Consider the following 57,671-nt stretch of genomic DNA (forward strand, 5'->3'; position numbering starts at 1 on the left):
GGGCGAGTTGTTGACCGGCGCCGCGCAGTTGAACTTCGCTCCGGAGGTACCGGTGGCGAAGTCGTAGTCGTTGAAGGGGGTGTTGTCACCGACGCAGTAGGGCCAGCCGTAGTTGCCCGGAGCCTTGATCAGGTTCCACTCGACGGTGCCCTCGGGGCCGCGGTTCGGGTCCTCGTACTGCGCGTCGGGTCCGTAGTCGGCGGCGGAGATCCAGCCGGTCTCCGGGTCGACCGAGAAGCGGAAGCTGTTGCGGAAGCCCATCGCGTAGATCTCGGGACGGGTCAGCGCGGTGCCCGGCGCGAACAGGTTGCCCGCGGGGATCGTGTAGCCGCCGGCCGCCTCGGGGTGGATGCGCAGGATCTTGCCGCGCAGGTCGTTGGTGTTGGCGGACGAGTGGAGGTAGCCGCCGGTGTGGCCGGGCTCGTGCTCCCCTCGGTAGGCCGGGACCTCGATCACGGTCTCCGCACTGGCCATGTCGAGCGTGTCGTCGGCGTTGACGGTGAACCGGGTGACCCGGTTGATCTCGGCGGTGCCGGAGACGTCGAGCTGGGCGGCGACGTGCGTCTCGGACGCGCCGTCGTGGGTGTGGATGACGTTGACCTTGCCCGAGCGGGAGATGTAGTAGACGTCACCGTCGGGGGCCACGTCGAGCTGCATGGGCTGGTCGGGGGCGCCGTCCAGCGTCACCTTCTGGTAGCGCTGGGAGACGGTGCCGCCGCAGTCGCCCTCCTCGGCGCCGGCGGCCCACTTGAGGCCGCCGAGCAGGTGCTGCCGGAACAGCGGCTCGGAGTAGGAGGCCGTCTCGTGGCCCATGGCGGTGGCCCAGACCTTGCCGCCCTCGGCGTTGCGGCACCAGGAGATCGGGTGGTCGGCACCCATCCATGACGACCTCGTCCCACCAGGGGAACTCGGTCTCGATGTTCATGTCCGTGGCGTTGTGCACCGCCACGATCCCGTGACCGCCGCGCACGTACGCCTGGGCGGCGGCGCGCTGGGCTTCGGTGTCCCAGACCATGCCCGAGGACTGGAGCATGACCACGGCGTCGTAGGTGTTCAGGGTGGTGGTGTTGAAGACGTTCGCGTCGTCGCTCTCGTCCACCTGGAAGTCGTTGGCGGCACCGAGCTCGTTGAAGGCCTGGATGGCCGCGTCCATCGAGCTGTGCCGGTAGGCCCCGGCCGCCGTCTTCGTGAACAGCAGGACCTTGAACGCCGGGTCCTCGACCGCTTCGGCGAAGGTGCCGGGTATGAGGAAGGCACCGAGGGTGGTGACGGTGAGGGCCGCGAGCGTGCGGCTCAGCCTTGATCTCGATCTTTGCACTGGAATCTCCGTGATGAGGAGGGAGAGAGAGGTGCGGGGCTTCAGAGGGTGCGGAGGAACGCGAGGCCGCTCGTGGCCAGTTCGTCCTGGCCGGCCGCCAGCGGGCGCCGGATGGAGGCCGCCGTCGCGATGGTGGTGTTGTCCGGCGTGAAGGACTCGATGACCAGCGGGCCGGTGTAGTCCGCGTCCTTGACCGCCGCGGCGAACGCGGTCCAGTCGAAGTGGTCGGACCCGGGGGCGCCGCGGTCCGTGCCGCACACCTGGATGAGCGCGATCCGGGATCCCGCGTCCCTGACCGCCTGGGCGGGGCTCCTCTCCTCGATGTTGAGGTGGTACGTGTCGAGTGCGAGGCCGCACTCGGCGGGGAGGGCGTCGAGGGCCTGCTCAACGGTGTTGAGCAGGCTGGTCTCGTACCGGTTGAGGGGTTCGACGCCGACGCGCACGCCGCGTTCCCCCGCGTACGCCACGACGGGCTTGAGGTTCTCCCGCAGTTCGGCGAGTACGGAGCGCCGCTCGTCCGCGTCGAGCTTCCAGGTGCGCCCCACGGAGTGGATCCGGCCAAGGAAGCCAGTTCCGACGATACATACCCCCACTTCCGCCGATTGTCGTCGTATGTCGCGCACGTCCTGGATCCTAGAGATGACTTATTGCGAGCGTCAACCATAAGTCTGACGAGAGCTGTTAATACTGACATCGATCAGCTACAACACCGACAGGGCTGGAGGACAAGGGAGTTGACCACCGAACCGGCAGGCACCGGCGCCCTTCTGGCGATCCCGCGCGACGGCCGCGCCCGTACCCGCACCGAGCCGGCGCAGCTCGCCGGCCTCGCCAGATCGACCGTGACCCAACGGCTCGACGCACTGGCGGACCAGCAGTGGATCCGGCCGACCGAGGACGCGATCTTCTCCGGCCGCGGCGCCCCGTGGAGCACCTCGCCGCACTCACCGCTGCCGGTGACGAAACCGTCCGTCCACGACCACGCCGGCACGGTGTCGCACATGCCCCGCCGCGGCAAGGTCATCTGGGGCGGCACGGCGGCTACGGCCGTCGAAGCCAGGATTCCGCCGGGGAGCGCGACCGCGCCCGCGGTCAGGGCGGTCGCCGCGATGAAACCTCTGCGGCCGAGAGGGGACAGGAAAAGACATGCAAGGACTCCTTCGGCAAAAGGAGAGCAGGGAGGGGGCCGCGCCGAGGCGGCTGGTGAGCGAGAGGGGGCCGAGCGGCGTCCCGTCCGCGTCGGCTCACTCGGAGCCTTCTTCCGCACCCTCGTCCACGACCTCCAGCCGCGGTGGTTGGGCTCGGAGAAGGGCGCCATCCACATGACCACCGGCGCCGTCGCGAACGCCGCGTGGGACCTTGCCGCCAAGCGGGCGGGCAGGCCCGTCTGACGCCTGCTCGGCGAGATGACGCCCGAGGAGCTGGTCCCTGACCACCACGCCGAAAGGCAGCCGCAACACCGAATCCACGATTCCGCACAGCAGCTGCCGCCTTCACGAGCGGCGCGGAACCCGACGGCCAGACGGGCGACGAGCCGCACCCTCGGCCACGGGTCGGCGCCCCTTCGCGCCATCCCCCGACCACCTCCCCCGTCAATCCACGGGAGGCGCTGACGCATCCCCTGAACCTGCCGCACCGTCGGCGGCTCGCGACAAAGCCATCAGGCCCCAGGCGCACGCTCGGCGCACTCGACTGCCCGCGCGCTCCCGGACGTCGGCTTGTTGGATTGAAGCCGGGATCTTGCACCCCTACGCTTTCCGAAGCCTCGTGACCTCTGTCACATCCCGTCAGCCGGCCAACACGACTCGCCCATTACGGCATGAAGGCCAAACAGGAAATTCCCAGGACGGCACTCGGGAGTCACCTGCGGGATCTGGGGCATCGCGTATCCCAGGCACCTGGTTGCGGAATGATCTCGCGCCATGAGCGAGATACGCCGACAGGCCGGCGAAGCGCGTAGCCGCGGACCACGAAGACGAACGACACACTTCATCGATGAGGCAGAGGCTGACCTGTGCACGCTCGGACTCACGCCACGTCTGCCGCGACCTGTACGGGTTGGCTTGAGAGTCGGCGAGCTGCCGGCAATGCACGCCTCGCTCATTTCTGTCAGCACTGGCCTGTTTGCCTACATTTACACGCTCGCTTGGCTGCAAGTAGTTTTTCAACGCAAGGGCGGCTCCGTTGGTATCGGACCACAGACCATGGAGACCTTGAAAGCGTTCTTCCAGGATCTGAGCAGCGGCTGGCTTGACCCAAATCGCGAGTTCGCGAAAGTCTTGCAAGTGGGCGTGCTCGCGATTCTACTCCTGCTCCTTTACATCACCGTGAGCATAGGGCCAGCGATCTACCTGGTCAGACTCTTCATCGGTGCTCGCGTGCCCCGCAGCCGCCCTGTGGGCAACCTGGATGGATCTCCCGGAGGGCGCGGACGCCTACGTCATCGGAGGAGCCGGAATCCTCGTCCTAGTGCTCGTATACGGCCGCCCGCGCCCGCCGCGCTCTTGAAGTGTTCGCCACTATTCGCGGCGCCTAAGACTGAGGCCTGTCCTCAAGTGGCCTTCTGAACTGAGGTTCAGCCAGACTCGCTCCATCCCATAGCTGACTCAATCTTTCTGTTTTTCAGTTGCTCATGACCATCAATACAGCCTTCATACCTGCGATGGATCACCTCTGGCGAGTTCCCTGCACGGCGGGCTACCTCTGCCACGGGGACTCCAGCGTTGAGCCAGTTCGTGATGCATGTATGCCGAAGGCCGTATGGCCTGTGGGCCAGTGAGGAGTGATGTTTGTCCGGGGGGGGAGCGCGAAGGTACGGGCTTCCTGCCACACCCGCCAATAGCTAGAGGTCCCGAGGACACCGCCACGCTCGTTCGCGAAGAGCCGACCATCTCCTGCCGTACCGAACTCCGCTATTGATCAGAAACTCATTGGGTTCACTCGTCGAGGATGTAGCGGGCATGTCGGCCGCTGAAGTGTCCGCGCGAGATGTGGGGCCGGTTTTGTCGGCGGTGGAAGAACCTGCGCGTTTCGGTGGCGAGTTCGGCCTGGTTCCTGGCCCGGTGGGTGTGGGGTGGGCTGCGTTTGAGGTCGGCGTCGACGAGCTCGTCGGGGTTCGGCTCCGGTGAGTACGACGGCAGGAAGTGCAGCTCGATCTGGGCCTCGTGGTCGGCGAGCCAGGGCCGGACGGTCTTCGAGCGGTGGGCCGAGTGCCGGTCGACGATCAGATGGACCTCGCGGTCGAAGTGACCGACGAGCCGGTCCAGGAAGCGGCCCATGACCTTCGCGTCGAACGACTCGGTGAGGACCGTGAAGTGCATCCGTCCCTTCGTGCTGATCGCGGACATCGCGTTCACGGAGAACCGGTTCCCGTTGCGACGGACGATCGGAGTGCTTCCTCTGGCGCCCCAGGTGCGGCCGGTGACCTGGTCCGAGCGGATCCCGACCTGGTCGGCGAAGCGGACCCGGTAGAGCTTGAAGATCAGCTCGCCTGTCAGGGCCCGTGTCCACAGCCGACCGGAAGCCTCAGGATGGAAGGGGCGTGGTCGAGGGCGGCCTGCCGGATGGCGGCCGGCTCGGCCTCGGACAGAACCTGATGCTCGCCCACCCGGCGGCCCCGCGCACGCGACAGCAGCGCGTCCCGGCCACCGGTCTGCCACCTCGTCCACCAGTTGTCCAGTTGTCCAGTTGTCCAGTTGTCCAGTTGTCCACGGTCCTGACCGACACCTTGAACAGAGCCGCGACCTCAGCCCGGTTCCGCCCTTCCACCAGCATGGACACCACCAGCAGCCGCACAGCCTCCTGCGCGTCCGGCGGCCAGGTCCTCGCATCCCCCACCAGATCACTGAGGTTTTTCAGAGTGGCCACTGATCGAGTGCCCCAGGCTGAGTCAGGACGAGGACCGCAACGCACAAGCTCCCGCGCCGTTGAGGGAGGTGTTCGAAGTCTCAACCCATCGGCACAGGAGCCCTGTTGGTTCTCCGTCCTGCCGCACTCGGCCTGCCTCATGCTCTGGTCGAGTGGGTATCCATGCTCATCGTCACCCGTGAAGGTGACCGGCGCTGCAAGCTCCCGCCCCACCAGCGTGCCCTCGTGGGCCTGGTCTACCTTCGTCGTCACGACACGCTCGCGCAGATCGCGGTCGGCTTCGGCATATCCGTCGGCACCGCCCACGCCTACGTCACGGCCGTCGTCCAGTACTTGTCGGGCCGGGCACCCGGCCTGCCGCGGGTCCTGCGCGAGACCGATCCTGATCACGTCCTGCTCGACGGGACCCTCGCCGAGTGCGACCGGGTCGGCGACAGCCGGGCCGGCTTTTCGCAGAAGCATCGCCGTCACGGCGTGAACGTGCAGGTCGTGGCCGATCCCACCGGCAACCTGCTGTGGATCTCGCCCGCGCTGCCCGGCCGCACCCATGACCTGACCGCGGGAGCTTCCACCGGCGATCCTCGTCAGCGTCTCCGCTACGGAGTCGAAATACTGGGCCATCGATTCGTACTCGCCCGTGACTGTGGGGTCACCCACGAACCAGCTGCCGACGCGCCCGTCCCGCACGTCGATGAACTTTCCCATCCAGCCGTCCTGGTCCGACAGGAACGGGATCCACTCGTTACGCCAGAACGGGTAGTCCGGCTGGTCCGGAGGGTCGAATCCGCAGGACGTGGAGCGGTTCGCGTAGAGCCTCTCCATCGCCCGGATGCCCAGAAAGAAGCTTCCCTCGTCGGGGAACCCGTCGAAGCCGCAGCACATCACGTCGTCGTCGAAATCTTCCTCCGGCAGATCCAGATTGTTCTGCAACAGCCAGATCCGCAGGTCCCCATGCAGGGAGATCCCCATCCGTTCCTCGGCTGCCGCGAGCATCTCCTCCGTAGCGGGCCCCGGCAGATCCGCGTGATCGGCCGGCGCGTGCTCCCGAAGAAGACTCATCACACGCGACCAACTCTCAGCCACACTCATCGCCCTCTGCCCTCTGCCCTCTCCACAGGGATGTCTCCGTCCGACTACGCCACTGCGGAGGTCGGGAAGTACCGGCTGGAGAACCTTGCAGGGATGGTACTTCGAGCATGCGTTCCATCGCTCCCCGCGATCGTCTTCCGCCCCGAAGCGCAGGGCCGGCCCCTCAGCGAAGTGATCGCCCGCGACTTTTCACAGGCAACCCACTGTGCCCGGCGGACCCAGCCGAGGAGCTTCCAGGACTCAAGCGACGGCCACGGCGTCACCCTGGAGTGGCGAAGCTGAAAACGCTCACTCACACGCCGTCAACGAGCGCGAACCCAAAACTCTTCGGATCGATAGGCGACGACACTGTGACGGCGGTCGGCAGCGCCCCCGCGCGGATCACCGGGCAGCCACCCACTGCGGCCACTCGGACTTCGAGACCTTGGTCGACGAGGCTTCGTGCCACACCCCGCGGCCCCGGGCTGATCCGAAAGACACGGTCCAACGTCCGGACAGCCCCGCCCACGCAGGACACCTCGCGTGCGCAGGCTTACAGTCGTGAGTAAGAGGCGTTCCACCCCACTCCGTCATCGGACCCGGGGCAGGGCGCGGGGTGCGGGACTTCGCCCGGCCGGCCGGCCGCGGCCCACGGGGGACAGCCTCGCCGTCCGGCCCCGAGTTCAGGGACCCGATGAGCCATGCCTGACGTGAAGGTCGTGTGGACAGGGCTTGAATGCCGTGTCAGGCAAGAGATGAAAGACGACATCTTCGGCAGCGTTCAACTGATCACCGGAATGACGCCCCAGCCGGCGGTGAAGTTCCCCGACGCCGGCACGCTGACGTTCGGGCCTCCAGGGCTGAGGATCTTCAGCGCCCAGCGCCTGCTGTACTCCGGACCGGCACAGGACCTCAGCGTGTCCCTCGCGCTCGTGCAGCACGACTCCGGTGACATCGAGCAGGAGAAGCAGGCCGTCGCCCAGGCCATCTCCACCGCGGCGACGGCGGCCGTCGCCGCCGCCACGAGTCCGGCGGGCGCCGCCCTGGCCAAACCCTTCATCGACTTCCTGGCCGTAGCCCTGGTCGACATCGCGAGCGACCTCCTCGGCCTCGCCGACGACCCGTTCAACCCGGCGGCCGTCTTCATCCCGAAGGACAAGCTGCTGGATGCGAACAGCCGGCGCCAGATACGACAGCGCCCCGACGATCCGCGCACACTGCAGTTCACGGACATGGTCATCTGCAGCGGTACGGACGGTGACGGAGACCTGGGGGTGTACGCGCTGTACCTGGACGTACAGCCGTCAGGCGCCCCGGGCGGAGGCGGCGTCACACCCGCGGGCGACGGTATCGGCACGCCCACACTGAGCACGGGCTCGCAGGGAGCGGCGGTGGAGAAGCTCCAGCGCCTCCTGAACGCCCACGTACCGGACCTCGGCTCCCTGGACGTCGACGGCGACTTCGGCCCCGTCACGGACGAACGCGTCCGCGAGTACCAGCGTCGTGTCGACATCGAGATCGACGGTGTCGTGGGTCCTGAGACCTGGGGCATGCTGACGGGCGGTGAGCGAGCGGAGGAGGACGCGTCCGGGACGCCGACCCTGAGCAACGGCTCGCGCGGCCCCGCGGTCCGCAAGCTCCAGCGCCTCCTGAACGCCCACGTGCCGGACCTCCAGGCCCTCGCGGTCGACGGGAGGTTCGGCCCCGTCACGGAGCAGCACGCCCGCAAGTTCCAAACCCGCCTCGCCATCACCGTCGACGGCATCGTCGGCCCTCAGACGTGGGGCGCACTCACGCGCTGAGCGAGCCTCTCGCCCAGGCCCGGGGAGGGGGCCGTCTCGCTCAATGAGTTTCTGATCAATAGCCGGCGCTGCCCTCTGGGACGCGAACCGCAAGGGCGCAGACCTGGAGGGAGTACGCGGGATGCGCCCCCGTGACCCCGCCCAACGATTCTCCAGCCGTCCGGTGGAGCCCTAGACCTGGGGCAACCGACCGGCGCCGGCCATGGCTGTCCGGCTATCGAGGGGCGGAAACACGCATGGGTGTCGGAACCTTGTCGGCGCAGCCGAGCCGTGTGGGGCGCAGGAGCCGAAGGCGGCGCGTCTTGACCGGTTCGTACTGACGCCCGAGTTGCTTCGGGACGAAGAGTCCTGGGCCCAATCCGCTGGCCGAGCGTAGCCCATAGGCCCCTTCGGGTGATCGCGAGTGGGTATCTGTCTGTCTGTACGTCCTGTCGGCCCCCTCACGGTGGAAACGGATTACTGTCTGGCCGTCGACTACCCGTGCACAGAAAACTGCTGCACCGAATCCGACGACTGTCACAGCCATCGGTCGACAGCATTGAGGAGGCCGGGATGGGCTCAGCCGCCGTGGGTGTCGTCGGGGCCTTGCTCGGAACCTTGTTCGGCGCTGCTCTACAGCAGATGCAAGCAGCACGCAGTAGGAGATGGCAGCGTGGGGACTCGTTGAGCGACGCCAAACGCCGTGTCTACACGGAGTACCTGCGTGCGATCAGCGCCAGCTACGCCCAAGCCATGGCCGGCCAGAGGGATCGTTCCGAAGACGGACATCTCCGTGCTGCCACCGCAGAGATCACGATCCTCTCCGGACGAGGCGTGTACAAACCAGCCTGCGTCTTGGCAGAGGTCGTCCTGGATGTGCACACCCGCATCGCCGCAGGTGCTGAGTGGACGAAAGCAGAGGTTGACGAAGTGGACGGGCAACGCCACAAGTTGATCGAGCTGTTCAAATCAGACCTTGGAATCGACCCGCGTGCCTAAAGGTCGAGCTGTTGGACACCCCATCCGCGAGCTGCGGCCCACTCGTGGACCGACAAGGCTGGGCGTGCCGCTGACCGGCCGCTGACCTGCGGAGACGGGCTTGGGTTGAAGCGGGGCGGGCCGGCTCGTCGGCGGTCACTCCCCAGTAGCCGATCAGGGTCGGCCGGTCGTCGTGGTAGAGCACCGTGCAGTTGCCCTGGGCGTGGTCGGGGAACTGCAACCACCCTGAATCGAGAGCTTCGTTCCAGTCTTCGTAGGTGGGTGGGTCGGCCGCTCGGGGACCTCGTAGGCCGGCTTCCCGGGGGCGGGGGGTCGCCGGAACCTGGTGACTGCAGGCGAGCGGCGTCGGGGATCCGGTGGCGGTCGCGATGTCGACCGAGGGTGCGAGGAGGGTTGATGCGGGTCAGGCGCCGGTGTGTTCTGTGAGGCAGATGTGGTCGGGGGGACGGGTGGGGTCGAGGGTGCTGTAGTCGAGGAGGGCGGGGTAGGTGAGGCGGGTGCCGGGGTAGAGGGGGGTGCAGGGCTGAGGGGTGGTGTAGAAGACGCCGGAGGTGCCGTCGAGGTGGATGGCCTGGGCGTCGAGGGCGCCCAGGAGGTCGGCGCCGCATTGGTAGCCGGGGGCGTTCATGAGGAGGGCACCGTTGCGGCCGGTGGAGTCGGCGCTGCCGGTCCAGGCGATGCAGTAGGAGACGCCGGGGTCGCCGCCGGTGGCGGGCTGGGAGACGAGGTGGACCGTCTGGGGGGAAGGGGGGCCGCCGCACAGGGTGTTGATGTCGGGGACGTACCACGGGGAGCCGGTGGTGCAGATGGTGGCCTTGGATTCGCAGCCGGGTGTGCCGTCGGGGAGCTTGTAGGTGACGGGCAGGCATGTGGACGGCGCCTGGGGGGCGGGTTGTTGTTTCTTCGTCGCGGGCGCCGGGGTCGATGGGTTGGCGGGGGCCGACGATGTGGGAAGTGTCGTCGGCGTGGGTGCCAGGGCGCTGGGTCGGTCGTCCGGCGGTGTCTGTTGGCGGAGGGTGTAGGTGGCGGCTGCGGCCAGGGCGAGTGTGGTGAGGCCGGCGGCGAGGAACCTGGCTCGGCGGCGGAGGGTGTGGTGTCGGGCGGGTGTCCATGCCAGGTCGTCGTGGGCGGGCATGTCCCATTGGGCTGCCACGAGCTGTCCGACGGCGGTGGGGGTGTCGGTGCCGGGTGGCAGGACGTGGGTGGTTTGGGTGGCGAGGAGTGCGGTGCATCTCTCGGCGAGGGCGGCTGCTGTGGGGCGGTCGGCGGGTTCCTTGGCCAGGGCGGACGTCACCAGCGTGAGGAGGTCGTCGGGGGTGCCGGTGAGATCGGGTTCGGCGGACATGACGCGGAAGGCGACGACGTCGGGGGCCCCCGTACCGAACGGCAGACGGCCTGTGGCGGCGTAGGCGATCAGGGCTCCCCAGGCGAAGACGTCGCCGGGGGTGCCGGCGGCGCCGGTTCGGTAGTACTCGGGGCTGATCCAGCCGGCGGTGCCGGTCATGACGCCCGTGCGCGTCACGGAGGTGCCGTCGAGGGCGTGGGCGATGCCGAAGTCGACCACACGAGGGCCGGAGGGGGTGAGGATCACGTTCGCGGGTTTGACGTCGCGGTGGACGACTCCCACGTCGTGGATGGCCGACAGGGCCGCTGCCGTGCCGGCCGCGAGGGCGTACAAGTGGGCGCCGGCGAGCGGGCCTTGGGTGGAGATGTGGTGGCCGAGGGTGTGGCCGGGAACGTATGCGGTGGCGAGCCAGGGGGTGGCCGCGTCGGTGTCGGCGGCGAGCAGGGGGACCAGGCACGGGCCGGAGACCCGCCGGGAGAGTTCGACCTCTCGCCGGAAGCGGGCGCGGAACTCGTCGTCGTCGGCCTGGGCGGGGTGGATGAGTTTGAGTGCGACGCGGCGTCCCTCGGGGTCCAGGGCGGCGTGGACGGTTCCCATTCCGCCGGCGCCGAGCCGTCCGACGACTCGGTAGGGGCCTACACGGCCCGGGTCTCCGGGGCGGGCGGGTTGGACGCGCGTGGGCAACGAGGCTCCTAGCAGTTCAGGAACGGGATGAGCCTGAACCGTACGCGGGGTGGCCGGTGTGCCGGGTGTGCTTGCGGGTTTCCGCGGCCCCGGCCGCGGGTTTCCGCGGCCGGGGCGGGGTGGAGGGCCGGGCCGGGGTGGAGGGCCGGGGCCGGGGTGGAGGGCCGGGGCCGTTTCGGTGGGGGTGGGGTCAGGTGAAGGTGCGGCGGATCCAGGTGGAGAAGGCCTCGAGGAGGAGGGTGGTGGTGAGGAGGAGGAGGACGGTGGTGGTGACGAGGCCGTATTCGAGGACGCGGGCGGCGTTGAGGAGTTCGTAGCCGATGCCGCCGGCGCCGACGACGCCGAGGAGGGCGGCGGATCGGATGTTGACGTCGAACTGGTAGAGGACGTGGCCGAGGAGGGCGGGGAGGACGCGGGGGAAGTCGGCGGCGAAGAAGACCTGGAGCCGGGACGCGCCGGTCGCGGTGAGGGCGCGGGTGGGGGCGGGGTCCAGTTCTTCGAGGGAGTCGGCGGTGAGTTTGCCGAGGAAGCCGAGAGAGCCGACGGCCAGGGCGAGGGCGCCGGCCACGGGGCCGAGCCCGGTGATGACGACGAGCACGATGGCCAGCACGATCTCGGGGATGCCGCGGATCGCGACCGTCAGCGTGCGGAAGGCCGGGGAGAGCCGCGGCCAGGGCGAGACGTTCGGTGCGGCGAGTACGCCGACCGGCAGCGCGAGCGCCATGCCGAGCAGTGTTCCCGCGAGGGCGGTCTTGACCGTGACCCACAGGGCGTCGAGCAGGCCCGCCATGCCGCCCGGGGCGGTCGGCGGCAGGTAGTGGCCCAGGACCGTGGGGAGTTGGCCCAGTCCGGCGAGGAGTTGGTGCGGTGACAGCTCCGCTCCCCTGACGGCGGCGACGAGGACGGCCGCCGTGACCGTGCCGTATATCCAGCGTCGGATGCGGGCCGCGGTCCAGGGCGGGCTGATCGCGGACGCGGGCCGACTCGGACCGCCCCCGTCCTTGCCGGTGGTCGGCGTCGCCTTCGTGCCGGTGGTCGTGGACTCCTGCGTGCCCGTGGTCGTGGTGCGGCGGCGGGCGCGTGTGGTCCTGGTGTGCGGGAGGAGGGCTCGGCGGATGGTTCCGGAGAGGAGCTCCATGACGAGGCAGAGGAGGAGGACGACGAGGGCGAGGGCCATGCCGCGGCGGTAGTCGAGGCGTTGGAAGGACTGGGCGATCTCGTAGCCGAGGCCGCCGACGCCGACGAAGCCGAGGAGGACGGAGGAGCGGAGGTTGACGTCGAGGCGGTGGAGGGCGGTGGCGATGAAGGAGGGGAGGACGTGCGGGAGGACGGCGGAGGTCAGTTCCTGGGGGTACGAGGAGCCGGCGGAGCGGAGGGCTCGGCGGGGGCCTTCGGGCGTCTCTTCGAGGACGTCGGCGTAGAGCTTGCCGACCATGCCGACGGAGTGGAGGCCCATGGCGATGATGCCGGCGGTGGCGCCGAGGCCGAAGATCCGGACGGCGGCGATGGCCATGATGACGTCGGGGACGGCGCGGGCGAGGACGATGAGGGAGCGGGCGGCGCCGGAGACGTACCGGTTCGGTGTGAGGTTGCGGGCGGCGAGCAGGCTGACGGGGATGCTGAGGAGCAGGGCGAGCAGGGTCGCGCAGAGGGCCGTCGACAGGGTCTGACCGGCGAGGCGCGCCACGTCGGCGAGGGGCGGGAAGTCGAGGGGGAGCATGCGGCCGGCGAAGGCCACCGCGTTGTGGAAGCCGTCGACGAGGGTCGCGATGTTGATGCGGAGGTCGACGACGGCCCAGCAGGCGGTGGCGACGAGGGCGAGGAGGCTGAGGTGGGGCAGGAGCCGCACGCCTCGGTTGGGGCCGAGGCGTGCGGCGTGGGGGGACGGCGGACGCGTGGGGAGGTTCCGGACCTCGGTGGGTGTGCTCACGACGGCGCACCGGCCAGTACGGCGGGCTCCTGGGGGCCCTGGTAGAGGCGGGCGATGTCGGTGTCGCCGACGTCCGCGGTGGGGCTGTCGAGGACGACGCGGCCGGTGTTGAGGCCGATGACGCGGTCGGCCCAGGTGAGGGCGGTGTCCACCTGGTGGAGGGTGCAGACGGTGGTGAGGGACTCCGTGCGGCCGATGTCGGCGATGAGCTCCATGACCTGCTGTGAGGACAGGGGGTCGAGGGAGCTGACGGGTTCGTCGGCGAGGAGGATGCGGGGCTGCTGCATCAACGCGCGGGCGATGCCGACGCGTTGCTGCTGGCCGCCGGAGAGGGTGTCGGTCCGCTGGAAGGCCTGGTCGGCGAGGCCGACGCGGTCGAGTTGGGCGAGGGCCTGCTCGCGGAGCCTGCGCGGGTACATGAGGAGTCCGGAGCGGGGGCCGCGGAGTCGGCCGAGCGCGCCGGAGCAGACGTTCTCCAGGACGCTCCTCATGCCCACCAGGCCGAAGTCCTGGAAGATGAAGCCGACTTGGCGGCGCAGGGCGCGCAGTTCGGCCTTGCCGGAGCTGCTGGGGTCGACGCCCAGGACGGTGGCGACGCCGGAGGTGGGCTTCTGCAGGCCGTTGAGGAGTTGCAGCAGTGTCGACTTGCCGGAGCCGGAGGGGCCGAGGAGGGCGACGAACTGGCCCGCCGGAACGTCGAAGGACACGCCGTCCAGGGCGCGTACCTCTCTGGTGTCTCCTGCGAACGCCTTGCCCACCCCGGTCAGGCGGACGACGGTCTCTTCGTTGTTCATCGGCCCCCGCGCTCCTCGGTCGATCGCTTCCGTCCGGTCAGTTGGCGACGCACTGGTCCTCGCCGACGCGGCCGCACACCTCGCGGACGCTTTCGAAGTCGGCGTCGTCCGTGGGGGTGAAGCCCCAGTAGCCGTCGATCTTGCAGGCGTCGCCGGTGCAGTAGCCGTTCTGCTGGAGGTAGTCCGCGTTCGCCTTGGTGCGGAACGCCTGGGTGATCCTGGCCTTGAGGTCCGGCGTGAGGTCGTCGCTGACGGTCAGGGGCGAGCCGGGGATGACGTCGGACTTCCAGACGATGTCGAGCTCGCCGGGCTTCATGTGCTTGCGCTCGACCAGGAGCTTGTCGACCATCGCGTCGTAGGCGAAGCCGACGTCGCACTGGCCGCTCAGGACGGCGAGCGCGGAGGCGTCGTGACCGCCCGCCATCACCGGCTTGACCTCCTTCTCCTTGACGCCGGCCTCGCTGAGTCCGGCCACCGGGTAGAGGTAGCCGGAGGTGGAGGTGGGGTCGACGAAGCAGACCTTCTTGCCCTTGTAGCCGGCGAGGTCCTTCACGGCCGAGCCGTGCTTGACGATGCCGTACGACCGGTAGCCGGAGTCGGCGTCCTTGGTCTTGACCTGGGCCGCGATCGGGGTGGCCTTGACGCCGCTGCGGCGGGCCACCACGTACGAGAGGGGGCCGTGCATGGCGATGTCGATCTTGCCGGCCCGCTGGCCCTCGATGACGGAGGCGTACGTCGTCGCCTTCTCGATCCGCACCTTCCTGCCGGTCTCCTTCTCCAGCATCTTGGCCAGCGGCTCGTACTCGGACTGGACGCTCGACGAGCTCTCGTCGGGCACGGTGGCCAGGACCAGTTCCTCGGGGTCGCGCCCCTTGCCGGAGTCGCCGTTCCCGGCCGAGACGGCGCTCGCGCCGCACGCGGTGAGGCCCAGGGTGAGGGCGAGGGCGGCCGCGCCCTGGGCGACGGCGCGGAGTCGGGCGGTGGAGCCGTGGTTCTTGTCAGGCATGTCGGTGCTTTCTTCGCGGCGTGAAAGGACGAGGTGGGACGGGGCGACGGGCGGCCCTGCTCTTGCCGGGCGGCGGTACGGGCCGGACGGGCCCTCGGGGTCAGATCCCCAGCTCCCGCAGCAGGGTGATCCCGCTCTGGTCGAGCTGGTAGAAGACCCGTCCTCCCAGGCGCTGCTTCCAGACGATGCCCGAGTCGTTCAGGACCGCCAGGTGCTGGGAGACGGTGCTCTTGGCCATGCCCAGGGACTGGGCCATCGCCGTGGTGGTCCTCGGCTCGTCCAGGGCGCGGACGACCTGGGCCCTGCTCTTGCCGAGCAGCAGCGCGAGCCGGTCCTCGGCGGCCTGGGCGGGCTCGCGGGCGGTGAGGACGTGGAAGTACCCGGTGGCGCGCGCCTGGTAGGACATGGCCACCACGGCCTGCTCCTGCTGGAAGAGGCGCAGGCCGCCGGCGAAGACGGTCGGCACGAGGAGCAGCTTGGAGCGCGTGACGGAGAGGTCCATGTCCCGGTGGTACGGGGCCGTGAGGACGGGTCGCGACCAGGAGATCCGTCCGCCGAGTTCGGCGAGCATGGGTTCGACGCCGGCGACGGCGAGGGTGCGGCCGCGGAAGAGGATCTCCTCTTCGAGGGAGGAGCGGATGGAGTTCCAGTACGGGGCGACGGCCAGGTCCCAGTACTCCTCGAGGGCGGTGAGGAGCCGGTCGGCGGCGGGGTCGTCGGGGTTCGTCTCGCGTACGTGGGCCAGCTCGGCCGCCAGGGTGTTGCGGGTGGGGTCGGGCAGGGCCACGAAGCCCGGCGGGAAGAGCTGCGGGTCGCCGCGGCGCAGGGGTTCCACCAGGGTCCGTACGAGTTCCTCCGGCAGCCGGTTGCGGACGCGGCGCGCCCAGTCCGCGTACGGCGAGGGGGCGGCGCCCCGGTAGCGGGCCAGGATGCCGAGGCTTCCGATGGTCTCCCAGAGGGGGCTGAAGGAGATCCGGATGGTGCTCAGGGTGGCGTCGTCGACGGTGAGGCGGATCACGGGGCGACCCCCTCGCTCGCGGTGTGCCGTGCTGCGACGGCCCGGGGAGTCACACCGCCACCCGGATGGCGATGTCCTGACAGAGGGTCAGGACCTCCTTGATCCACGGCCGGGGGTCGGCCGGGTCGTAGCCCTGCATGGTCTCGATCTGCCAGTACCGGTCGAACGGGAACCCGGCGGGCGCGGCGGCCCGGAAGCGGTGGGCGCGCCACTTCGGGAGGTGGCTTCCGTACTCCCCCTCGGCTTCCAGGAGGGCGTCGACGGCGTGCCCGAAGGCGACGCGGGCGGAGATGGTGGCGCTTTCCAGGTCGCCGGCCTCCAGCTGTCCGAGTGCGTCCTCGACGGCGTCGTCGGTCGCTCCGAGGGAGCGGACGACGACGAAGGACCGGAACGCGGAGTCGACCAGGCGTTCGCGGGTGCGGTCGATCCATTCCTCGCCGAGGATCGGGCAGCAGGTCTCCAGGTGGGCCAGGAGCAGTTCCTCGGTGCGGGTGAGGGTCTCGTCGGTGATGCGGCCGTCCTCGCACGCCTCCCAGGAGATCTTGGAGAGGACCTGGCCGATCTGGGACTCGAGCCAGTAGGTGACCTCCCAGCGCCTGTCCTGGCGGTAGAAGACCTCGCTGGTCACGTACGGCGGGTCGAGGGGTACGGGGCTGCCGGGCCGGTCGGCGGAGGTAGCGCACTCGACGGCGGTGACGACGTAGATGTCGAAGTCGCTGCGGGCGTTGTGCCAGCCGCGGGCGGCGGATCCGACGACGAACACGGCGAGGACGCCGGCGGGGACGAGGTTGCGCTCCTGGAGCGGGGTGAGCCAGTCGGCGGCCGGGCCGTTCGTCTCCGGGTCGGTTCTCCCGTACGACATGAGCATCTCAGGAACACCTCATGAGAAGGTCGGCGAGTTCGTCCTGGGAGAAACGAACCGGGTTGTTGCTCAGGCGCTCCGCGTTCACGGCGGCGGCCAGGCCGCGGACCTCGGGCTCGGTCCGCACGCCGACGTCGGCGAGGCGCATCGGGAGCCCGATCCGCCGGCCGAGGGCCACGAAGCGGGCGCCCGATTCGGCGGGTCCGGAGGCGCCGAGCACCGCGGCGATGTCGTCGAGGGCACGCCGGTACTCCGACGGCCGGACGGACGTCCGCAGGTCCGAGGCGTCCGCGTGGGCGTGGGCGTCCAGGAAGGCGCCGAGGCTCAGCGCCACGGCGTGGCCATGGCTGACGCCGTAGCGGCTGGTCATCCGGTACGAGAGGGCGTGCGCGCCGGTCGTCTTGGAGCGGTTGATGGCGCGCCCGACGAGGTGGCTGCCCACCGCCATGGAGCGGGCGACGCCGGCGTGCGGCGCGGCGACGAAGTCCTCGATGCCGGCGAGGAGCAGGCGCAGTCCGCGCCGGGCCAGGCCGCGGCTCTCGTCGTCGCCGCCGACGGCCCAGAGGCTCTCGATGCCCTGTGCGATGGCGTCCACGCCGGACGTGGCGCGCTGGTGGGGGGTGCCGCTCTCGGTGAGGGCGGGGTCGAGGACCGCGGCGTCCGGCAGGAGGCCGGCGCCGGCCACGGAGTACTTCGCGTCGCCGACGTAGACGACGGCGAAGTGGGTGGCCTCGCTGCCGGATCCCGAGGTGGTGGGTGCCAGGACGAGCTTCATGCGCCGGGTGTCGGCCGCCGGTCCCGTGCGGACCCGGTCCTCCAGGTCCGCACGGGGCACGCCGTCGAGGACGCAGAGGAGCTTGGCCATGTCCATGGCGCTGCCGCCGCCCACGCCGACGACGGCGTCGGGTCGCAGTTCCCGGACGGCGTCGAGGCCGCGGGCCACGTCGTCGACGGCGGGGTTGGGCGAGAAGTCGTGCCAGCGGTGGACCAGGGTCCGGCGGCCGAACGACTCCATCATCCGGGACGCGCCCGAGGCCTCGAACGAGTGGGCGCCGTGCACCACGAGCACCCGGGTCGCGCCGAGCCCCTCCACCAGCTGCGGCAGCGACGCGATGGCACCCCGGCCGTAGCGGACGACGGGACGGCGCGGACTCACGACGGCGTCACCCGCCCCGTCAGCGCGCGCAGGACGGCGGCCCCGCTCTCCGCCGGGGTGACGGCGGGTCGCCCGAGGTCGCCGCGGCTGCCGGGCCTGACCCGCAGTTCGAGCAGCGCGGGGCCGCCGGTCTCGCGCAGCCGGGCCAGTTCGCCCGGCAGGTCCTCCAGGGAGGACAGGGTGGCGGCGTGGCGGTAGCCGGAGTTCCGGGCGAGGGCGGGCACGTCGACCCGGTCGATGGAGGTGGGCTGGCCGCCGACGCTGTCGTGCACGCCGTTGTTGAACACGACGTGGAAGTACGAGGACGGGCCGTGCCCGGCGATGACGGGCAGGGCGCCCAGGTGCATGAGGAGCGCTCCGTCGCCGTCGAGGCACCAGACCTCGCGCTCGTCCTCCCGGAGCGCGATGCCCAGGGCGATCGAGCTGGCGTGCCCCATGCCTCCGACGGTGAGGAAGTCGATCTCCGCCTCGGCTCCGGCCCGTACCCGGTGCTCGTACAGCTCACGGCTGAGCATGCCGGTCGTGGAGACCACGACCTGGCCGCCGCCGATCTCGGCGATCAGCGCGCCCAGCGCCTCCTCCCGGGTGGGCGGGCCGGACTCCGGCGCGGTGGCCGGGACGGCGGCGGGGACGCCCGCCGGGGCGAAGGTCCCCTTCTCCACGAGGAAGGCGTAGGGGGTGCGGGTGGCGACGGAGTGCGCGACGGCCTTCCGTACGGCGGCGCCGGCCTCCTCCTCGTCGGCGGGCAGCACCGACCAGGGAAGTTCGAGGGCGTCCAGGAGCGCCGGCATGATCCGCCCCTGCTTGCGGTGCTGGGGCTCGTCGGGCACGCCCGGCTGCCCCCGCCAGCCGATCAGCAGGATCATCGGGATGCCGTACACCTCGGGGTCGGCGAGCGAGGTGAGGGGGTTCACCGCGTTGCCGATGCCGGAGTTCTGCAGGTAGACGACGGCGGGGCTGCCCGTGCGCAGGTAGTGGCCGACGGCCAGGCCGACGGCGTTCCCCTCGTTCGCGGCGATCACGTGGTCGACGCCGGACGCGCCGTCGCCGACGTACGCGTTGAACTCCTTGAGCAGGCTGTCCGGAACGCCGCAGTACAGGGAGACGCCTTCGGCCGCCAGGTGTCCCGCGAGGACGTCGGGCCGGATCATCCGGCGTTCTCCGGGATGATCGACAGGGCGTCCTTGATCGAGGCCAGCATGGACTCGGCCTCGTGGGCGCGGCCGTGCTGCAGGATCGACTGGACGACCTTGGTCACCTGCGGGTAGACGGCGCGCATGAGGTGATTCGCGTAGATCACCATGTTGACGCCGGCGTCGGCGAGTTCGGACTCGCGGACGCTGCTGTAGCTGGTCGGGACGACCACCAGGGGCACGCGGCGGGGCAGCTTGTCGAAGTAGCGGCAGAACTCGAAGATCTCCGCGGGGTCCGACTGGCGGCTGTGGATCATGATGCCGTCGGCGCCGGCGTCGACGTACGCCTCCGCGCGGTGCACGGCGTCCGCCATGCCCTTCTCCAGGATGAGGCTCTCGATGCGCGCGATGACCATGAAGTCGTCGGTGATCTGGGCGCGCTTGCCGATCCGGATGCGCTCGCTGAAGTCCTCGACGCTGGACTGGGTCTGCGGAACGTCCGTCCCGAAGAGGGAGTTGCGCTTGAGTCCCTCCTTGTCCTCGACGATGACGGCGGAGACGCCGAGCCGCTCCAGGGAGCGCACCGTGAAGCCGAAGTGCTCGGGCTTGCCGCCCGTGTCGCCGTCGAAGACCAGCGGCTTGGTGGTGACCTCGAAGAGCTCGTTCACCATCTGCAGCCGGGACGAGACGTCGACGGCCTCGGTGTCCGGCTTGCCCCGGGCGAGGGAGTCGGTGAGGGAGGAGGACCACATGCCGTCGAACTCGCGGGCCTGGTTGTCCACCGTGACCTTGGAGTTCTCGATGATCAGGCCCGTCAGGCCGTTGTGCACCTCGAGGATGCGGACGATGTCCTTGCTGTCGAGCAGCCGGCGGAGCCGGGAGAGCCGGACGTTGGGCGTGGTGCCGACCTCCTTGACCGACGAGTGGAGGCGGGTCGAGGAGATGCCCGGCGTGTACGGGATCTCGACGAGCTTCCCGCCCCACTCCGACAGCACCTCGATGACCCGCTCGCGGGTGTGGCGCTGCACGCCCGTCTGCCAGTCGTCGCCGTGGACGACGAAGTCGGGGCGGACGGTGCGGAGGTTCTCGGCGTAGTCGAGGGTCCGCTGGGGCACCACGGAGGCGACGCCCTTGAGGTTCTCGACGACCGCCTTGCGCTGCTCGTACGTCATGTGCGGCAGGCGCTTGTAACTGGCGATCGCGGCATCGGTCAGCAGACCGATGGTGATGTCGCCGAGCTCCGCGGCCCGGGAGAGGATGTTGATGTGGCCCGGGTGGATGAGGTCGGCACTCATACCGACGTAGACGATCGGCCGCTGCATTAGAAAAGTACTCCCCTGCTAGAGCGCCGCATCATTCGGCAAGCTGCTTGAGCGTCGAATCCCGGACTTCCTTGGCCAGCATGTCTGCGTTGGCCCGGTAGCAGCGCGCGCCCTCGACCAGTTCGGTCAGCTGCGCCCGCATCCGGGCCAGGGAGTCGACGTAGGTGTCGAAGTCCCCGTGGTGGGCGAGCAGATCGTCCTTGAGGCCGTAGGTGGTGACCGCGAAGGAGAACTGCTCCATGAAGGTGCCGGCCGCGGCCGGCGAGATCGGCATGAGGCCCTGGGGGCGTGCGGGGTCGTAGTCGACGATGACGACGTTCCGGACGCGTGCCGTGCTGATCTGCGGACTCTCGAAGAGAGTCGAGGAGTCGGTGACGTAGTCGCCCGACTCCATGTGCGCCGTCAGGTCGTGCTTGTCGATGAGTTCACCGAAGCACTGGTCGCGGCGCACCCGGATCGAGGAGGGGACGCCGTGCGCGACCCCGTCCCGGACCAGCGTGTGGGTGTTGCTGAGGAACCGGGCGCCGTTGAGGCACGCCTGGGCCAGGAAGACGGTCTTCCCCGCGCCGTTGCGCCCGACGAGCAGGGTGGCTCCGGCGCCGGGCAGTTCGAAGCCCGCCGCCTTCAGGTGCAGGAAGCCGTGGTCCGCGGAGTGGACGGTCAGGATGTGCTTGACGAAGTAGGGCCAGACGGTCTTCTCGAGGGACCTGCCGAACACGTAGAACGTGCGGCCCACCGTGATGAGGTGGGCGGGCTCCCCGAAGTAGTGGACGAGGTAGTAGCCGCCCTTGAACCGCTTGCCGCGGAAGGTCCGGTCGGTCCGGTCGGCGTACAGCTCGGCCGGGATGTCGTCCCGGTCCAGGTCGACGCAGACGACCTCGTAGTCGGCGGGCGCGGACTCGTCCTCGGCGAAGGCCGAGAAGTAGGAGTACGCCGCGAAGTCCTCGAGGTTGGTGGACAGCCTGACCTTGACCAGGTTGAGGTCGACGACGCGGCTGCTGCGGATCGTGAGGTTTTCCAGCATGGACCGTTCCCCTTACGCAGAAGCAGTCGTGGTGATCCTGGTGGACCGCACGTGCGCCGGCCAGGAGGAGAAGGGGGCGGTCAGGAACTCCAGGTCGCTGCCGGGGTCGCCCCGCATGATGAAGCACTCGGCACCGCGGCGGGCGCAGGTGACCAGTGCGTCGAGCTTGGTGTGCATGGCGCCGGTGGCGTCCCATTCGCTGCTGCCCCAGAGCGCGGCGTACGCCTGCTCGGGGGACCGGGCGTCGACCTCGGGCAGGATCGTGTCGCCGCCGGCGCCGTCGGTCACGATGCCGTCGACGTCGGTCAGGGTGACGACCCGGAGGCGCCCCTCGACCATGGGCAGGAGGACCTCGGGGACGCGGTCGCTGGAGAACGCCCACAGCTTTCCGTGCTCGTCGAACAGGGCGTCGCCGGCGAGGACGGGCAGCGCGCCGTGGTCGAGGACGTCCCGGAGGACCTCGGACCGGAGCTGCGGTATGCCGTTGCGGAGCGTGCACATGGCCGCCAGCTGGAGCGGGAAGGCGTCCACGCCGATCCCGCGGAGCTTCTCGGCCCACCGCTTCTTCACCTCGAAGGTGGCCTCGGTCAGGCCGGCGAGGGAGAACGCGTGCGTGCTGTCGTGGTCACGGATGGCCCCGTGGCCGAAGGCGCCGCCGCCGCTGATGAGAACCATCCGGCCCCGGTAGGTCTCGGCGAGCCGGGCGAAGTTCCTGGCGAAGCGCGTCACCGCGTCGTCGTCCAGGCTGCCGGGTTCGTCCTTGCGGGAGAACAGGCTGCCGCCAACCTTGATGGCCAAGAAATCGGGCGTCATTCCCTAGGATCCTTCGGTCTCGAAACTCTGCAAGAGGGCGTGCCACCCGGCCGGCGGCTCCCATCGCGACCAGCTCGTGTCCCACCACTGCTCGCCCGCGGCGATCTCCCGCGCGACGTCCGCCGCCTCGGTCCGGATCGCGGTGGCCTCCTCGGGCGAGAAGTGCCCGATCCGGGCCCGCTCCTCGAACTTCTCCACGTCCTTCCAGCGGAGGGTCCGCGAGTCCGCCGGTACGACGAGGTCGATCTCGTGGTCGAGCGTGCTGAAGCCGGTGGGGGTCCTCCGCCAGGGCGCCTCCACGTTCACGTACCACTCCCGGAACGCGCCGGTGTCGGCGTCCCTGAGCACCCACACGGAGTGCCCGCGCCCGGGGCGGTGCAGTTGCAGGATCCCGGCGCTCTGCCACCGGTCGCCGAACGGTCCCCAGGGGTGCGGGCCCCAGCTGAAGGGGCCGTCTCCGAAGGTGAGGAGGGTGCCGTGGGACAGGTAGACGGCGACGAGCTCGGGGGTGTCGGCCACCACGCGGACGGGATACGAGATCCACGGCCGCCCCTCCAGTTCGTCCCGGCGCTCGACGACCGACCCGAACGCGAAGGCCGCGAACTCGGTTTCCTGGGAGGCGACTTCTGCCATCGTCCTGTCTCGTCCATTCGGCAACTCGGCAGACCGGGCTGCCTCACGGGACCGCGAGGTACGGGTGGAGGGAGTCCACCCGTACCTCCGTGGGTCAGAAGTTGACGGCGATCAGCTTCGCGGAACCCGTGCCCTTGGCCGCCGTGAAGGCGTGCGGCACGTGCTCCTCCACGAACATGCTCGCGCCGGTCGGGAGGAGGGCCTCCTTCGGGTTCTCCTTGTCGCCCCACTTCATGTGGATCTCGCCCTCGAGCACGAAGAGGAACTCGTTGCCGGCGTGGCCCGAGTTGAACTTCGCGTCGTCGGGGTTGTCCGTCAGCACGTCCACCACGAGGGGGACGAGCGAAGGCGCACGCTTGGTGCGGACGAGACAGTTGTAGACGTAGTAGTCGACGTTGTCCCGCACACCCTTGAGGATCGGGCGCTCGTCGGGCATCTGGATGATGACGCCGTCGTCGAGGTCGTTGCCCGCCGGCGGGGTGAGGGCGCCGATCGACGTGCCGAGCACGTGGGCGATCCTGCCCAGCTGCGTGAGCGTCAGCTCGCCGCCCTCGCCGTTCTCCCAGGCCGCCACCGTCTCGGGGGTCTCCCCGAGGAGCGAGGCAAGGGCGGCGTGGTCCATCTTGACCTGCTCGCGCCGGTCCTTGAGGAGCTCCGCGAAGCCCGTGCTCGCCGTCTTGGTGTTGCTCATTTCGCCCTCCCAGATTTCAGTACTGGTTTGCGTTCCACTGCTTCTGCGGCGTGTAAGCCCGGTCGCGCCGCGCATTGAAGTCCCGGTTGAATTTCGCGGCGAGCTCCGCGATCTCCTCGCCGTCCCACAGGCCGGGGACGTTGATGATCCCCTGCTTGTAGGTCATGCGGTAAAGAGACTCCTCCGGGTCCACGAACCCCTGGCGAATGCACTCGCGCAGGAGCTCGGAACCGACGATCGGCGATGCCGCGAAGAAGGAAGCGCTGCTGAATCCGGCTTCTTCGGCATAGTCGTACGACGCCTGCATCTCCTCGATGCTTTCGCCGGCGTTTCCGAACATCGGCGGCATGCCGATGATGAAGAAGCCGTGGACGTGCATTCCAAGGCTTCTCGCGTACTTGATGAGGTGCGAGGTCCGTTCGAGGTTGAGCGGCTTCTTGATGAGTTCCTTGAGGACTCGCTGCACGCCGCTCTCGATGGCGAACGTCACCTGGTAGGCGCCCGACTCCGCCATGAGGTCGAGCAGCTCTTCGTCCATGCGCCACAGGGCGGTGCCCTGCGGGGTCGCCCAGGGGAGGCCGACCTCCTTGAACGCGCGGAACAGCTCGCGGGCGTGGTCCATGTCGTTCGTGATGTTGTCGTCCTGAATATGGAATTCGTCGATTCCGTATTCGTCGCGCAGCCTCAGGACCTCGTCGACCACGTCCTGGACGCTGCGCCGGCGGAGCTTCTGACCCCAGAAGTGGGTGGTCGTGCAGAAGGTGCAGTGGGCCGTGCAGCCGCGGCTGGTGTAGAGCTGGCCCACCCGGGAGCCGACCGTGTACGGCGACTGGTAGGCCTTGATCTCGAAGTACTTCTCCATGTTGTAGTGGTGCCAGGCGGGGAACGGGATGTGGTCCAGTTCGCCGGCCATGCTCAGCATGGGAGAGGACTTGCCCGTCTCGGGGCCTTCGGGGCGCATCGAGCTGATCAGCGGCAGCTCGGGCTTGATCTGGACCTTGCCGTCGCGGTCACGCCACGCGATGCCGTGGACCTCGTCGTCGCTCACGTTTCCGTTGAGGTGCTCCATCCACAGCAGGAAGGTCATCTCGCCTTCGCCGAGGAACACCGCGTCGAGGTTCGGGTCGTCCAGACAGGCCTTCGGGAAGTAGCGCGCGTGCGCTCCGCCGATCGCGGTGACGGCCTCGGGCGTGACGAGGTCCGCCAGCTTCAGAAGGTGGTGCACGTTGTCGGCCTGGTTGCTGAAGATGCTCGAGATGCCGACGACGTCGGGCCCGAACTCCTTCATCACCTTGACGATGTCGTCGTCCGACAGGCCGTAACGGAGGAACTGGTCGTCGCCGTCGACGGGCTGGGCGTTGTAGTAGCCCTCCGCGAAGACGTCGAGGATCTTGACCTCGTAGCCGTACTTCTCGAGGACGGCCGCGATGTACCCCAGGCCGAGGGGGTACGTACATCGCGGAAGGTCGTGCCGGAAGAGCGTTGCCGAGGGATTCAGCAGCAGCACCTTCTGGTAGCGCCGCGTCTCCGGCTTTCCGACGCGCTGGGGCAGATCGCCCCATCTGATGGCCGGCTTCCCGTGCAGGGCGAACTCGGTGGAGCCCAGAGAACCGATCGTCATGAGATTCTGTTTAGTGCTCAAAACCGCCGCGTTTCTCGTGAAATGGGCCCGGATGAACGCATGGAGATACCACTCTCCAATGCCGGTGAAAACGCCGCCGCCCGAGTGTTCGGACGTGCCCAACCAGTAGCCGCTGCACCATCAAGGACAAGGATTCGGTGCGCCCCATTACGCCGTTCCCCCGGCGTCGAGCGTGAAGTGGCGATCAACGTAATACTCAGGTCTGAAAGACGTCAACATTCTTGCAACAAGACCTGACGGATGCCCGGTTTGCACCGCTTCATGGTTGACACTTATGCGCCATGACCGTCATATGCCATCGGTTCGGGGTTGCTTTCCGGACGCCGCCCGAAGCAGGGTGAACTACGTGAGTAACGCCGCGATAGACCACTGGCAGAAGATAGGCATTATCGGCGGGCTTGGACCCCTTGCCTGCGCTAATTTCTACATGCGTCTCGTCGAGCAGACGACGGCCGGCAGCGACCAGGAGCACCCCGAGGTCCTCCTCCTCTCCAGCCCCGCCATCCCCAGTCGCCTCGACCACCTCCTGTCCGACGGCCCCTCACCGGTGGAACAGCTCCAGGCCGTGGCGCGGCGTCTCCAGGACGCCGGCGCCCAGCTGATCGCGATGCCGTCGGTCACCACGCAGGCCTACTACGACGAGGTCTCGGCCGCGGTGGACGTTCCCGTGGTCGACATGCTCCGGGTCGTGGCCGCCGGCCTCCGGGAGGCCGGAGTCCTGCGCCCCGCCCTCGCGGTCACCGACGGCGCACTGAAGCTCGGTCTGCTGCACCGGGCCCTGGTGGACGCCGGCCTCACTCCCGTCTACCCGGACCCCGCCACGCAGCGCGAGATCCAGGAATGCGTCGAGATGGTCAAGTCCGGCCGTGTGCAGGAGGCTTCGGCCCAGTTGCGCAAGGCCGTCGAAGGGGAGTGGACGCGGCCCGGGGACGGCGTCGTCGTCGGCTGCACGGACCTGTCGCCGCTGCTGCCCGAGCTCCCCCCGCACGTGTACGACGTGACCCGCATCCTGGGCCGGGCCGTCCTGGACATGGCCGCTTCCCGATGACCTCGGAGCTCGGCCTGGCACCACAGGATCTCAAGGCGATCGGCCTCGACGAGGAATCGTGGGCCGAACTCCGGTCGGGACGCTCGGGGTTCGTCGCCCGCCACATGGGACGCGTACAGCTCCCGATGGGCGAACTGACCGCCTCGATCGCCGCGTTGCCGCTCACCCCCATTCGCACCGGGCACCTCGCCGACTGGGGCGACATCGGTTCCGGACGCAGCACGGTCCTGGACTACAACCGGGTGGTCTGCGGCGTTCCGGGCCTCGCCCGCCCCCTGCTCTACGACTTCAACCAGACCGAGGACACCGCCCTGGCGAGCGGTGACACCCTCTTCCTGCCCGGCTCCCTGGTCGAGGCCGGCGTACGCAGCAGGCTCCCCCTCCGGCACTGGTCGCCGGCGGGCATGGAGCGGCACGACGGCGAGGGATCGCTGTTCGTGCCGTACGTGGAGACCGAGTGGGAGGGCGAACGACTGCCCCTCACCGAGCTGCACCGCCGCCGGATGCGGGAGCACTTCCCCGACGCCACGTTCCACTCCGACCTCCTGACGGGCGAGGAGGAGCGGGTCACGGAGGTGCTGCACACGCTGCTCCGGGCCGCCGGGACGGACACCCGGGCCCTGTCCTACGTGTTCGACCGGATCGTGCACCGCGACGGAAGCGTGGAGCGGTTCAAGCCGACGGCCGACGCTTCGGGCTACCACCTGGGGCCCTTCGACTACCCGACGGCCGACGCGCTGGTCGCGGCGAGCCTGCTGCCCGCGCGGGCGGCGGTCGCCGCCGGGCGGTTCACCGGCCAGGACGCGGCCCCGGCGCCGCACGCGCCGCTGCTGTCGGTGGACGCGGTCACCCTTCTCTACGCGGTCCTCGGCACCCACCGCGCGCCCGGACAGCCCCCGGTCTGCGGCGACTTCGACGTGCACGTGCAGTGGGGCGCCCTGGCGATGGGCGGCTACCCGCCGCAGCGCCGCGGGTACTTCTTCAGCGGCGCGAAGAAGACCAAGTGGATGTACGAGGCCGTGGCGCGGGACCTCCCCTGGGCCGCTCCCCTGCTGTTCGTCATCGCACCCACCGCGCCCTTCCTGCTGTGGCCGTCCTCCCGCGAGCCGCGTGACGTGGCACTGGTCGGGGACCTGCTCGCCCGGGTCCGTACGGCCATCGCGGCCTGGCCCGAGCGCGTGGACCGGACGGCCCCCGAGATCCAGCGGGTCGTGGCCGAGTGGCTGGCGGCCGAGGGCGCGGAGCTGTCCGCGGCCTTCCGCCGGCAGATCAGGTGGGGCGACCGGCTGTCGCCGGACGGCCGGCCGCTGGCCGCCGGGGAGCCGGTCGAGCCCGAGGGGTTCGCGACGCTGACCATGAGCCAGGCCTGCCAGATCGTCGGCGCGCTCGTCGAGGCGGTGGCCTGAGTGGCACTCGCCCCGTCCCCGGTGGCGCCTGCCCGGCCCTCCGCGCTGGCCTTCAAGATCTTCCTCGGCGGCCAGACCGTGTCGCTGATCGGCGACGGGCTCGCGATCCTCGCGATCCCCCTGCTCGTCCTGCAGATCAGCGGCAGCCCCTCGGCCGCCGTGCTCGCGGCCATCCCGCGGACCGTCGGCTATCTGGCGGTGGGTCTGCCGGCGGGCGCGCTGGTCGACCGGATGAACCCGCGCACCGTGATGCTGGTCATGGACGTCGTGCGGTTCGGCGTCTTCGCGACGCTCGCCGCGCTCGGGGCGATGGACCGGCTCCAGGTCCCGGTGATCCTGGCCCTGGCCTTCGTGGCCGCGGCGGCGGGCGTGTTCTTCGAGACCGCGCTGGCCGTGGCCGTACGCGACAACGTGGAGGAGGACCGGCTCCACCGGGCCAACTCCCTGCTGGAGGCCGCCAACCAGAGCGCGCAGATCGTCGGACCCGGTCTGGTCGGCGTCCTGACGGCCGTGGTGGGTCTGCAGGCGGCCCTGCTCGTCACCGCGAGCACCTTCGTGGTGTCGTTCGCCACGGTCTTCACCGTCCTGAAGGGCGACCAGCCGGGCGCGGCGCCCTCCGCGCCGCTGTCGGTGGCCCTGCGGGGCATCGGCAAGGACCTGGCGGAGGGGCTGCGGTGCCTGCGCTCGCTCCGTGTCGTCCTCGTCATCACCTGCCTCCAGGCCAGCGCGAACCTCTTCCTGGCCGTGGCGACCCTCCTGGTCTTCTACGTCCGCAACACCCTCCAGCTCGGGGACTCCGCGGTGAGCATCGTGGTCACCGCGGGCGGCGTGGGCGGCGTGCTCGGGGCGGCCGCCGCCTTCCGGCTGGGCGGCAAGGTGCGCCACGAGGTGCTGATCACCCTGGGCGCGGCGACCCTGGGCACGGCGCTGACCGGTCTCGGCGTGTCGACGTCCCTGGTTCCGCTGCTGCTCCTGAACCTCACGATGAGCGCCTCGGCGGTCCTCGCCGTGGTCATCATCCGGACCGTCCGCCAGAGCGTGGTCCCCCGCCACCTGCTCGGCCGGGTCACCGCCACGGCCCGTGTGACCGCCCTGGTCGCCAGCCCGGTCGGAGCCCTCGTCGGCGGCGCGCTCACGACGATGAACCACGGGGATCCGCGGCCGGTGTTCCTGGGCGCGGGGGTCCTCAGCGTGCTGACGACCGCCGCCGCCTGGTTCCTCGGCCTCCGGCACGTCTCGCGTACGGCGGACGGCGGACCGGAGCCCACGGCCGGCGGCGCGCCCACTCCCGAGAGCCACCCCATGAAGGAAGAGTCGTGACCAACCAGCTCACCCAGCGGTACGTGGCGTCCGTCGACGACCGGACGGTCCGCGACGCCGTGCAGAAGGCGGTGGACGTGGAGCTCCTGCGCGTCGCCTACGGCGGTGCGTTCCTGAGCCGTCCCGTCTTCCTGGACCACGCGCAGCAGGAGGGCCTGGGCCGCGACCTCGCCGGAGTCTTCCGGCTGCTGACCTCGCTGCCCGGGCTGGTGACGGACGGCGACCTCGGACGCTACTGCGAGCTCGTCGGCATGACGCCGTCGCAGGCCGCGGCGGTCCGCCGGACGGCGGGAGCGCCGCCGGTGCCGCTGGGCCGGGCCGACCTCTACCACGACGGCGAGGGCTTCCGGCTGCTGGAGTTCAACATCAGCAGCGCCCTCGGCGGCTTCGAGAACGCCGAGATCAACCGGGCGCTGCGCGACGTGCCGGCGATCGCCGACTTCACCGAGCGGGAGCGGCTGCGGCACGTCGACACGCTCGGCGAGATCGTCCGCGTCATGCTCGACACGCACTCCGCGCCGTTCTGGGGCGACCGCCCCTTCGTCGCGCTGGTCGACACTCCCGCCAGCTTCCCGGGCCTGGAGCGCCGGCTCGGTTTCATGGCCGAGCTGCTGAGCGCGTATGGCGTCGACGCGGTGGCCTGTCACACCGGGCAGATCGAGGCCCGGGACGGGCGCCTGTACGTCGGGGACCGTCCCGTGGACATCGTCTACCGGTTCTTCATCATCGAGGACCTGCTGGAGGAGACGGGCGAGCTGGAGCTGATCGACCCCATCCTGCGCTGTCACGAGAACGGCGGGGTCACGGTCTTCGCGCCGCTCGACACCGAGATGTACGGGAACAAGCGGGCGCTGGCGCTGCTCGGCGACGAGCGGGTGCGGCAGTCCCTGTCCGCCGAGGACCTGGCCCTGGTCGACCGCTTCGTGCCCTGGACCCGGCGGGTGCGCCGCGGCGAGGTCGAGGTGGGCGGCGCGTACGTCGACCTGGAGGCGTACTGCGTGGAGAACCGCGCGGACCTCGTGCTCAAGCCCAGCCTGCTGCACGGCGGCATGGGCTTCGCGGCCGGCTGGCTGATGAGCGAGGCCGAGTGGCGCTCGGCGCTGGACGACGCGATGCGCAGCCCGTTCGTGGTGCAGCGCCGTGTCGCGCCGGGCCCCGAGACCTTCACCGACGGCGACGTCACCGGCCCCAGCGTGCTGAACTGGGGTGTCTTCATGGCGGGCGACCGCTACGCCGGGGCGATCGTGCGCGGTGTGGCCGACCCCGACGTGGGCGTGGTCAGCATGGGCAGCGGTGCGCGCGTCGGCGGCTGCTTCCACGGGCCCGACCCGAGCGCGGCGCTGTGACGCCGTACGGTGCTCCGGTCGCATCCGGCGGCACGGACCTGCCCGCGGAGCTGGGCGAACTCGCGCTGCGGCTGATCCGGATCCCGTCCGAGAGCGGTTCCGAGGCGGCGATCGCGGACTTCGTGGAGGAGCGGCTGCGCCGTCTGGAGTTCCTGGAGGTGTCCCGGCTGGGGGACGCCGTCGTCGCGCGCAGCGACTTCGGCCGCGGCCGGCGGGTCCTGCTGGCCGGGCACCTGGACACGGTGCCGGACACCGTCCCGGCGCAGCCGGCGGAACTGGTGGACGGCGCGGTGACCGGACGCGGCGCCGTCGACATGAAGGGCGGCGTCGCCGTCCTGCTCCGGCTCGCCGAGCACGCGGTGCGCACGGCGGGGCACGACTGCACGCTGGTCTTCTACGACCAGGAGGAGGTCGGCAGCCACCGCAGCGGGATGAACCGCCTGAGCCGGCTGCACCCCGAACTCCTTCGGGCGGACGCGGCGATCCTGCTCGAACCCACCGGCGGCTGGCTCGAACCGGGCTGCCAGGGCAGCCTGCGGGTGAGCGCCACCTTCCGGGGCCGCGCCGCGCACACCGCCCGCCCCTGGCAGGGCGTCAACGCGGTCGAGGTGGCGCTGCCCGCCCTGGAGCGGTGTACCGCCCACAAGCCGGAGGTGGTGACGCTGGACGGGCTGCGCTACCCGCAGGCCCTCCAGGTCGTGGGGGTCGCCGCGGGCGGCGACAGCAACGTGGTGCCGGACCGGTGCGTGGTGCACCTGAACGCCCGGTACGCGCCGAACCGGGCGAAGGCGGAGGTGCTCGCCGAGCTCCGGGAGCTCCTCGGACCGGACGCGACGGACCTCGACGTCACGCTGGACTCGCCCGCCGCGCCGCCGGCCCTCGACCATCCCGTGCTGACCCGGCTGAGCGAGCTGGTCGAGGGGCGGGTGCGGCCGAAGCTCGGCTGGACGGACGTCGGCCGGCTCGCCGCGCTGGGCATCCCCGCGGCGAACTTCGGCCCGGGGGACCCGGAACTGGCGCACGGTCCGAGGGAACGGGTCGGTCTCGCCGAACTGGCGGAGGCCTACGAAGCGTTGGAGAAGGTGATCTCCGGATGACGCGGTCCGCGCTCGCCCGGCCGAACCCGGATTCCGTCGAACGCGTCGCCGACGTCCAGGTGACCGACGTGACGCTGCGCGACGGCGGCTACCTCAACGGCCACTCCTGGACGGCGGACCGGGCGCACGCCGTGGTCCGCGCGGTGTCGGCCGCCGGGGTCCGTCGCATCGAGGTCGGGTACGCGAACGCCGGCGCCGCGTTCCCCTCGCCTGCGCTGCTGGGCGACCTCGTCGCGGCGGCCGGTCCGGCCACCGTGGTCATGATGGTGAAGCCCTTCGGCGACGAGCCCGACTGGGCCGCCCTCGCCGGGCTCGGTGTCGGGGCGGTGCGCTTCCCGGTGGCCGTGGCGCGGGCCGCGGAACTCGGGCCGGTCCTCGGCCGGGCCCGCCGGGCCGGCCTGGAGACCGCGGTCAACCTGATCCGGGTCAGCTCGGAGGCCCTCGACCCGGTGGTCGGAGCGGCGGCCACGGCGGCCGAACTCGGGGCCGGCGCGCTGTACGTCGCCGACTCGAACGGCAGCCTCACTCCCCACGCGACCGACGAGCTCGTGCGGGCCCTGTGCGGTGCCGTGCCCGTCCCGATCGGGTTCCACGGCCACGACAACCTGCGGCTCGCCCTCGCCAACAGCCTGGCCGCGCTCCGCGCGGGCGCCGCTCATGTCGACGCGTCGTTCGACGGGATCGGCAAGGGCGGCGGAAACCTCGTCCTGGAGCTGCTGCTCGCCTACCTGCGGTCGCGGGGCCGGGACGACTTCACGGTCCGTCCGCTGGCCCCGCTGGCCCAGGTCCTGCGGGACGAGACGACGACGCGGCGGCAGCAGGAGTCGGCGGCCTGGGCCGCGGGCCTGTTCGACCTGGACATCGACCAGGCCGGGCACCTGTTCTCGCGGTCGTTCGACCACATCCTGGCGTTCGTCGACGCGGCTCCCCACCGGGAGCCGGACCGTACCGGGGACACGGACACCCCGCCCTCCCTGACCACCGAAGAACGGAAGTGACGTGACCGACTTCGTCGACGGCCTCGACCGGATGATCCGCGAGCGCCGCAAGATGACCAGCCCGCTGTACCAGACCATCCTGACCGGCAAGGCCACGGAGCGCCTGCTCGCCGAGTTCGTACGCCACCGCTGGCCCATCAAGAGCATGTGGACCCGCAACATCCTGGGCATCGCCTCGCGCATCGAGGACTACCGCCTGCGCTCCCTCCTGGTGGAGAACGTCTACGAGGAGGAGACCGGGGCGCTCAGCAACAGCAAGCGCCACCTGGAGACCTTCGCCGACTTCGGCGTCTCGGTGGGCGTGGCCCGGGAGTCGCTGTCGACCGAGGACCCGCGTCCCGAGACCCGGGCCGTGATCGAGCACAACGTCTCGGTCTGCAACTCCGGCCGGCACTTCACCGAGGGCGTCGCCTCCGTGCTGCTCCTGATGGAGGGGCAGCCCCCGATCGTCAGCGACGGCGGGAACAGCATGCTCTCGGTCATGCGTGACGTGTACGCGCTCCCCGCGTCCGGGCTCGAGTTCTTCGTGCACCACGCCTCGGCCGACCACGACGCCGACGCGGTCAGCGAGCTGGAGGACGAACACGCGGACGCGGCACGTGAGTTGCTGCGCCGCTACTGCACGACGCCGGAGCTGCAGGAGGGGGCCCGCACGGCACTCGCCCGCGCCCTCGAACTGCGCCACCGGCACTTCGACATGATCCTCGCCGCGGGCTACGACCCGTCGGAGCCGGTCTTCAGGTACCAGGGCAGTGATGACGACAACGCCTGACCCCCGGGGCGGCGCCGGACCGGCGGACACGGTGTTCCACGCCGGCCGGATGGTCCCCGCCGACCAGGCGGCCCTGCGGGTCGACAGCATGGCACTGCGGTACGGGCTCTCGGTCTTCGAGGGCGTACGGCTCTACCGGCGCACCGACGGCGGGCTGCGGCCCTGGCTGCTGGCGCAGCACGTGGAGCGCCTGCGGTCGTCGATGGACGCCATGCGGCTCCCGGACCCCGGTGTCGACCGGATCGCGGACATCGTCGGCGAGCTGACCGAGCGCAACGGCCTGACCGACGACGCCTACTGCCGGATCAGCGTCAGCGCGGACGGTCCGGGTCTGATCGACGCGCCGGTCCGCTCGGCGCTCACCGTCACGGTGCGGCCCATGGGCCGCAAGCGCTGGCTGGCGGGGGCCGAGGGCATGCGGCTGCACGTGAGCCGCTGGCAGCGGCCGTCGGCCGCGGTGCTGCCGACGCACGCCAAGAGCATCTCGCAGTACGCCGGTTCCCGCGTCGCCCTGATGGAGGCGAAGGCCGCCGGATACGACGGGTGCCTGCTGACGACGCCCGAGGGCCATGTGGCCGAGGCGCCCACCGCGACCCTCTGCACGGTTCACGACGGCGTGCTCGCCACTCCCCCGCTGACGGACGGCGTCCTGCCGGGCGTCACGCGCGCCTGGGTCCTGGCCGTGTGCCGGACCCTCGGCATCCCGGCCGCGCCGTCGGTGATCGACGCGAAGCGGCTGGGCGACGCCGACGAGGTGTTCCTGTGCGGTACGGGCCTGGAGTTCGCGACCGTGCGCGCGGTCGACGCCGCCTCGCTTCCCGCGTGGCCGGCGTCCCCGGTCACGGGCCGGATCGTGGACCGGTACTTCGCCGAGGTACGGGGCGACGCCCCGGCCACCGATGTGTCGTGGAGCCCCGTTGATTGACTGGATCAGGACCGGGGTGACCACCGCCGAACTCGCGCGGTATCCGCACCGGTCGCTGGCGCTGACCTCCGAACGCGCCGAGGCGGGACCGCCGTTGCGCAACCGGGCCTTCCCCCTGTCGCCGAGCTCGCTGTTCGTCGAGGCCTCGCGGGTCGCGGACCACGTGTCCCGGGTCGAGGCCTACGTGGCGCTCCTCGACAAGGTGCTCGCGCTGTACCGCGCGGACGCGGAGGTCCGGGCGTTCTTCGGGCTCTCCGCCGCGGCGGAGCGGCTGATCCTCGCGTGCGACGCGGCGCTGGACCGGGTGGGCGTCGCGCGGATCGACGGTTACGTGGACGCGGCGACCGGGCGGGTGCGGTTCCTGGAGAACAACGCGGACGCGCCGGCGGGTGCCGTGTTCACCCCGCGGATCAACGCGGTCGTGGCCGACGTGCACCGGCAGTTGGGCCTTGACGGCGGCGACCCCGGCGCGTTCGCCTTCCGGGACGACAACGCCTTCGCCGCGCATCTGCTCGCTTACGCGGAGCGGCTCGGAGCGCCCGCCGAGGGCCTCCGGGTGGCCGTGCTCCAGCCCCGGGACGCCGCGGGCGTCGAACCCGTCGAGCTGGTGGCGCAGTTGAACGCCCACGGCGCCACGGCGTTCCTGGCGGACCCCCGCGACATCGAGCTCGTCGACGGTGCCGTGCGGTTCGCCGGACGCCCGGCCGACCTGTGCTGGAACAAGGTGAACACCGTGCTGTGGCGCGGGCTCGTGGAGGACTCCGCGGACCTGGTCGGCCGGTGGTGCCGGGCCCTCGCCCACGAGGGGTTCCTGCACGTCAACTCCATGGGTGCGCGCTATGTGGCGGAGAGCAAGCTGGCGCTCGCCCTGGTGCAGGACCCGCGGTTCGCGGACCGCTTCGACGCTGCGGAGCGCTCGCTCACGGCGGAGGTACTACCCTGGTCACGCGCCCTGCGCGGGGGCTCCGACCTGCCGTCCGAGGCGGAGATCCGGGCCCGGGCCATGGACTTCGTCCTCAAGGAGCCGTACGACATCCGCGGCGACGGGGTCCTCGTGGGCCGCGCGACCCGCGGCGACGTCTGGGGCGACGCGGTCGCCGACGGGGCCGCGCGCGGCCGGCTGCTCCAGGAGTACGTGGCACCCCTCAGCTGCCCGGTGCTGTGCGAGGACGGCAGGACCGTGCCGATGGCGGTGAGCCTGGACTCGTTCGTCTGGGGCGGGCGTTTCGTCGGATTCGGGGCGAAGGCGTCGACGGGTGACCGGGTGAACGTCTTCCAGGGCGGCCGCAAGCTGTCCGTGCGGGTCTCGGGGAGCGCGCAGTGAACGGGGCGTCCGCGGAGCCCGTCGCCGCCGACGGGTCCGGATCGGCCTCCGCCCGTCAGGACTTCGGACACCACGAGTCGTCCCGCCCCGTGGAGCGGCTCCGCGGCGGGACGGCGTAGCAGGGGCGCTCCCGGCGGGAGGCCTTCCCGGCCGCCCGGCTCTACGCGTCACCTCGAACTCGAACAGGAAAGGCAGTTCATGCGCATCACCGACCTTGTCGTCCACCACCGTCAGGTCCCCCTCCGGATGCCGTACTCCTCGGTCATCCGGGGAACCGTCGACGAGGCCCACGTCACCCTGGTCGAACTGGTCCTGGAGGACGGCAGCTCGGCGTGGGGCGAGGCCGTGTCCATGCCCGCCGTGACGGGTGAGACGCCGGGCAGCGTGGTGGCCGCGCTGAACGGCCCGCTGCGCGCGGCCGTCGTCGGCCGGCACACCGAGAACCTCGAGGAGACCTGCGACCGGGTCGAGCGGAGCATCCTCGGCAACGGCGGCGCCAAGGCCGGTGTGGACATCGCCCTGCACGACGCCTTCGCCCGCGGCCTCGGGACCCCGCTCTACCGCGCGCTGGGCGGCGGCCACGGGACCATGGAGACCAGCATCACGGTGGGTCTCGGCACCCCGGACGAGATGGCCCTGCGCGCGACCGAGCTGGTCAAGGACGGCTTCACGGCGCTGAAGCTGAAGGTCGGTCACGCGATCGCGCACGACGTGCAGCGCGTCGAGGCCGTCCGTCAGGCCGTCGGGCCGGACATCCGGCTGCGCCTGGACGCCAACCAGGGCTGGACCGCGAAGGAGTCGGTGCACGCCGTGCGGCTCCTGGAGGACCGCGGCGCGGACATCGAGCTCATCGAACAGCCGGTCTCGGCGCGGGACCTGCGGGGCCTGCGCTTCGTCCGGGAGCGCGTCAGCACCCCCGTGGTGGCCGACGAGAGCGTGCTCACCCCGCAGGACGCCCTGGAGGTCGTGCGCCAGGAGGCCGCGGACGTCCTGAGCATCAAGGTGCAGAAGAGCGGCGGTGTGCGGGGCGTCCTGCGCATCATCGCGATCGCCGAGGCGGCCGGGCTGACCTGCATGATCGGCTGCTCACTGGAGACGGAGATCTCCATCACGGCGGCCGCGAGCGTGGTCGCCGCGCGCACCGCGGTGACCCACGTCGACCTCGACGCCCCGCTGTGGCTGGGCGCTTCGCCGGTGCGGGGCGGGGTCTCGTACCGCGGTCCGGTCCTGGAGCTGCCGGACGCTCCGGGTCTCGGTGTCGCCGGTGTGCTCCCGGTGCCGGAGCCGTCGGCCTGAGCGGGTGCCGGCAGTGGGCCGTACCTCGGCCCATTGCTGCCACGGCATATCTGCGCCAGGCTCGAACACTTGCCCTGATTCCGCTGCTCCACAAGAATCTTGAGCACCTACGTAATTCGCAGCGCCCCACGAAAGGCGTTGCCGTTTCCCGAACGTGAGAAGCGGAAGCACAAACATGGCACGCAATTCGCACCCCCGCAACACTTCCTACCAGCTTGCCCGGAAGCGACCCTTCCTCCTGGTCACGAACCTCGCCGCGACCGCCATGCTGGCGCTGGTCCTGGTGTCGCAGGCCGCACCGGCCGCCGAGAACAGCCGAAACGTCGCGAGCGCCGCGACGGACGGGTCCCTCATTCTCGAGGACCTCATCTGGGGCTAGCACAAACGTCGGGGGGGGCGACGTCCGAAGCAGCACCGGGTATCACCTTCCGGCAACCGCACTCGAAGCCGACCGATCAATCAAAAGAACGGAAAGTTAAGAATCGTGAGCAAGTTGCCGGATAGCGTCCTGTCCTGCACCGACGTCAACGGGGACCTCCTGTCGGACGGGGTGCTCCGCTACGCGTTCCACCAACTGCTTGGCAACAACGGGTACGTGCACGTGGTCAACGTGCCGAAGTCCTTCGACCACGTCGCGTTCCTGAAAGAGCTCGGCGACTTCCAGCCGACGCCGACGGGAACCGTCGTCGGCGACCTGAAGCCCGAAGCCGACATGGACGACACGTACCACGCGCAGAACCGGAAGTCGCTGCTTCCGCACAGCGAGGGGTACGAGTTCCGCGGCGTCCCGCCGCGTTACCTCGGCCTGTGGTGCGTCACGCCGGCCTCCGGCGAGGGCGGCGAGACGACCATGCTCGACGGGAACCAGATCCTCGACGAGTTCACCGAGGAGGAGCGGCAGCGCCTGTTCGACACGACGTACGAGTGGAAGTCGACCGACGGCCTCTCGCGGCGCGGTGTGGACGTCCGGGTCGAGCACCCGGTGCTGGAGAACCGCAAGGGCGGCCGCGTGTTCCGCTTCTCGTACAACAACATGATCGTGCCGGAGGGTGACGAGCTCGCCGCGCGCCTGCGCGAGCGCGGCAAGGAGATCTACGACGAGAACCACATCGCGGTCAGCTACGAGCAGCGCGACCTGATCGTCTGGGACAACTGGCGCATGCTCCACTCCCGGAACGCGTTCGACGACCCCTCGCGGCACCTCAAGCGCGTCCAGATCGCCGCCCCGATCGACGCCTGACCCGACATCGCCGACCCCTCGGCCGCGAGGGACGAACCCATCGCGGCCGGGGCCGGCGGATCACTGGAGCCAGCCCATGCTCATCGCCTTGGCGCCGGCCTGGAACCGGGACTCGACACCCATCAGGTCCATGAGGCCGGCCAGCAGACGCCGGTAGGTGCGTATCGACACCCCGAGTTCGCGCGCCACGGCCTCGTCCTTCATGCCGGACACCATGGCCCTGAGGATGACGCGCTGCTGCGGCGTCGGCTCGTCGACGACGGTCTCCGCGGTGTCCTCCAGCGGGGACGCCATGAGCCAGCACAACTCGAAGACCTTCGTCAGCAACTGGACCACGCTGCCGCCCCGGAAGAGCATCAGCGCCATCTCGCCCTCGGCGGCCACGGCGGGCGCCATCGCCCAGTACCGGTCGACGATGATCAGCCGGAACGGGAGCGCGTTGGCGAGACGCACCGAGACGCCGTGGTCGACCAGCGACTGCAGGTGCATCGCGCCCCGCGGCACGCGGCTCATCGGGGTGAGGTGGATGGTGCGCATGGACACGCCCTCGGGCAGGTTGTGATTGCGCTGCATCCCGTCGGCGAGTTCCGTCGACGGCAGCACGAGCCCCGGGTGCATGGAGATGATCTCCTCCTGCGCGAGGGAGGGGACCCGGTCGAGCAGTTCGGCGATCCGGTCCTGGCCCACGATGAGCTCCGCGTCCACCGCGCTCCGCTCCGCCGGCCGGAGACGTACGAGCCCCGCGGTGGCCGCCTCGATCGCGGCCGAGACCTCCTCCGCCTCCCGGGCGATCCGGCTCAGCGAGGTGCGCGACGCGGAGAGCAGGCGTCTGAACTCCGCTTCCGGAAGCATCGACTGGTCAGGCCGATCGGAATTACCGGCAGGCATGCGCCACCTCAAGCAAATGAAATGGCGTCACGCGGGCGCCAGGAAGTCCGAGTATTACGTCCGCGAGTCTGACAAATCCCATGGCAGTGCAAAATTCCCCTAAAGTTGCATTGAACGCTAGGTCATAGGATCTAAGCGGTCGCTTGGGCGGCCACCATGATCGCACAGAACCCTGTGCGTCAACCCGGCCTGAACCGCTGAACTCTCCACCACCCCCTCGGCTATCAGATGCGCGATTAGACCTTCAGACGTGCACGGCAGGGCTAAATGCCCTCGGCCCGGCCGAACCGCTCGCAAAGGGCCCCAACGGCACAATGCCTTCGATTACCACCCTGCGCGAGTGATAATCGAAGGCGAGAGGCGCACGATCATGAGGACGCCGGACGCGCACGCGGGGTTGCCGGGTGACGCTGTGTCACATGTCTCTCAGGGTAAGGGAATTCAAGTCACGGGGATGCTCACTGCCCTCGGGCGGACTTCGGGCGCCTCCCCCCGCCGCGCGCGGCCAGTTCACGGTTGCTCCACGCCGGGTCCCCCGTCAGCTCTTCGCCGAACCACTCCGGCGGCTCGAAGGCGCGGGCCGCGTCGACGCCGTCGAACTCGACCTCCACGACCCGAAGGCCCGCCAACTCCCCCTCGTACACGTCGACCACGGCGGTCACGCCCCCGAGCGGTACGGACCAGCGGCGCTTGCTCAGCCGGTCCTGTCCGGCGAGCACCCAGAGCTGTTCGAAGACCTCGTCGGCGATCGGGAACTCCACCTCCCGGCGCACCAGCGGATCGCCGTCCTCGTCGGGGGCCTTCACGGTCATCAGCCGGGCGTCACCCTTGGCCCGCACCCGGATCTCGTTGCCGGACCCGAGCGGGCTGAGGTACGCCTGCCGGAGGTGGCTCGACGGGGATTCGGCCGGAACAAGCCATTCCGCAGCGACCAGAAATTTCCGTTCGATCTCGAAGTTCGTCAAGTGTGACCCCGCTCTCGTGTACGAATACCGTCAAAGGTGTGTTCCGCGCGACTCCGCACAGGCCTCCACCACCCATGCGGCCGTGGTCTCCGGCTGCTCCATCCAGAAGAAGTGACCGGCCGGAACCAGGGTGAAGCGGGCGCCCGGGATCGCGGCGGCGATCCGCTCTCCCTCGGCCGTCGGGACGAGACGGTCGGCGTCGCCGTGGACGACGTGCGTCGGCACGCCGATCCGGTGCAGGCGGTCCGCCGTGCTGTGCCGGGCCACCGCGGCGATCTGGCCGGCGGTCACCTGCGGGGGCACCGGCAGCGTCAGAGCGGCCTCGCGGTACTCGTCCCAGGCACCCGCCGGCACGTTCTCCGGGTCCTTCACCCCGACGTGGAACACGTTGCGCACCGTCGCGAGCGGGTCGCCCCGGACGACGGCCGCGGTGAGCACCTCCAGGACCTCGGGCGGCGCGCCGGTGCCTCCGGTGTGGGTGCAGCCGAGCAACAGGCCGCCGACCCTGTCCGGATGGCGCAGCGCCAGTTCCTGGGCGACGAGGCCGCCCATCGAGACCCCCAGGACGTACGCGCGCGGCCAGCCGAGCTCGTCGAGCAGGGCGGCCGCGTCGTCGGCGAGGTCCGCCACCCCGAAGCCCTGGTCCAGGGGTGCCGAGCGGCCGGTACCGCGGTGGTCGTAGGCCACCACGTCGAACGACTCCGAGAGGAGCGAGAGCAGTCGCTCGCCCCAGTGCAGGGAGTGCGCGGCGGTCCCCTGGATGAGCAGCAGGGGCGAACCGGCACCGCGGCGGAGGTAATGCAGCCTCTCCATACGTACGACCTTCGGCATAGCGCGGGTGGGATGCGGCACGGCGGCGGGCCCGGGGCGGCTCTGGTGGCGGCCGCCCCCGGCCCGGCCCGGGGTCACGCCGTGGCGGGCGCCGCCTCGGCGGCCGGCTGCGAGCGCGACCAGACCCGCTCGATGAAGGCGCAGACGAATCCGCCCGCCATCACGACCAGGGCGAGGACGATCCAGCCGGGCTTGCCCCAGTTGACGCACATGGAGATGACCACGATCGGCGCGACGGCCTCGGCGAGGCCGTGGCCGAGCCCCATCACTCCCTGGTACTGGCCCTGCGCCTCGGGCTTGGCCAGGGCGAAGGAGAGCTCGAAGGTGCCGGCCGCCTGCCAGACCTCGGCGAGGGCGTGCAGGACGACACCGACGATGAGCAGCGTGAGCGCGACCCCCGCGGACGGGCCCTCCGCGAACGCGATCAGCACCCACGAGACGAGGAACACCGGGCCGGACAGGGCGAGCAGGCGAGCCGCGGACCGCGGTCCGTCGATGGAGCGGGTCGCGGGGACCTGGGTGGCCGCGACCAGGATCGACTCGAAGAACAGGACGACGGCCGCCATCCAGCGCGGCGCCTCGGTGTGCATGACGATCCACACGGGCAGCGCGGGGACGAGGACGAAGTACTGCAGGCTCGTGATCGACGAGGTGGCGGTCAGCGCGAGGTAGGGGAGGTCGCGCAGGGCCACCCAGCGGCGCTCCTTCTCGGCCGGTTCGGTGTCCTCGGCGTCCTCCTCCTTCTTCGCGGCGCGCGTCGGGGGAATGTGCGGGAGGCGTGTGAGGATCGCGGCGGCGAGCAGGAAGGTGACCGTGTCGGTGACGATGACGGACACGTAGGCCGGCCGCGTGTCGAAGGCCAGGACGACCGCGGCACCGATGGTGCCGATGGCGAGGCCGACGTTGGTCACCGCTCGCAGGTACGTGCGGTACTGCGCGCCCTTCTCCCCGGCCAGCACGCCGATCATCGCGCCGCGCGCGCTGACGGTTCCCGCTCGGCCGACGGCGGCCGCGGCGGCCACGACGATCAGGGACCAGAGGTTGTTCACGAACAGGAGGGAGATGCTCGCGACGGCCTCGAGGAGCATGGAGCCGATGACGACCTCGCGCGATCCGCGCCGGTCGGCCCAGTCGCCGATGACGACACCGGCGCCGAATCCGCAGAGCGAGCCGGCGGTGAGGCCGATGGCCGCCTCGGTGGGGGTGAACCCGGCGGAGCGGATGAGGAAGATGGTTCCCGCGGACAGGAAGATGCCCATGCCGATCGTGTTGACGACGGTCGCCAGGGCCAGCAGTCGCTGACGGGGTTCCTCCGGACCGCTCAGCGCGGTGCGGAACTTGGTCATCCGGCTCATGACGTGGTGCCCTCGCTGACCTGCCGCAGGGCGTGCAGAGCGTTCACTGTGTCTCTCCTGGCTTCGAGTACGGGGGTGCGCATGGGGGGTTCGCGGAGGTGCCGTGCCCGCCGCGGGCCGTCCCCGGACGGCCCGCGGCGGGCACGGCACGGCGGCCGGTCCGTTCAGGAAGCCGACAGGAAGGCGTCCTCGAGCCGGACGAGGTGGGCCTGGGTCCACCGGGCCATGCGGAGGGCCGTGGCGGCGTCGGACTCGCCGGGACGGGCGCCGTCGAGGATCTGCGTGACGTAGTCGTCGACCGTGATCCCGCACTGGGGGGTCTTCTCCAGGCGGCGCACCAGCCACTTCTCGCGCCGGCACAGCTCGCCGGAGAGCACGAGCGCCGCGTCCGCGATGGTGGCGGCGGCGAGGGCGGCGGAGACGCGGGCCGTCTTGTCGTCACCGGCGTCCAGCTGGCCGGCGACGTCCGTGAGGCGGTTCTCCACGTCGGCCTTCAGGCGGCGGGCCCGGGCGCGCGGGTAGGAGGAGCCGGCGATGAGCTCCTTCATGCGGCCGAAGAACTCCTCGTTCTTCAGCGGCATGGCGACGTCGAGGCGGTAGACGAAGTCCTGGAGGAAATCGCCCATGCTGCAGAACTCGACCTCGGTGGCGAGGTACGGCTCGAGGGCCGTGGTGAGCGTGGACGTCGGCCACACCTTCAGGTCGACGCGCGCGTTGTCGTAGACGCCCATCCAGTTGTGCCAGCGCACGCCGCTCGAATCGGCGCCGGGCCAGGTCTCCATGGTCTCGTCGATCGGGAGGACGAGTTCCTTGTCGGAGAACGCGTAGAGGTCGATGTCGCTGAAGGCGTTGCCCCACCCGGCCGCGATCGAGCCCGTCATGCAGACGGCCTCGGCTTCGGCCAGCCCGGGAAAGTGCTTGAGGATTGCCTCGAAGGAAATGTCCGGAGGGGTGAGGACCTTCGGCTGTGCGGCGATGACCTGGACTGTGGGGTTGAACATGAGGATACCTTCCGAATAGCAGAGACTATGGGTGCGCTTCATAGGGAACGACCGGGGAATCGACGCCGAAATCCCCGATATCCCCGATTACTTCGCCGCAATACGACTGATGCCGCGCATGGGCTATGATCCGTTTTCATGAATACTTCGCGCCATTCTCAGGCACTGGTTCCGTGGAGTTCGGAAATACGGAATGAAACCGCCCTCGTCTGCATTCCGTGGGCCGGCGCCGGGGCGACTCCGTTCCGCGCCTGGGGCCCGGTCGTCGGTGACGCGGCCGATGTGTACGGCGTCCGGCTCGCCGGACGGGAGAGCCGCCAGACCGAGCCGCCCGGCACCGTGCTCGCGGACACCGTCGCCGAGCTCGTCCGGGAGGTGACCGCGCTGGGCGTGCCGCGCGTGGCCCTCTTCGGCCACTGCTCGGGAGCCCTGCTCGCCTTCGAACTCGCCCACGCGCTGCGCCGGTCGGCCGGAGCCCCCGAGGTCGGGCACCTGCTCGTGGCCTCGCAACTGCCGCCGCGCGCCTACGCGGAGGCCCCCGTCCAGTCGGACGACGACCTGACCCGCTTCGTGCCCGAGGACCTCCGGAGCGAACCCGAACTGCTCGAGCTGCTGCTGCCGATCCTCGCCGCGGACATGCGACTGGTGTCGGACTACGGCCACTCGGCGTCCGTGCCGCTCGACACCCGCCTCACCGTCGTGTACGGCGCCGAGGACGAGCACCTCGACCGGGCGGCGGTCGACGGCTGGCGTGCCGAGACCACCGGTGCGGCGGAGCTCCGCGAGGTGGCCGGCGCCGACCACCTCTTCGGCGGCGCGGCGTGGCCGGCCCTCGCCGGCTGCGTCCGGGACGCGCTCGGGTGAGCCCTTCGCGGCCCCGGTCCGCTCACGCATCGTCGAGGAGCTCCGCGAGCTGCGCGACGGTCGGGTGCGAGAAGACCTGGACGAGCTGAAGGTCCGGCCAGCGGACCCGCAGGACGCGGACGACCTTCACCACGGTGCTCGACGAGGCGCCCAGATCGAAGAAGCCCATGTCGGGGTCGACCTCGTCCAGGCCGAGGGCCTCGGCCCAGACCGCGGCGATGACCTCGGCCGCGGGGCCGTCCAGTTCGAGGACGGCCCCCGGCTCGCTCGACGTCTCAGTCACCGAGCACCTCCCGCAGCGTGGTGCCGACCCGCTGGAGGTGGTCCAGGTCGCTCGGGTCGAGGAGGGAGACGATCATGCCCTCGACGCCGGCCGCGCGGTACTCCTCGATCCGCTCCTGCACCTGGGCCTCGGTACCGCACAGCGCGAGGCCGCGGGCCGCGCTCGGCGCCACGCCCAGGAGCGTGCCCAACCGCTCCAGGGATTCCTGGAGTTCGGCCTCGGAGTCGGTGACGATCGCCGTGCCCAGCCACGTCCGGCTGATCTCGGAGCTGTCGCGGCCCGCGGCCTCGCACGCCCGCTCCAGCACCTCGATCTTGTGGCGCACGGTGGCGGGCCCGCCGAAGAAGTTGCAGGCGTCGCCGTGCCGGGCCACCAGCGGGATGAGCACCTTCTCGCCGCCGCCGCCGATGAGGATGGGCGGCCCGCCGGGGCTGATCGGGGCCGGCACGTTCAGGGGCTCGTCCACGCTGTGGTGCTTCCCGGAGAACCGGGGCGCGTGCTCGGTGAACATCGCCCGGCAGATCTGCACCGCCTCGTCGAGCGCCGCCAGACGCTCCCGGGGCGTGCGGAACTCCATGCCGTACGCGTGGGTCTCCTCGGTGTGCCAGCCCGCGCCGATGCCGAGGACCGCGCGTCCCTGGCTGATGACGTCGATGGTGGTGACCATCTTCGCCAGCAGCGCCGGGTTGCGGAAGCTGTTGCACGACACGAGGACGCCGAGGCGGGCGCTCGTGGTCACCGCGGCGAGCGCGGCGAGCGTCGTGTACGCCTCCAGGATCGGCTCGTCGGCCTCGCCGACGGAGGCGATCTGATGGACGTGGTCCATCGTCCAGAGGCTGTCGAAGCCGGACGCCTCGGCGGCGTGCGCGATGTCGACGACCTGCTGGAAGAGCTTGTTGTCCATGACTCCCGGGAAGGAGTACCCGGCGTACTGGAAGCCGACCCGGGTCAGGGGACGGCGGCTCATCCGGAGACCGTCAGCTGGGCGAAGGCCTCGGCGTCGGCCGCGGACACGATCTCGACGAGACCGAGGTCGAGCAGCCGGGCGCTCACCTCGTGGACGCCCTCACGGATGTCCGCCACCGGCAGGTCCAGCTGCCCGGCGACGCCGTCGGCGATCTCGGCGAGGGTGCGGCGCCCGTCGACGAGCAGCCAGACGACGCGCGCGTCGCGGTCGAGCACGTACCGGCCGATCACGGTCTCCAGCAGCACCCCTCCCTCGGCGCGGTCGCTCAGCTCCATGACCTGGTCGGTCCGGCGGGCGGTGACGTCCAGTCGACGGACGAGGACGGTGGTGTCGTTGACAGTGCTCATGAGTTCTTCTCCATGGCCAGGGCCTCCTCGACAGCGGTCGTGGTGGCGGCGATCGTGGGGGCGATGAACGGCAGGTCGACCGGGAGGTCGATGCCGAAGCCGGCGTTCAGTCGAGCGCCGACCTCGACCGCGTACAGCGAGTCGCCTCCGAGGTCGTTCACGAAATGGGCGTCGGGTGCGATGTGCTGGATGCCGAGGACCTCGCGCCAGACCTGCTCGACGAACGCGGCGACGTCCACGGCGGCGGCCTCCGGCGTCTCCGGGCGGACGAGCTCGGGCTCGGGGCGGGGCTCCGGCCGGTCGAGCCAGAACCGGGTGCGGGTGAACGGGTAGGTCGGCAGCGGCACTCGGCCGCGCGCCTCGTCGCCGTAGTAGGCGGACCAGTCGACGGCCACGCCCGCCCGCCAGGCCGCGGCCACCGCCTCGGTCAGGTCGAACGACGGGCCGACCAGGACCTGGCCCACCCGCTCGCGTACGGACCCGGCGTCGGCGCCGTCCCCGGTGCAGGCGGCGAGGGCGGCCTCCAGCGCGTTGGCGTCGCCGCCCTGGGCGAGCCAGTCGGTGGCCGGGCGTGCCCAGTCGGGGGCGTCGACGCGCGAGAAGGTCAGGCCGAGGCGGCGCAGGATGCGGGCGATGCCCAGCGCGGTGAGCGCGCCGGCCCGCTGCGGGGCGAGGGCGTCGAGCGCGGTCTCCCCGGCGAAGCCGTCGGTGAGTTCGGCGACGGCGGAGCGGAACAGCGGCTCTTCGATGAGCAACCGCTCGCCCAGCGCGGCCAGTTCGGCGGGCGTGCCGTGGACGGCGAGCGACCAGCGGGTCGTGGGCCGGCCGGTCTCGGCGCCTGCCTTCAGCTGCGCGAGCGCCTCGTCCCCGTCGGCGACGACGGCGGCCCAGCGGCGCGCGAAGCGGGCGCGGCCCACTCCCAGCGTGTAGGCGATGTCGGCGAGGTCGGCCCCTTCGCCCGGGGTCGTCGACGCGAGCCGCTCGGCGAGCCGTTCCCGCATGCGGGTCAGCTCGTCGTCGGTACGGGCCGACAGCGCGATGACCTGGCGCGGGCGAGCCGCCGCCGCGGTGGGCTCGGCCTCCGCGGCCTCCACGACCACGTGGGCGTTGGAGCCGCCGAGGCCGAAGGAGCTGACGCCCGCGATGCGCGGTCCCTCGCCGTCCCACGCCCGGGTCTCGGCGGTGATGACGAAGGGGGACGAGGCGAGCGGGATCTCGGGGTTCGGGCGGCGGAAGTGCAGCGTTCCCGGCACGGTGGCCCGCTCGACCGCGAGGGTCGCCTTGATGAGGCCGGCGACGCCCGCCGCCGCGTCGGTGTGCCCGATGTTGGGCTTGACCGAGCTGAGGGTGAGGCTCTCGGCCGCCCTGCCGGGGGTGGCGAAGACGCGCCGGAGGGCCTCGAACTCGACCGGGTCGCCGATGGCGGTGCCGGTGCCGTGGGCCTCGACGTAGCCGACCTCGTCGGGTGCGACACCGGCCCGGGCGAGCGCGCCGCGGATGACGGCTTCCTGGCCCGCGATGTTCGGCACGGTGAAGCTGGCGCGCGATCCGCCGTCGTTGTTGACCGCCCAGCCGCGGATGACGGCCCGGCGGCGGTCGCGGGCGTCGCGGGCGTCGGTGTCCCGGCGGAGCACGACGATGCCGGCGCCCGCGCCGGGGACGGTGCCCGTGGCGTCGGCGTCGAAGGCGCGGCAGCGGCCGTCCGCGGACAGGATGCCGCCCTCGGTGTAGTCGTAGCCGTCGACGTCGGGCATGAGCAGGCTCACGCCGCCGGCCAGCGCGATGTCGCAGTCGCCGGCGGCCAGCGCCGAGCAGGCCTGGGCCACGGCGCTGAGCGCGGTGGCGCAGCCGGTCTGCACGGTGATCGACGGTCCGGTCAGGCCGAGCTTGAAGGCCAGTCGCGGGGCGAGGAAGTCCTTCTCGTTGGCGAGCGTGATGCGCACGTCGCCGCCGCGGCCTGCGCGCTCCTCCGCCGGGGCCACGAACTCGCGGAAGTAGTGGTTCTCGCCCGAGCCGACGAACACGCCGACGACCGCGTCGCGCTGCCCGGCGTAGCCGGCGTCCTCCAGCGCCTCGGCGGCCACTTCGAGGAGTACGCGCTGCTGCGGGTCCATGACGAGGGCCTCCGCCGGAGGCGTGCGGAAGAAGTCCGCGTCGAACCACTCGACGTCGGCGACCTTCGCCGCGGCGTGCACGCGGTGGGCCCCGCCGTCGACCGGTCCGTCCGCGTCGACGCGGGCGACCGACTCGACGCCGTCGACGAGGTTGGTCCAGTAGCTCTCGACGTCGCCGGCTCCCGCGAAGCGGGCCGCCATGCCGATCACGGCGATGGGCTGTGCGTGCAGGGGGGTGCGTTGCATGGGAGGACTCCAGGTGGATCGGTGTGGCGTTGCGGCGGCGGCTCTCACGACTCGTTCGGCACCGGAGGGGCCTCGGTCGTGGTGCCGGCGCGGACCCGGGCGACGAAGTCGGCCAGCACGGGTGCCTCGAACAGGGCGCGTACGGGGATGTCCGCGGCGGCTTCCCTGCGGGTGCGGTTGACGACCTTGATCACCATCAGCGAGTGCCCGCCGAGGGAGAAGAAGTCGTCCTCGGGCCCGACCTCGGCGACGCCGAGTTCCTCGGCCCAGATGGCGGCCACGGTCTCTTCGAGGGAGTCGCCGCGCGGCTGCCGGGCGGCGGGTTCCGCGCTCGTGGGCGCGGTGCGGGCCCGTTCGAGGAGGGCCCGGCGGTCGACCTTGCCGTTGGCGGTCAGCGGCAGGGCGTCCAGGATCCGGAGTTCGCCGGGGACCATGTGCGCGGGCAGCCGGTCGGCGAGGAACGCCCGCAGCGCGGTCGCGTCCGGGCCGCCGGGCCGGACGGTCGCCCAGGCGAGGAGCGTCGAGCCCACCGACTCGCCGGTGTCGGTCAGGACGCAGGCGTCGACGACGGCCGGGTGGGCCTTGACCGTCGCGCCGATCTCGCCGAGTTCGATGCGGTAGCCGCGTACCTTCACCTGCTCGTCCCGGCGGCCCGCGTAACGGAGTTCGCCGTCGGCGTCCCGGCGTGCCAGGTCACCGCTGAAGTAGGTGCGGCGGAGGTCGCCGGGGCCCCAGGAGACGGTGCGGAAGGCACGCGCGGTGGTGTCGGCGTCGCCGAAGTACCCCCGGGCGAGGCCCGGTCCCGAGATCGTGATCTCGCCGGTCTCGCCGTCCGGGGTCGGCTCGCCGTCGGCGTCCCGCAGCGAGATCTCCAGGTCGGGCAGCGGTACGCCGATGGGGCTTCCCGCGTCGGCGGCCGCGTCCGCCGCGGTGATCCGGCGGTAGGTCACGTGGACGGTCGTCTCGGTGATCCCGTACATGTTGACCACCAGCGGCTGGGCGTCGCCCCGGCGCGCGAACCACGCGCCGAGCGAGGCCGGGTCGAGCCGCTCGCCGCCGAGCACGACCAGCCGCAGCCGGTCGAGTGAGGCCTGCTGCTGCTCGTCGGCGCTGATCAGGGCGGCCAGCGCCGAGGGCGTCTGGCTGAGGACCGTGACGCCCTCGTCGTCGATCAGCCGGAGCAGCTCGTCGGGGGCACGGGCCTTGTCGTCGTCGACGACGACGAGGCGGCCGCCGAAGAGGAGCGCCCCCCACATCTCCCAGACCGAGAAGTCGAAGGCGAAGGAGTGCAGCATGGTCCACACGTCGTCCGGGCCGAGTTCGTAGAGGCCGGACGTGACGGCCATCAGCCGGGTGACGTTGCGGTGGGTGACCTCGACGCCCTTGGGGGTGCCGGTCGATCCCGACGTGAACATCACGTAGGCCAGGTCGTCGGGGCCGACCGGGACGTGCACCGGCGGGCAGTCGACGTCGGGGGCGGCCTCGGCGAGCACGACCGGGCCGCTGTGCCACCGCCCCGCACGGTCGGCGAGGTCGCCGGTGGTCAGCAGCACCGGAGCGGCGACGCGTCCGACGATGTCGGCGATCCGCGTGTCGGGGTGGCGCGGGTCGAGCGGCACGTAGGCCGCTCCGGCCATGAGGACGCCGAGGATGGCCGGCACGATGTGGCGGCGCGGCACGAGCACGGGCACGAGGTCGCCGGGGCGCACGCCGGCGGCGACCAGGCGGCCGGCCACGCAGCCGGCGACACGGTGGAGTTCGGCGTACGAGAGCGACGTGCCGTCGGCGGTCAGCGCGATGGCCTGGTCGCTCAGGGCCGCCTGGTGGGCGAACCAGGCGGGCAGTGTGGAGGCGACTTCCGCACGCTCGGTCACGGTGCCTGCGTCGCTGAGAACTTCGGGCAACTCTTCCCCCAGGAAACGAACAATTCTCGGTGTCGTCCGGAATCCGCGCCCCCGTGGGGCCCGTTCCGAACGGAGGTCAGGCGTTCTCGGTGAACGCGTCCAGCAGCGATTCCCACCGCGCGCAGAGCGCGAGGACCCGGTCCCGGGAGACCCACGGCGGATACTCGATCCGCCCGGTCAGTCCCGATTCCCCGTGGTCGGTCAGCAGGACGGTCCAGGGCCAGCGCACGCCCAGCGGGGTCACCGGCAACGACCGTGCCGTGCATCCGGGGACGGACAGCGCGGGGGCCGGGTCGCGGTCCCAGGCGATGACCAGCGGTGCGAGGGATCCCGCCTCGCGCACGCCGAGTGCGGCCATCAGCGTGGGGAAGGGCACGCGCGACCAGGTGCGCGCCTCCGCCACGGCGTCCCGCGCCCGGCGCAGGGCCAGGGCCGGACCGGCCTCGCGGGCGTAGCCGGGGGGCGGGCCGAAGGGGACGGTCGTGAGGAGGTACCCGGCGGTGTCGACCGCGTCGACTCCGTCCCGGTCGGCGACGGCGAGCGCGAACCTGCCGTCCGTTCCGGCCAGTTCGCACAGCGGGTCGAGGGTGGCGGCCAGCACGACGGCGAACGCCGTCGTGCCGTCGCGGCGCGCGCGGTCGCGCACCCGGGACCACGCCCGTGCCCCGACGGTGAAGCCGTCGACCCGGCAGGAGTCCTGCACCGGGCCGGGCTCCGCCCGCTCGGGCAGCCAGGCGCGTGCCCGGTCGGCGGCCGCGCGCACGGCGTCCCGGCCCTCCGGGGAGTCGAGGTGGCGGCGCTGGCGGCGCGCGTACCCGGCGTGGCCGTGGTCCTCCGGGAGGGCGGGCGCGTCGCCGCTCAGCGCGGCGGCGAGCTCCTCCAGGACGATCCGGGCGCTCCACGCGTCGACGACGAGGTGGTGCCAGACGAGCAGCACCCGGACCGTGTCCGCCGCGGAGAGGACCGCGGCCCGCACGAGGGGGCCCCGGCCGAGGTCGAACGGCGGCCGCTGGAACTCGGCGAGCAGCCGTTCCCAGGCGTCGTCCACGTCCTCCCCGGACGCGACGGACCGCACGGTGACGGACACCGGCGCGCCGTCGGTCACGAACCGGGCGTCGTCCTCGTCCACGCGGCCCCGGAAGACGACGTGGCGGTCGAGGACCGCGGCCAGTTCCTTGGCCGTGCGCTCGGGGCACAGCGGGCCGGTGAACTCGACGGCCACGGACTCGTGGAAGGTTCCGGGGGGCGCGGCGCCGGTGAGTTCCGCCGCCCAGATGCCCGCCTGGCCCGGTGTCAGCGGGGACGCCTTCCCGGCGGCGCCCTCGTCACCGGACGTGTCCGCGGCGGGCAGTGCGGGGAGGCGTGCCGCGAGGGCCGCCAGGGTCGGTGCGGCGAGCACGTCGCCGGCGGTGACGGCCCGGCCGGTCGCGTCCCGCAGCAGCGCCGAGAGGCGCGTGGCCTGCAGGGAGTCGCCGCCCGCCTCGGCGAATCCGAGGTCGAGCGCCGACGCGGGGGCGTGGGTGAGCACGGTGCGGCAGGCGTCCTCGACGGCGCGCTCGTACCCGTTCAGCGCGGTCCGGGCCCGCGGCTCGTCCGAGGTGGGGAGGGCCGGGCGGTCGAGTTTGCCGTCGCTGGTCATCGGGATCCGTTCCAGCGCGAAGAAGCGCCGGGGCACGGCCTGCGGGGGGAGTTCGTCGGCGAGCCGCGCCTTGAGGCCGGTCCACAGGTCGGCGCCGGCCGGGGCGGCAGCGTCGGCGAGCACCACGAAGGCGGTGAGGACGGACGGGCCGCCGGGGCTCGCCGGCCGGGCGAGGACGGCGACGTCCGCGATCTCGGCGCACCGCCGGAGCGCGGCCTCCGTCTCGGCCGGTTCGATCCTGACGCCGTCGATCTTGAGCTGGTCGTCGATCCGGCCGAGGAAGGTCAGTTCGCCCGTGGCGTCGGCGACGACGATGTCGCCCGTCCGGTACATGAGGCCGTCGCCGTCGGCGGCCGGCACGAAGCGTTCCGCGGTGCGGTCGGGGTCGTGGAGGTAGCCGAGGGCGACGCCCGGTCCCGCGACGCACAGCTCGCCGGGGCGGCCCTGCTCCACCGGCGCGAGCCGGTCGTCGAGGACGAAGCCGCGGTTGCCCTCGACGACCGCGCCGATCGGGGTGCGCTGCTGCGGCTCGGCGCAGTGGTCGGGGACGGTGTACAGGGTGGCGCAGACCGTGGTCTCGGTGGGCCCGTAGCCGTTGATCACGACCAACCCCGGGGTGTTCTCCCGCAGTTCCACCAGGAGGCCCAGCGGAATGGGCTCGACGCCGGTCAGCAGCCGCCGGAGGCGCGGGACGGGCCGGGCGGCGTCCGTCCGGTCGCCGGCGGTCCGGTCGCGCAGCGCGGTGAGGAACTGGGGCGGCAGGTAGGCGGAGTCGACGCGCCGGTCGGCCAGGTGGTCGAGCGTGGCGTCGATGTCGCGGCGGTACGCGTCGGGGACCGGCACGACGGTCCCGCCACTGGTGAGCGCGCTCCACATCTCGTACACGGACACGTCGAAGCCGGGCGACGTCCACCAGCTGTGCCGTGCCCCGGGGCCGAGCGGCGCCCGGCGCTGGAACGCGGCGAGCAGGGTGTGGACACCGCGGGCCGGGACCACGACGCCCTTGGGCCTGCCGGTGGATCCGGAGGTGTAGATGACGTAGGCCGGGTCGTCGCCGTCCGTGGCGGGGGCGTGCCGCTCGGGGCCGGGCGAGCCCACCGGGGGCGGGGTCGTCAGGAGGGGTGCGACGGCGCGCACGTCGTCGTCGCCGGCGCGGAGGACGACCGAGAGCCGGGCGTCCGTCAGGATCTGCTCGCGCCGCTTCGCGGGCCCGGTCACGTCGAGCGGGATGTACGCGGCGCCCACGGCGGTCGCGGCGAGCACGCCGACGACGAACAGCGGCCCCACGGGCATCTCGACGGCGACGAGGTCGCCCGCGCCGACGTTCCGCGCGGCCAGCCGGTCCGCGAGGGCGGCCGCGGCGGCGGCCGTCCGGCGGTAGTCGACCGCCCCGTCGGGGCCGGCGAACGCCTCCTGGTCGGGGTGGGCCGCGGCGGTCTCGACGAACGCCTGCCACAGGTTCCGGTGTGTCACGGGGAGACCTTCTCGAGTCGTGGTGTGAGCACACTTCCCCCTCGACTCGGCCGTCTGCTCGCCGGCCGGCCGCCGTGTGGGCGGACCGGTCGGTGCCTGGATTGGAGCACGCAGGGTCGCCCACTGGCCATGGATTCGTATCTCGCCGAACGCGCTGGACCGTCTCTCCGGGCGCGTGCTTTGATGCGGGACGAACAGGACAGTGCCATGACCGTTCTTCCATGGGGTCCCCATCACCCGGACGCTGTCCTCGTCGACGCGGATGGCGACGTCCTGCGCTGCACCGGAGCGGCCGGCCGCTCGCTGAGCCCCTTCACGTGAAAGTCGCATCACGCCGTTTCGGCGTCGCCGCACCACCACTTCACGGAGCGAAGATGCGATACCTCATTCTCAATCGGACCGCCCTCACCATGCGCCGCTACGACCTGTGGCTGGGGCCCGAGCACGAAGTGGTCCTCGTCACCGCCGCCGCCGCGGTGCCCAAGGACCCGGCCGAACGGGCCGCCGTACTGGCCGGATACGCCCACGTCGAGTGCGTCGAGAGCTTCCACTTCGACCCGGCCGTCGACCGGCTGGCCCTCGAACTGCACGAGAAGTGGCACTTCGACGACGTGCTGGCCTTCGCGGAGTTCGACCTGATGCGCGCCGCGCGGCTGCGCGCCTCCATGGGGATACCCGGCCACGCGCCGGAGGACGTCATGGCGTTCCGCGACAAGTTCGCCATGAAGGAGCGGCTGGCGGCGGCGGACGTGCCGCTGCTCCCCTTCGCCGCCGTCACCTACGCGACGGACGTCCTCGACTTCGTCGCGGAGCACGACTACCCGATCGTGGTCAAGCCGCGCCGCGGTGGCGGGTCGATGGACGTGGAGGTCCTGCGCGGGCCCGAGGACCTGACGGGGCTCTTCGAGCGCAACCCCGAGCTGGGCACCGACGACGGCGCCCACCTGCTGGCCGAGACGTACCTCGACCACGAGCTCTTCCACATCGACGGAGTCCTCGTCGACGGCGAGGTCAGGATGGTGTGGCCGTCCAGTCAGGGCGACACCACCTGCCTGGACATAGTCAACGGCCTCTCGCTGCGCAGCTCCCTCATGGATCCCGAGGACCCGCTCACCGAGCCGCTGCGGGAGATGACGCTCGCGGCGCTGGAGGCCCTTCCCACGCCGGGCAGTTGCGTCTTCCACGCGGAGATCTTCCGTGACCGCCAGGGCGACGCGGGTCTCGTCTTCAACGAGATCGCGGTCCGGATGGGCGGCGGGATGATCGAGGACATGCTCGAACTCGGCTTCGGCGTCAAGCCGCACGAGGTGTACTTCCGGTCCCTCGGCGGCAACAACCCGCCCGAGGTCCCGGAGCGCCCGCTGCGGATCGCCGGCGTGACGCTCTTCCCGCCGCGCCCGGGGACGCTCGTCGAGATCCCGGAGGAGTGCCCGGTCCCGGACGTCGCGGTCTACAAGAGCTACGCCAAGCCCGGGACGGTCATGTCCGGCGCGCAGTTCAGCACGGACAAGATCGCGTCGGCGCTGGCGACGGGCGGGTCGCGCAAGGAGGTCGAGGACGTGCTCGCCGAGGTGCACGCCTGGTTCGAGAAGGCGGCGGTCGTCACCGACACCGTCTGATCCGGGCTTTCGCCCGCGGGCACGGGGCAGGGGTCGCCCGGCGGTCGGTACCGCCGGGCGACCCCTGTCGTTCACGCCGTGTGGCCGGGGTTACTTGACGTTGATCGCGGTCCAGGCGGAGGCGACCGCGTTGTACTGGGTGCTGCCGGCGCCGTACAGGTCACGCGCGGCGTTCAGGGTGGCCGTGCGGGCGCCCGAGTAGCCGGTGGTGGAGGTCATGTAGGTGGACAGCGCCTTGTACCAGATCTTGTACGCGGCGGTGCGGCCGATGCCGGTGACGGTGGAGCCGTCGTAGGTCGGCGAGTCGTAGGTGACGCCGTTGATCGTCTTCGAGCCGCTGCCCTCGGAGAGCAGGTAGAAGAAGTGGTTGGCCGGGCCCGAGGAGTAGTGGACGTTGAGGCGGCCGACCGACTTCGACCAGTAGTCGGCGGACTTGCCGTCCTTGCTGGGCTTGTCCATGTAACGGAGCGGCGTGCCGTTGCCGTTGATGTCGATCTTCTCGCCGATGAGGTAGTCGCCGGCGTCGGTGGCGTTGCCCGCGTAGAACTCGACCGAGGTGCCGAGGATGTCGGAGGTGGCCTCGTTCAGGCCGCCGGACTCGCCGCTGTAGCGGAGGTTGGCGGTGGAGGAGGTCAGGCCGTGGGACATCTCGTGGCCGGCCACGTCGATGGACGTGAGCGGGTGGGTGTTGTTGATGCCGTCGCCGTAGGTCATGCAGAAGCAGCTGTCGTCCCAGAAGGCGTTCACGTAGGCGTTGCCGTAGTGGACGCGGGAGTAGGCGGCGACGCCGTCGCCGCGGATGCCGTTGCGACCGAGCTCGTTCTTGTAGAAGTCCCAGGTGAGGGCCGCGCCGTAGTGGGCGTCGGCGGCGGCGGTCTCGCGGTTGGACGCGAGGCCGTTGCCCCAGGTGTCGGTGGAGTTGGTGAAGAGGCTGCCGGTGCCGGACGTGCCGCCGTTCAGGTCGTACGTCTTGTGGCCGCCGCGCAGCGCGTCGGTGAGGGTGTACGAGCCCGAGGTGCCGAGGGTGACCTGGCCGGCGTACATGGTGTTGCCGGTGCCGGTCTCGATCATCTCGTAGGCGTAGAGCTCCTTGCCGGTGGTGGCGTCGGTGACGACCTGGCGGCGGCTGGGGGTGCCGTCCTGCTGGACGCCGGTGACGATCGTCTCCCAGGCGAGGACGGGCTTGCCGGTGGCGGCCCAGATCACCTTGCGGGCGGTGGAGGCGGCCTCCGAGGCGTTGGCGCCGGAGGCGAGGGCGGCCTGCTTCGCGGTGGCGGACGGGACCGCGGCGGTCGTGGTCGCCACGGATATGCGGGCCTCGGTCGCCTTGGTGGTGGAGCGGGCGCCCGACTTCTTCTGGTGGACGACCAGGTCGCCGCCGAGGACCGGCAGGCCCTCGTAGGTGCGCTCGTAGCGCGTGTGGACGGTGCCGTCGGCGTCCTTGACGACGTCGCGGACGACGAGCGCCTCCTTGCCGGACAGGCCGATGGCCTTGCCGGTGGCGGCGGCACCGGCCTGGGCCTCCTGGACGGCCGCGGCGCGCTGGCTGCCGGAGAAGGCGAGCGCGGTGGCTCCGGCCTCGCGCTGGGCGTCGGCGTTGGCGGATCCGGTCTGGACTCCGACGACGACCATGGCGGCCGAGGCGAGCAGGGCGGCGGCGCGGGCGGTGGTACGGCGGTGCGAGGACTGCTGGCGGGTCACGCGGGCTCCTTCGCTGCAAAGCGTGGGGGTTGTGGGGGTGGTGATGCGGGTGTGAGCGTGCCAGCGAAGTCGCTCGTTTGACAGGTCTGCAACAAGGATTTGACCAGCTGTTGTCCGAAGGACAGATAACTATGTTCGCTATGCGGCGAGTTCGGCGCCCGTGTGCCCGCCTTCGGGCAACGGAAAGCCCCCCGGAGAAGCCACACGCTCCGGGGGGCTTTGGTGCCGCTTCGAGACTCTTGAGGGGATTCGGGAGCCTTCAGGACTCCGGGCGGCCGGGCCGCGGCGGGGGGCCGCGCGGCCCGGCGGCGCTCAGGCCGAACGCTTGCGCGTCGTCGCCTTCTTGGCCTGCGTCTTCGCCGGGGCCTCCTTGGCGGTCGACCTCTTCGCCGCCGCCTTCTTGGCCGTCGTCTTCTTCGTCTGCGCCTCCTTGGCCGGGGTCCCGGCCGCCGACGTCGACTTGCGCGCGGGGGCCGTCGCCTTCTTCGCCGCCGTGCGGGAGGTGGACTTCTTGGCGTCCGTGGCCTTGGGCGCGCGCGTGGTGCGGGTCGCGCCGGAGCGCGGGGTGCGGGGTAGCAGCGGGGTGACCTCGGCGACCTCCTCCGTACCGGCGCCGTCGCCCGCTCCGGCCGTCTCGCCGCGCGCCTCCCGCGCCGCCCGGACGCTGCTCTCCAGGGCCGCCATGAGGTCGATGACCCGGCCACCGCCGGGCTCCTCCCCCGGCTCCGGCGGCGCGACGCCCTCGCCGCCCTCCGCCTTCGCGGCGATCATCTCCTCCACCGCGGTGCGGTAGTCGTCGTGGAGGGTGCTGATGTCGACCTCGCCGAGGGTGGACATCAGCGCGTCCGCCAGGTCGAGTTCGGCGTCCCGGACGGAGACCGGGGACTCGGGGGCCACGCCCTCCGGGGCCCGGATCTCGTCCGGCCAGAGCAGGCCGTGCATGGCGATCACGTCGTCCACGACCCGGAGCATGCCGAGCCGCTCCCGCCCCCGGAGGGCGTACTTCGCGACCGCCACCTTGTCGCTGCGCTTGAGCGCCTCGCGGAGCAGGGTGTACGGCTTCGCCGCGGGCACGCCGTTCGCCGACAGGTAGTACGCGGCGTCCATCCGGAGCGGATCGATCTCCCCGGCCGGCACGAACGTCACGATCTCGATCGTCTTCGCCGTGGGGAGCGGCAGCGCGGCCAGGTCCTCGTCGCTGATCGGGATCATGGCGCCGTCGGCGTCCTCGTACGCCTTCCCGATCTCCGCCTGCGGGACCTCCTCGCCGTCCAGCTCGCACACCTTCTTGTAGCGGACGCGGCCGCCGTCCTCGGTGTGGATCTGGCGGAACGAGACGGACCGGCTCTCGGTGGCGTTCACCATCTTGATCGGAATGCTGACGAGCCCGAAGGAAATGGCGCCGTTCCAGATGGATCGCACGGTTCTCGCCTTTCCAGCCGAAGGGTCCGGAAACGTGGGATTCTCATCGTATGACGCCCATCACAGAGGTGGAGGGGCGCCGGCTGGCACTCAGCAACCTGGACAAGGTGATCCACCCGGCCACCGGCACCACCAAGGGCGAGGTCCTCCACTACTACGCGACCGTGGGGGCCGCGATCCTGCCGCATCTGCGG

General features: G+C 71.1%; 48 protein-coding genes and 4 pseudogenes (1 of these 52 running past the window's edge). 20 read left to right on the forward strand and 32 right to left on the reverse strand.

From position 1 onward, the window contains the following. The 3 genes and pseudogenes from OO54_RS41625 to OO54_RS21005 form a co-directional block, all read right to left on the reverse strand. A partial coding sequence (locus OO54_RS41625; RefSeq protein ID WP_245236730.1) for a ThuA domain-containing protein occupies positions 1–879 on the reverse strand: 879 nt, incomplete at its 3' end. Between the two features lie 73 nt (positions 880–952). Continuing rightward, positions 953–1,153 (reverse strand): annotated as a pseudogene (locus OO54_RS47465) (ThuA domain-containing protein); the annotation flags it as partial. A gap of 206 nt (positions 1,154–1,359) precedes the next feature. Next, positions 1,360–1,941, reverse strand: coding sequence for a sugar phosphate isomerase/epimerase family protein (locus OO54_RS21005; protein ID WP_280818293.1), 582 nt, complete (start codon positions 1,939–1,941; stop codon positions 1,360–1,362). Between the two features lie 624 nt (positions 1,942–2,565). Here OO54_RS21005 and OO54_RS45100 point away from each other — a divergent pair. Then, positions 2,566–2,706 (forward strand): annotated as a pseudogene (locus OO54_RS45100) (fuconate dehydratase); the annotation flags it as partial. 1,548 nt (positions 2,707–4,254) lie between these two features. Here OO54_RS45100 and OO54_RS43040 read toward each other — a convergent pair. After that, positions 4,255–5,148, reverse strand: coding sequence for an IS630 family transposase (locus OO54_RS43040; RefSeq protein WP_245236732.1), 894 nt, complete (start codon positions 5,146–5,148; stop codon positions 4,255–4,257). A gap of 142 nt (positions 5,149–5,290) precedes the next feature. On the opposite strand from OO54_RS43040, the pseudogene OO54_RS43730 reads away from it, so the two are divergent. Beyond that, positions 5,291–5,809 (forward strand): annotated as a pseudogene (locus OO54_RS43730) (helix-turn-helix domain-containing protein); the annotation flags it as partial. 30 nt (positions 5,810–5,839) lie between these two features. Here the strand turns inward: OO54_RS43730 and OO54_RS47475 are convergent. Continuing rightward, positions 5,840–6,274 (reverse strand): annotated as a pseudogene (locus OO54_RS47475) (SMI1/KNR4 family protein); the annotation flags it as partial. Between the two features lie 734 nt (positions 6,275–7,008). Here OO54_RS47475 and OO54_RS42465 point away from each other — a divergent pair. Together OO54_RS42465 and OO54_RS21035 are read left to right on the forward strand one after the other, a co-directional pair. After that, on the forward strand, positions 7,009–8,055 hold the full coding sequence (locus tag OO54_RS42465; protein WP_051787061.1) for a peptidoglycan-binding domain-containing protein: 1,047 nt from the start codon (positions 7,009–7,011) through the stop codon (positions 8,053–8,055). 552 nt (positions 8,056–8,607) lie between these two features. Next, on the forward strand, positions 8,608–9,033 hold the full coding sequence (locus OO54_RS21035) for a hypothetical protein (RefSeq protein WP_033205168.1): 426 nt from the start codon (positions 8,608–8,610) through the stop codon (positions 9,031–9,033). 403 nt (positions 9,034–9,436) lie between these two features. On the opposite strand, the gene OO54_RS48350 is transcribed toward OO54_RS21035, so the two are convergent. From OO54_RS48350 to OO54_RS21105, 14 genes are all read right to left on the reverse strand, one after another. Beyond that, positions 9,437–10,975, reverse strand: a complete 1,539-nt coding sequence (locus OO54_RS48350; protein WP_106970064.1) for a serine/threonine-protein kinase — start codon at positions 10,973–10,975, stop codon at positions 9,437–9,439. A 277-nt stretch (positions 10,976–11,252) separates the two neighbouring features. Beyond that, positions 11,253–12,992, reverse strand: a complete 1,740-nt coding sequence (phnE, locus tag OO54_RS21045) for a phosphonate ABC transporter, permease protein PhnE (protein WP_063781455.1) — start codon at positions 12,990–12,992, stop codon at positions 11,253–11,255. Beyond that, on the reverse strand, positions 12,989–13,786 hold the full coding sequence (locus OO54_RS21050; protein ID WP_033205170.1) for a phosphonate ABC transporter ATP-binding protein: 798 nt from the start codon (positions 13,784–13,786) through the stop codon (positions 12,989–12,991). Before OO54_RS21050 ends, phnE begins: the two co-directional genes overlap by 4 nt. 37 nt (positions 13,787–13,823) lie before the next feature. Further along, the gene (locus OO54_RS21055) at positions 13,824–14,792 is read right to left on the reverse strand and encodes a phosphate/phosphite/phosphonate ABC transporter substrate-binding protein (protein WP_033205171.1); all 969 of its coding nucleotides are present in this window, start codon (positions 14,790–14,792) and stop codon (positions 13,824–13,826) included. Between the two features lie 100 nt (positions 14,793–14,892). After that, a complete protein-coding gene (locus OO54_RS21060; protein WP_033205173.1) occupies positions 14,893–15,810 on the reverse strand; it encodes an ArsR/SmtB family transcription factor in 918 nt (305 codons plus the stop codon). Positions 15,811–15,859: 49 nt separating this feature from the next. Then, positions 15,860–16,672: a nucleotidyltransferase domain-containing protein gene (locus OO54_RS21065; RefSeq protein WP_159391574.1), complete on the reverse strand. Its 813-nt coding sequence runs from the start codon at positions 16,670–16,672 to the stop codon at positions 15,860–15,862. Positions 16,673–16,679: 7 nt separating this feature from the next. After that, positions 16,680–17,828 carry a phosphonoacetaldehyde reductase gene (locus tag OO54_RS21070; protein ID WP_033205175.1) on the reverse strand — a complete coding sequence of 383 codons (1,149 nt, stop codon included), beginning with the start codon at positions 17,826–17,828 and terminating at the stop codon, positions 16,680–16,682. Beyond that, a complete protein-coding gene (gene aepY / locus OO54_RS21075; protein WP_033205176.1) occupies positions 17,825–18,979 on the reverse strand; it encodes a phosphonopyruvate decarboxylase in 1,155 nt (384 codons plus the stop codon). The genes OO54_RS21070 and aepY overlap by 4 nt, the downstream gene beginning before the upstream one ends. Next, a complete protein-coding gene (gene aepX, locus OO54_RS21080; RefSeq protein WP_017236167.1) occupies positions 18,976–20,283 on the reverse strand; it encodes a phosphoenolpyruvate mutase in 1,308 nt (435 codons plus the stop codon). The genes aepY and aepX overlap by 4 nt, the downstream gene beginning before the upstream one ends. Positions 20,284–20,314: 31 nt before the next feature. After that, entirely contained in the window at positions 20,315–21,307 is a 993-nt protein-coding gene (locus OO54_RS21085; RefSeq protein WP_033205177.1) for a FomB family phosphonate monophosphate kinase, read from the reverse strand. Between the two features lie 12 nt (positions 21,308–21,319). Continuing rightward, positions 21,320–22,120 (reverse strand): fosfomycin resistance kinase FomA, encoded by an 801-nt coding sequence (fomA, locus tag OO54_RS21090; protein WP_033205179.1) that lies wholly within the window; start codon positions 22,118–22,120, stop codon positions 21,320–21,322. Between the two features lie 3 nt (positions 22,121–22,123). Beyond that, complete coding sequence (locus OO54_RS21095) at positions 22,124–22,753, reverse strand: ribonuclease FAU-1 family protein (protein WP_051787062.1); 630 nt, start codon at positions 22,751–22,753, stop codon at positions 22,124–22,126. A gap of 94 nt (positions 22,754–22,847) precedes the next feature. Next, complete coding sequence (gene hppE / locus OO54_RS21100) at positions 22,848–23,444, reverse strand: (S)-2-hydroxypropylphosphonic acid epoxidase (protein WP_033205181.1); 597 nt, start codon at positions 23,442–23,444, stop codon at positions 22,848–22,850. Positions 23,445–23,460: 16 nt separating this feature from the next. Then, the gene (locus OO54_RS21105; RefSeq protein WP_051787063.1) at positions 23,461–25,065 is read right to left on the reverse strand and encodes a B12-binding domain-containing radical SAM protein; all 1,605 of its coding nucleotides are present in this window, start codon (positions 25,063–25,065) and stop codon (positions 23,461–23,463) included. A gap of 313 nt (positions 25,066–25,378) precedes the next feature. Between OO54_RS21105 and OO54_RS21110 the strand changes: the two genes are divergently transcribed. From OO54_RS21110 to OO54_RS21165, 13 genes are all read left to right on the forward strand, one after another. Further along, complete coding sequence (locus tag OO54_RS21110) at positions 25,379–26,134, forward strand: aspartate/glutamate racemase family protein (RefSeq protein WP_267888952.1); 756 nt, start codon at positions 25,379–25,381, stop codon at positions 26,132–26,134. Continuing rightward, the gene (locus OO54_RS21115; RefSeq protein ID WP_033205182.1) at positions 26,131–27,540 is read left to right on the forward strand and encodes a DUF6025 family protein; all 1,410 of its coding nucleotides are present in this window, start codon (positions 26,131–26,133) and stop codon (positions 27,538–27,540) included. The genes OO54_RS21110 and OO54_RS21115 overlap by 4 nt, the downstream gene beginning before the upstream one ends. Beyond that, positions 27,541–28,860, forward strand: a complete 1,320-nt coding sequence (locus tag OO54_RS21120; RefSeq protein WP_033205184.1) for an MFS transporter — start codon at positions 27,541–27,543, stop codon at positions 28,858–28,860. Further along, positions 28,857–30,206 carry a hypothetical protein gene (locus OO54_RS21125; protein ID WP_051787065.1) on the forward strand — a complete coding sequence of 450 codons (1,350 nt, stop codon included), beginning with the start codon at positions 28,857–28,859 and terminating at the stop codon, positions 30,204–30,206. The genes OO54_RS21120 and OO54_RS21125 overlap by 4 nt, the downstream gene beginning before the upstream one ends. After that, the gene (gene dapE / locus OO54_RS21130) at positions 30,203–31,303 is read left to right on the forward strand and encodes a succinyl-diaminopimelate desuccinylase (protein WP_051787066.1); all 1,101 of its coding nucleotides are present in this window, start codon (positions 30,203–30,205) and stop codon (positions 31,301–31,303) included. The genes OO54_RS21125 and dapE overlap by 4 nt, the downstream gene beginning before the upstream one ends. Beyond that, positions 31,300–32,301 (forward strand): beta/alpha barrel domain-containing protein, encoded by a 1,002-nt coding sequence (locus tag OO54_RS21135; RefSeq protein WP_051787067.1) that lies wholly within the window; start codon positions 31,300–31,302, stop codon positions 32,299–32,301. Before dapE ends, OO54_RS21135 begins: the two co-directional genes overlap by 4 nt. A 1-nt stretch (position 32,302) precedes the next feature. Then, positions 32,303–33,073 carry an iron-containing redox enzyme family protein gene (locus tag OO54_RS21140; protein ID WP_033205185.1) on the forward strand — a complete coding sequence of 257 codons (771 nt, stop codon included), beginning with the start codon at positions 32,303–32,305 and terminating at the stop codon, positions 33,071–33,073. Then, positions 33,057–33,998 (forward strand): aminotransferase class IV, encoded by a 942-nt coding sequence (locus OO54_RS21145; protein ID WP_063738304.1) that lies wholly within the window; start codon positions 33,057–33,059, stop codon positions 33,996–33,998. The genes OO54_RS21140 and OO54_RS21145 overlap by 17 nt, the downstream gene beginning before the upstream one ends. Next, entirely contained in the window at positions 33,991–35,322 is a 1,332-nt protein-coding gene (locus OO54_RS21150) for a hypothetical protein (protein WP_157856500.1), read from the forward strand. Before OO54_RS21145 ends, OO54_RS21150 begins: the two co-directional genes overlap by 8 nt. Then, the gene (locus OO54_RS48355) at positions 35,319–35,441 is read left to right on the forward strand and encodes a hypothetical protein (protein ID WP_267888951.1); all 123 of its coding nucleotides are present in this window, start codon (positions 35,319–35,321) and stop codon (positions 35,439–35,441) included. The genes OO54_RS21150 and OO54_RS48355 overlap by 4 nt, the downstream gene beginning before the upstream one ends. 79 nt (positions 35,442–35,520) lie before the next feature. Then, positions 35,521–36,618, forward strand: a complete 1,098-nt coding sequence (locus OO54_RS21155; protein ID WP_033205190.1) for a dipeptide epimerase — start codon at positions 35,521–35,523, stop codon at positions 36,616–36,618. A gap of 175 nt (positions 36,619–36,793) precedes the next feature. Next, a complete protein-coding gene (locus OO54_RS21160; protein WP_033205191.1) occupies positions 36,794–36,997 on the forward strand; it encodes a hypothetical protein in 204 nt (67 codons plus the stop codon). 105 nt (positions 36,998–37,102) lie between these two features. Beyond that, entirely contained in the window at positions 37,103–37,858 is a 756-nt protein-coding gene (locus OO54_RS21165; protein ID WP_033205194.1) for a TauD/TfdA dioxygenase family protein, read from the forward strand. Between the two features lie 60 nt (positions 37,859–37,918). Here the strand turns inward: OO54_RS21165 and OO54_RS21170 are convergent, their stop codons facing one another. From OO54_RS21170 to OO54_RS21190, 5 genes are all read right to left on the reverse strand, one after another. After that, on the reverse strand, positions 37,919–38,710 hold the full coding sequence (locus OO54_RS21170) for a helix-turn-helix domain-containing protein (RefSeq protein ID WP_051787069.1): 792 nt from the start codon (positions 38,708–38,710) through the stop codon (positions 37,919–37,921). A gap of 494 nt (positions 38,711–39,204) precedes the next feature. Next, a complete protein-coding gene (locus tag OO54_RS21175) occupies positions 39,205–39,711 on the reverse strand; it encodes a CYTH domain-containing protein (RefSeq protein ID WP_033205196.1) in 507 nt (168 codons plus the stop codon). Between the two features lie 30 nt (positions 39,712–39,741). Continuing rightward, on the reverse strand, positions 39,742–40,524 hold the full coding sequence (locus OO54_RS21180; RefSeq protein ID WP_033205198.1) for an alpha/beta fold hydrolase: 783 nt from the start codon (positions 40,522–40,524) through the stop codon (positions 39,742–39,744). A gap of 92 nt (positions 40,525–40,616) precedes the next feature. After that, positions 40,617–41,897 (reverse strand): MFS transporter, encoded by a 1,281-nt coding sequence (locus tag OO54_RS21185; RefSeq protein ID WP_078905281.1) that lies wholly within the window; start codon positions 41,895–41,897, stop codon positions 40,617–40,619. Between the two features lie 164 nt (positions 41,898–42,061). Continuing rightward, positions 42,062–42,898: a hypothetical protein gene (locus OO54_RS21190; protein WP_033205199.1), complete on the reverse strand. Its 837-nt coding sequence runs from the start codon at positions 42,896–42,898 to the stop codon at positions 42,062–42,064. Between the two features lie 138 nt (positions 42,899–43,036). On the opposite strand from OO54_RS21190, the gene OO54_RS21195 reads away from it, so the two are divergent. Further along, positions 43,037–43,762, forward strand: coding sequence for a thioesterase II family protein (locus OO54_RS21195; RefSeq protein WP_078905282.1), 726 nt, complete (start codon positions 43,037–43,039; stop codon positions 43,760–43,762). Between the two features lie 22 nt (positions 43,763–43,784). Here OO54_RS21195 and OO54_RS21200 read toward each other — a convergent pair whose 3' ends face one another. The 6 genes from OO54_RS21200 to OO54_RS21230 all read right to left on the reverse strand — a co-directional run bounded on the left by OO54_RS21200 (position 43,785) and on the right by OO54_RS21230 (position 52,735). Continuing rightward, on the reverse strand, positions 43,785–44,045 hold the full coding sequence (locus OO54_RS21200; RefSeq protein ID WP_033205200.1) for a phosphopantetheine-binding protein: 261 nt from the start codon (positions 44,043–44,045) through the stop codon (positions 43,785–43,787). Continuing rightward, positions 44,038–45,012, reverse strand: a complete 975-nt coding sequence (locus OO54_RS21205; protein ID WP_051787072.1) for a TIGR03560 family F420-dependent LLM class oxidoreductase — start codon at positions 45,010–45,012, stop codon at positions 44,038–44,040. The genes OO54_RS21200 and OO54_RS21205 overlap by 8 nt, the downstream gene beginning before the upstream one ends. Next, positions 45,009–45,359, reverse strand: a complete 351-nt coding sequence (locus OO54_RS21210; RefSeq protein ID WP_033205201.1) for a PqqD family protein — start codon at positions 45,357–45,359, stop codon at positions 45,009–45,011. The genes OO54_RS21205 and OO54_RS21210 overlap by 4 nt, the downstream gene beginning before the upstream one ends. Then, complete coding sequence (locus OO54_RS41640) at positions 45,356–47,719, reverse strand: beta-ketoacyl synthase N-terminal-like domain-containing protein (protein WP_051787073.1); 2,364 nt, start codon at positions 47,717–47,719, stop codon at positions 45,356–45,358. Before OO54_RS41640 ends, OO54_RS21210 begins: the two co-directional genes overlap by 4 nt. 44 nt (positions 47,720–47,763) lie before the next feature. Then, entirely contained in the window at positions 47,764–49,593 is a 1,830-nt protein-coding gene (locus tag OO54_RS21225; protein ID WP_051787074.1) for a non-ribosomal peptide synthetase, read from the reverse strand. Positions 49,594–49,699: 106 nt separating this feature from the next. Beyond that, entirely contained in the window at positions 49,700–52,735 is a 3,036-nt protein-coding gene (locus OO54_RS21230; RefSeq protein ID WP_033205203.1) for a non-ribosomal peptide synthetase, read from the reverse strand. A 374-nt stretch (positions 52,736–53,109) separates the two neighbouring features. Here OO54_RS21230 and OO54_RS21235 point away from each other — a divergent pair, with 374 nt between their 5' ends. Beyond that, complete coding sequence (locus OO54_RS21235) at positions 53,110–54,354, forward strand: ATP-binding protein (protein WP_033205204.1); 1,245 nt, start codon at positions 53,110–53,112, stop codon at positions 54,352–54,354. 90 nt (positions 54,355–54,444) lie between these two features. On the opposite strand, the gene OO54_RS21240 is transcribed toward OO54_RS21235, so the two are convergent. Both OO54_RS21240 and ku read right to left on the reverse strand, forming a co-directional pair. Then, positions 54,445–56,055, reverse strand: coding sequence for a M4 family metallopeptidase (locus OO54_RS21240; RefSeq protein WP_033205207.1), 1,611 nt, complete (start codon positions 56,053–56,055; stop codon positions 54,445–54,447). A gap of 312 nt (positions 56,056–56,367) precedes the next feature. After that, on the reverse strand, positions 56,368–57,477 hold the full coding sequence (gene ku, locus OO54_RS21245) for a non-homologous end joining protein Ku (protein WP_033205209.1): 1,110 nt from the start codon (positions 57,475–57,477) through the stop codon (positions 56,368–56,370). Positions 57,478–57,527: 50 nt separating this feature from the next. Between ku and ligD the strand changes: the two genes are divergently transcribed. Next, positions 57,528–57,671: the 5' end (the start) of a non-homologous end-joining DNA ligase gene (ligD, locus tag OO54_RS21250; protein ID WP_033205211.1), read on the forward strand. Its footprint extends 750 nt past the window's final position; only the first 144 of its 894 coding nucleotides appear in the window; its start codon is at positions 57,528–57,530; the stop codon falls past the right edge of the window.

This window comes from Streptomyces wedmorensis (genome assembly GCF_000716445.1).
Taxonomy (GTDB): domain Bacteria; phylum Actinomycetota; class Actinomycetes; order Streptomycetales; family Streptomycetaceae; genus Streptomyces; species Streptomyces wedmorensis.

Coding starts and splice junctions, on each gene's coding strand:
- OO54_RS21110 (WP_267888952.1), top strand. CDS start 25,379: ATGCCATCGGTTCGGGGTTGCTTTCCGGACGCCGCCCGAAGCAGGGTG.
- OO54_RS42465 (WP_051787061.1), top strand. CDS start 7,009: ATGAAAGACGACATCTTCGGCAGCGTTCAACTGATCACCGGAATGACG.
- OO54_RS21235 (WP_033205204.1), top strand. CDS start 53,110: ATGCGATACCTCATTCTCAATCGGACCGCCCTCACCATGCGCCGCTAC.
- OO54_RS21055 (WP_033205171.1), bottom strand. CDS start 14,792: ATGCCTGACAAGAACCACGGCTCCACCGCCCGACTCCGCGCCGTCGCC.
- OO54_RS21160 (WP_033205191.1), top strand. CDS start 36,794: ATGGCACGCAATTCGCACCCCCGCAACACTTCCTACCAGCTTGCCCGG.
- OO54_RS21050 (WP_033205170.1), bottom strand. CDS start 13,786: ATGAACAACGAAGAGACCGTCGTCCGCCTGACCGGGGTGGGCAAGGCG.
- OO54_RS21155 (WP_033205190.1), top strand. CDS start 35,521: ATGCGCATCACCGACCTTGTCGTCCACCACCGTCAGGTCCCCCTCCGG.
- OO54_RS43040 (WP_245236732.1), bottom strand. CDS start 5,148: ATGCGAGGACCTGGCCGCCGGACGCGCAGGAGGCTGTGCGGCTGCTGG.
- fomA (WP_033205179.1), bottom strand. CDS start 22,120: ATGACGCCCGATTTCTTGGCCATCAAGGTTGGCGGCAGCCTGTTCTCC.
- OO54_RS21145 (WP_063738304.1), top strand. CDS start 33,057: ATGACGACAACGCCTGACCCCCGGGGCGGCGCCGGACCGGCGGACACG.
- OO54_RS41640 (WP_051787073.1), bottom strand. CDS start 47,719: ATGCAACGCACCCCCCTGCACGCACAGCCCATCGCCGTGATCGGCATG.
- OO54_RS21135 (WP_051787067.1), top strand. CDS start 31,300: ATGACGCGGTCCGCGCTCGCCCGGCCGAACCCGGATTCCGTCGAACGC.
- OO54_RS21170 (WP_051787069.1), bottom strand. CDS start 38,710: ATGCTTCCGGAAGCGGAGTTCAGACGCCTGCTCTCCGCGTCGCGCACC.
- aepY (WP_033205176.1), bottom strand. CDS start 18,979: ATGATCCGGCCCGACGTCCTCGCGGGACACCTGGCGGCCGAAGGCGTC.
- OO54_RS21085 (WP_033205177.1), bottom strand. CDS start 21,307: ATGCTGGAAAACCTCACGATCCGCAGCAGCCGCGTCGTCGACCTCAAC.
- OO54_RS21105 (WP_051787063.1), bottom strand. CDS start 25,065: ATGACGATCGGTTCTCTGGGCTCCACCGAGTTCGCCCTGCACGGGAAG.
- OO54_RS21190 (WP_033205199.1), bottom strand. CDS start 42,898: ATGTTCAACCCCACAGTCCAGGTCATCGCCGCACAGCCGAAGGTCCTC.
- OO54_RS21095 (WP_051787062.1), bottom strand. CDS start 22,753: ATGGCAGAAGTCGCCTCCCAGGAAACCGAGTTCGCGGCCTTCGCGTTC.
- OO54_RS21065 (WP_159391574.1), bottom strand. CDS start 16,672: ATGTCGTACGGGAGAACCGACCCGGAGACGAACGGCCCGGCCGCCGAC.
- OO54_RS21185 (WP_078905281.1), bottom strand. CDS start 41,897: ATGAGCCGGATGACCAAGTTCCGCACCGCGCTGAGCGGTCCGGAGGAA.
- hppE (WP_033205181.1), bottom strand. CDS start 23,444: ATGAGCAACACCAAGACGGCGAGCACGGGCTTCGCGGAGCTCCTCAAG.
- OO54_RS21195 (WP_078905282.1), top strand. CDS start 43,037: ATGAATACTTCGCGCCATTCTCAGGCACTGGTTCCGTGGAGTTCGGAA.
- OO54_RS21115 (WP_033205182.1), top strand. CDS start 26,131: ATGACCTCGGAGCTCGGCCTGGCACCACAGGATCTCAAGGCGATCGGC.
- OO54_RS21180 (WP_033205198.1), bottom strand. CDS start 40,524: ATGGAGAGGCTGCATTACCTCCGCCGCGGTGCCGGTTCGCCCCTGCTG.
- OO54_RS48350 (WP_106970064.1), bottom strand. CDS start 10,975: ATGGGAACCGTCCACGCCGCCCTGGACCCCGAGGGACGCCGCGTCGCA.
- OO54_RS21210 (WP_033205201.1), bottom strand. CDS start 45,359: ATGAGCACTGTCAACGACACCACCGTCCTCGTCCGTCGACTGGACGTC.
- OO54_RS21205 (WP_051787072.1), bottom strand. CDS start 45,012: ATGAGCCGCCGTCCCCTGACCCGGGTCGGCTTCCAGTACGCCGGGTAC.
- OO54_RS21035 (WP_033205168.1), top strand. CDS start 8,608: ATGGGCTCAGCCGCCGTGGGTGTCGTCGGGGCCTTGCTCGGAACCTTG.
- aepX (WP_017236167.1), bottom strand. CDS start 20,283: ATGCAGCGGCCGATCGTCTACGTCGGTATGAGTGCCGACCTCATCCAC.